General features: G+C 59.8%; 51 protein-coding genes and 1 pseudogene (2 of these 52 running past the window's edge). 23 read left to right on the top strand and 29 right to left on the bottom strand.

Annotation, left to right across the window (positions count from 1 at the left end; all coding sequences use genetic code 11):
* The 11 genes from C9422_RS14895 to yaaA form a co-directional block, all read right to left on the bottom strand.
* Positions 1–505, bottom strand: the beginning of a protein-coding gene (locus C9422_RS14895) for an alginate O-acetyltransferase (protein WP_116581170.1). Its footprint begins 671 nt before the window's first position; 505 of the gene's 1,176 nt are visible here — the first part of the coding sequence; its start codon is at positions 503–505; its stop codon lies off the left edge, out of view.
* 11 nt (positions 506–516) lie between these two features.
* A complete protein-coding gene (locus tag C9422_RS14890; RefSeq protein WP_116581169.1) occupies positions 517–2,082 on the bottom strand; it encodes an MBOAT family protein in 1,566 nt (521 codons plus the stop codon).
* A gap of 215 nt (positions 2,083–2,297) precedes the next feature.
* Complete coding sequence (locus tag C9422_RS14885; RefSeq protein ID WP_116581168.1) at positions 2,298–3,419, bottom strand: mannuronate-specific alginate lyase; 1,122 nt, start codon at positions 3,417–3,419, stop codon at positions 2,298–2,300.
* A gap of 8 nt (positions 3,420–3,427) precedes the next feature.
* The gene (locus C9422_RS14880) at positions 3,428–4,876 is read right to left on the bottom strand and encodes an alginate O-acetyltransferase (protein ID WP_116581167.1); all 1,449 of its coding nucleotides are present in this window, start codon (positions 4,874–4,876) and stop codon (positions 3,428–3,430) included.
* Between the two features lie 10 nt (positions 4,877–4,886).
* A complete protein-coding gene (gene algG / locus C9422_RS14875) occupies positions 4,887–6,464 on the bottom strand; it encodes a mannuronan 5-epimerase AlgG (RefSeq protein WP_116581166.1) in 1,578 nt (525 codons plus the stop codon).
* Between the two features lie 26 nt (positions 6,465–6,490).
* A complete protein-coding gene (locus C9422_RS14870; RefSeq protein WP_116581165.1) occupies positions 6,491–7,975 on the bottom strand; it encodes an alginate export family protein in 1,485 nt (494 codons plus the stop codon).
* Positions 7,972–9,483 carry an alginate biosynthesis TPR repeat lipoprotein AlgK gene (gene algK / locus C9422_RS14865; RefSeq protein ID WP_116581164.1) on the bottom strand — a complete coding sequence of 504 codons (1,512 nt, stop codon included), beginning with the start codon at positions 9,481–9,483 and terminating at the stop codon, positions 7,972–7,974. The genes C9422_RS14870 and algK overlap by 4 nt, the downstream gene beginning before the upstream one ends.
* A gap of 9 nt (positions 9,484–9,492) precedes the next feature.
* Positions 9,493–10,662 carry an alginate biosynthesis protein Alg44 gene (locus tag C9422_RS14860; protein ID WP_007972650.1) on the bottom strand — a complete coding sequence of 390 codons (1,170 nt, stop codon included), beginning with the start codon at positions 10,660–10,662 and terminating at the stop codon, positions 9,493–9,495.
* A 36-nt stretch (positions 10,663–10,698) separates the two neighbouring features.
* Positions 10,699–12,180, bottom strand: a complete 1,482-nt coding sequence (gene alg8 / locus C9422_RS14850) for a mannuronan synthase (RefSeq protein ID WP_371924760.1) — start codon at positions 12,178–12,180, stop codon at positions 10,699–10,701.
* A 263-nt stretch (positions 12,181–12,443) separates the two neighbouring features.
* Entirely contained in the window at positions 12,444–13,760 is a 1,317-nt protein-coding gene (locus tag C9422_RS14845; RefSeq protein WP_007972653.1) for a nucleotide sugar dehydrogenase, read from the bottom strand.
* Between the two features lie 810 nt (positions 13,761–14,570).
* Positions 14,571–15,350, bottom strand: coding sequence for a peroxide stress protein YaaA (yaaA, locus tag C9422_RS14840; RefSeq protein WP_116581162.1), 780 nt, complete (start codon positions 15,348–15,350; stop codon positions 14,571–14,573).
* A 269-nt stretch (positions 15,351–15,619) separates the two neighbouring features.
* Between yaaA and C9422_RS14830 the strand changes: the two genes are divergently transcribed.
* The 6 genes from C9422_RS14830 to C9422_RS14805 all read left to right on the top strand — a co-directional run bounded on the left by C9422_RS14830 (position 15,620) and on the right by C9422_RS14805 (position 20,952).
* Positions 15,620–16,744, top strand: coding sequence for a polysaccharide deacetylase family protein (locus C9422_RS14830; RefSeq protein ID WP_116581160.1), 1,125 nt, complete (start codon positions 15,620–15,622; stop codon positions 16,742–16,744).
* A gap of 335 nt (positions 16,745–17,079) precedes the next feature.
* Positions 17,080–18,474, top strand: a complete 1,395-nt coding sequence (locus tag C9422_RS14825) for a PhoH family protein (RefSeq protein ID WP_007972659.1) — start codon at positions 17,080–17,082, stop codon at positions 18,472–18,474.
* A 226-nt stretch (positions 18,475–18,700) separates the two neighbouring features.
* Positions 18,701–19,174, top strand: a complete 474-nt coding sequence (gene moaC, locus C9422_RS14820; RefSeq protein WP_007972660.1) for a cyclic pyranopterin monophosphate synthase MoaC — start codon at positions 18,701–18,703, stop codon at positions 19,172–19,174.
* On the top strand, positions 19,171–19,413 hold the full coding sequence (gene moaD / locus C9422_RS14815; protein ID WP_075945584.1) for a molybdopterin converting factor subunit 1: 243 nt from the start codon (positions 19,171–19,173) through the stop codon (positions 19,411–19,413). Before moaC ends, moaD begins: the two co-directional genes overlap by 4 nt.
* 3 nt (positions 19,414–19,416) lie before the next feature.
* The gene (moaE, locus tag C9422_RS14810) at positions 19,417–19,869 is read left to right on the top strand and encodes a molybdopterin synthase catalytic subunit MoaE (RefSeq protein ID WP_007972664.1); all 453 of its coding nucleotides are present in this window, start codon (positions 19,417–19,419) and stop codon (positions 19,867–19,869) included.
* 306 nt (positions 19,870–20,175) lie between these two features.
* A complete protein-coding gene (locus C9422_RS14805) occupies positions 20,176–20,952 on the top strand; it encodes an ABC transporter substrate-binding protein (RefSeq protein ID WP_116581159.1) in 777 nt (258 codons plus the stop codon).
* A gap of 82 nt (positions 20,953–21,034) precedes the next feature.
* On the opposite strand, the gene C9422_RS14800 is transcribed toward C9422_RS14805, so the two are convergent.
* The 5 genes from C9422_RS14800 to C9422_RS14780 form a co-directional block, all read right to left on the bottom strand.
* Positions 21,035–21,676, bottom strand: a complete 642-nt coding sequence (locus C9422_RS14800; protein WP_116581158.1) for a transcriptional regulator — start codon at positions 21,674–21,676, stop codon at positions 21,035–21,037.
* 90 nt (positions 21,677–21,766) lie between these two features.
* Entirely contained in the window at positions 21,767–22,894 is a 1,128-nt protein-coding gene (locus tag C9422_RS14795; RefSeq protein ID WP_116581157.1) for an FAD-binding oxidoreductase, read from the bottom strand.
* A gap of 152 nt (positions 22,895–23,046) precedes the next feature.
* Positions 23,047–23,991, bottom strand: a complete 945-nt coding sequence (locus C9422_RS14790) for an ornithine cyclodeaminase family protein (RefSeq protein WP_116581156.1) — start codon at positions 23,989–23,991, stop codon at positions 23,047–23,049.
* 123 nt (positions 23,992–24,114) lie between these two features.
* Positions 24,115–25,605 carry an ATP-dependent RNA helicase RhlB gene (rhlB, locus tag C9422_RS14785; RefSeq protein ID WP_116581155.1) on the bottom strand — a complete coding sequence of 497 codons (1,491 nt, stop codon included), beginning with the start codon at positions 25,603–25,605 and terminating at the stop codon, positions 24,115–24,117.
* A gap of 110 nt (positions 25,606–25,715) precedes the next feature.
* Complete coding sequence (locus tag C9422_RS14780; RefSeq protein WP_116581154.1) at positions 25,716–26,372, bottom strand: alpha/beta hydrolase; 657 nt, start codon at positions 26,370–26,372, stop codon at positions 25,716–25,718.
* 468 nt (positions 26,373–26,840) lie between these two features.
* On the opposite strand from C9422_RS14780, the gene C9422_RS14775 reads away from it, so the two are divergent.
* The 6 genes from C9422_RS14775 to C9422_RS14750 all read left to right on the top strand — a co-directional run bounded on the left by C9422_RS14775 (position 26,841) and on the right by C9422_RS14750 (position 33,209).
* Positions 26,841–27,872 (top strand): amino acid ABC transporter substrate-binding protein, encoded by a 1,032-nt coding sequence (locus C9422_RS14775; protein ID WP_007972676.1) that lies wholly within the window; start codon positions 26,841–26,843, stop codon positions 27,870–27,872.
* Positions 27,873–27,937: 65 nt separating this feature from the next.
* Complete coding sequence (locus tag C9422_RS14770) at positions 27,938–29,119, top strand: amino acid ABC transporter permease (RefSeq protein ID WP_116581153.1); 1,182 nt, start codon at positions 27,938–27,940, stop codon at positions 29,117–29,119.
* Positions 29,120–29,129: 10 nt separating this feature from the next.
* On the top strand, positions 29,130–30,227 hold the full coding sequence (locus C9422_RS14765) for an amino acid ABC transporter permease (protein ID WP_007972684.1): 1,098 nt from the start codon (positions 29,130–29,132) through the stop codon (positions 30,225–30,227).
* A 10-nt stretch (positions 30,228–30,237) separates the two neighbouring features.
* A complete protein-coding gene (locus C9422_RS14760; RefSeq protein WP_007972685.1) occupies positions 30,238–31,002 on the top strand; it encodes an amino acid ABC transporter ATP-binding protein in 765 nt (254 codons plus the stop codon).
* Positions 31,003–31,249: 247 nt separating this feature from the next.
* The gene (locus tag C9422_RS14755) at positions 31,250–31,909 is read left to right on the top strand and encodes a FadR/GntR family transcriptional regulator (protein ID WP_116581152.1); all 660 of its coding nucleotides are present in this window, start codon (positions 31,250–31,252) and stop codon (positions 31,907–31,909) included.
* Entirely contained in the window at positions 31,899–33,209 is a 1,311-nt protein-coding gene (locus C9422_RS14750; RefSeq protein WP_116581151.1) for a CynX/NimT family MFS transporter, read from the top strand. Before C9422_RS14755 ends, C9422_RS14750 begins: the two co-directional genes overlap by 11 nt.
* A 7-nt stretch (positions 33,210–33,216) precedes the next feature.
* On the opposite strand, the gene C9422_RS14745 is transcribed toward C9422_RS14750, so the two are convergent.
* From C9422_RS14745 to C9422_RS14725, 5 genes and pseudogenes are all read right to left on the bottom strand, one after another.
* Complete coding sequence (locus C9422_RS14745) at positions 33,217–33,867, bottom strand: DUF1120 domain-containing protein (protein ID WP_116581150.1); 651 nt, start codon at positions 33,865–33,867, stop codon at positions 33,217–33,219.
* Positions 33,868–33,943: 76 nt separating this feature from the next.
* Positions 33,944–34,558, bottom strand: coding sequence for a DUF1120 domain-containing protein (locus C9422_RS14740; protein WP_116581149.1), 615 nt, complete (start codon positions 34,556–34,558; stop codon positions 33,944–33,946).
* A gap of 86 nt (positions 34,559–34,644) precedes the next feature.
* A pseudogene (locus C9422_RS14735) lies at positions 34,645–35,787 on the bottom strand (DUF1120 domain-containing protein).
* 10 nt (positions 35,788–35,797) lie between these two features.
* Complete coding sequence (locus C9422_RS14730) at positions 35,798–38,281, bottom strand: fimbria/pilus outer membrane usher protein (protein WP_116581148.1); 2,484 nt, start codon at positions 38,279–38,281, stop codon at positions 35,798–35,800.
* Between the two features lie 111 nt (positions 38,282–38,392).
* Positions 38,393–39,121, bottom strand: coding sequence for a fimbria/pilus chaperone family protein (locus C9422_RS14725; RefSeq protein WP_116581147.1), 729 nt, complete (start codon positions 39,119–39,121; stop codon positions 38,393–38,395).
* 472 nt (positions 39,122–39,593) lie between these two features.
* Here C9422_RS14725 and C9422_RS14720 point away from each other — a divergent pair, with 472 nt between their 5' ends.
* From C9422_RS14720 to C9422_RS14705, 4 genes are all read left to right on the top strand, one after another.
* Entirely contained in the window at positions 39,594–40,217 is a 624-nt protein-coding gene (locus C9422_RS14720; protein WP_116581146.1) for a response regulator, read from the top strand.
* 110 nt (positions 40,218–40,327) lie between these two features.
* The gene (locus C9422_RS14715) at positions 40,328–40,798 is read left to right on the top strand and encodes a nuclear transport factor 2 family protein (RefSeq protein ID WP_116581145.1); all 471 of its coding nucleotides are present in this window, start codon (positions 40,328–40,330) and stop codon (positions 40,796–40,798) included.
* Positions 40,799–40,838: 40 nt separating this feature from the next.
* A complete protein-coding gene (locus tag C9422_RS14710; protein ID WP_116581144.1) occupies positions 40,839–41,123 on the top strand; it encodes a GIY-YIG nuclease family protein in 285 nt (94 codons plus the stop codon).
* A gap of 84 nt (positions 41,124–41,207) precedes the next feature.
* Positions 41,208–42,143, top strand: coding sequence for a glutathione S-transferase family protein (locus C9422_RS14705; protein WP_116581143.1), 936 nt, complete (start codon positions 41,208–41,210; stop codon positions 42,141–42,143).
* Between the two features lie 102 nt (positions 42,144–42,245).
* Here the strand turns inward: C9422_RS14705 and C9422_RS14700 are convergent, their stop codons facing one another.
* Together C9422_RS14700 and yejK are read right to left on the bottom strand one after the other, a co-directional pair.
* Positions 42,246–42,596 carry a glutaredoxin family protein gene (locus C9422_RS14700; RefSeq protein ID WP_116581142.1) on the bottom strand — a complete coding sequence of 117 codons (351 nt, stop codon included), beginning with the start codon at positions 42,594–42,596 and terminating at the stop codon, positions 42,246–42,248.
* Positions 42,596–43,600: a nucleoid-associated protein YejK gene (yejK, locus tag C9422_RS14695; protein WP_007972706.1), complete on the bottom strand. Its 1,005-nt coding sequence runs from the start codon at positions 43,598–43,600 to the stop codon at positions 42,596–42,598. The genes C9422_RS14700 and yejK overlap by 1 nt, the downstream gene beginning before the upstream one ends.
* Before the next feature lie 474 nt (positions 43,601–44,074).
* Here yejK and C9422_RS14690 point away from each other — a divergent pair, with 474 nt between their 5' ends.
* Positions 44,075–44,356, top strand: a complete 282-nt coding sequence (locus C9422_RS14690) for an HU family DNA-binding protein (RefSeq protein WP_007905514.1) — start codon at positions 44,075–44,077, stop codon at positions 44,354–44,356.
* A gap of 304 nt (positions 44,357–44,660) precedes the next feature.
* Positions 44,661–45,098, top strand: a complete 438-nt coding sequence (locus C9422_RS14685; protein ID WP_116581141.1) for a DUF3757 domain-containing protein — start codon at positions 44,661–44,663, stop codon at positions 45,096–45,098.
* A 124-nt stretch (positions 45,099–45,222) separates the two neighbouring features.
* Here C9422_RS14685 and rlmF read toward each other — a convergent pair whose 3' ends face one another.
* The 5 genes from rlmF to C9422_RS14660 all read right to left on the bottom strand — a co-directional run bounded on the left by rlmF (position 45,223) and on the right by C9422_RS14660 (position 53,167).
* A complete protein-coding gene (gene rlmF / locus C9422_RS14680; protein WP_116581140.1) occupies positions 45,223–46,254 on the bottom strand; it encodes a 23S rRNA (adenine(1618)-N(6))-methyltransferase RlmF in 1,032 nt (343 codons plus the stop codon).
* A 211-nt stretch (positions 46,255–46,465) separates the two neighbouring features.
* A complete protein-coding gene (locus C9422_RS14675) occupies positions 46,466–49,312 on the bottom strand; it encodes a valine--tRNA ligase (RefSeq protein WP_007972710.1) in 2,847 nt (948 codons plus the stop codon).
* 230 nt (positions 49,313–49,542) lie between these two features.
* Positions 49,543–50,859: an MFS transporter gene (locus tag C9422_RS14670; protein ID WP_116581139.1), complete on the bottom strand. Its 1,317-nt coding sequence runs from the start codon at positions 50,857–50,859 to the stop codon at positions 49,543–49,545.
* Between the two features lie 241 nt (positions 50,860–51,100).
* Entirely contained in the window at positions 51,101–52,342 is a 1,242-nt protein-coding gene (locus tag C9422_RS14665; RefSeq protein ID WP_116581138.1) for a transporter associated domain-containing protein, read from the bottom strand.
* A gap of 12 nt (positions 52,343–52,354) precedes the next feature.
* Complete coding sequence (locus C9422_RS14660; RefSeq protein ID WP_007972717.1) at positions 52,355–53,167, bottom strand: inner membrane protein YpjD; 813 nt, start codon at positions 53,165–53,167, stop codon at positions 52,355–52,357.
* 210 nt (positions 53,168–53,377) lie between these two features.
* Here C9422_RS14660 and ffh point away from each other — a divergent pair, with 210 nt between their 5' ends.
* From ffh to rplS, 5 genes are all read left to right on the top strand, one after another.
* The gene (ffh, locus tag C9422_RS14655; RefSeq protein WP_007972719.1) at positions 53,378–54,754 is read left to right on the top strand and encodes a signal recognition particle protein; all 1,377 of its coding nucleotides are present in this window, start codon (positions 53,378–53,380) and stop codon (positions 54,752–54,754) included.
* Between the two features lie 250 nt (positions 54,755–55,004).
* The gene (gene rpsP / locus C9422_RS14650; RefSeq protein ID WP_007972721.1) at positions 55,005–55,256 is read left to right on the top strand and encodes a 30S ribosomal protein S16; all 252 of its coding nucleotides are present in this window, start codon (positions 55,005–55,007) and stop codon (positions 55,254–55,256) included.
* Between the two features lie 5 nt (positions 55,257–55,261).
* On the top strand, positions 55,262–55,798 hold the full coding sequence (gene rimM, locus C9422_RS14645) for a ribosome maturation factor RimM (protein ID WP_007972729.1): 537 nt from the start codon (positions 55,262–55,264) through the stop codon (positions 55,796–55,798).
* 2 nt (positions 55,799–55,800) lie between these two features.
* Complete coding sequence (trmD, locus tag C9422_RS14640) at positions 55,801–56,553, top strand: tRNA (guanosine(37)-N1)-methyltransferase TrmD (protein ID WP_007897583.1); 753 nt, start codon at positions 55,801–55,803, stop codon at positions 56,551–56,553.
* Between the two features lie 45 nt (positions 56,554–56,598).
* Positions 56,599–56,949 (top strand): 50S ribosomal protein L19, encoded by a 351-nt coding sequence (rplS, locus tag C9422_RS14635; protein ID WP_003175895.1) that lies wholly within the window; start codon positions 56,599–56,601, stop codon positions 56,947–56,949.
* 203 nt (positions 56,950–57,152) lie between these two features.
* On the opposite strand, the gene C9422_RS14630 is transcribed toward rplS, so the two are convergent.
* Positions 57,153–57,671, bottom strand: partial view of a sodium:proton antiporter gene (locus tag C9422_RS14630; RefSeq protein ID WP_116581137.1) — the 3' end only. The gene runs 1,293 nt beyond the window's last position; the window shows 519 of its 1,812 coding nt (coding positions 1,294–1,812); its start codon lies beyond the right edge, outside the window — the gene reads right to left on this strand; it ends in the stop codon at positions 57,153–57,155.

Raw genomic sequence — 57,671 nt, 5'->3', positions numbered from 1 at the left:
CCGGAATCCGGTCGGCGGCCAGGCGCTGGTGGAAGTCCTTGTAGAGGTTGGCGTGGATGCTCGCCGGTTTCACCTCACCCAGGTGTTCCGGGTACAGGCGCACCTTGGCCGGCACCACCGCCATCACCAGTTGCACGCCTTTCTCTTTCAAGGTCTGGCGCACGCCTTCGACCAGCGCGTAGTTGCCTTGCAGGTTCAGCTCTTCGTTGACCACCGGGTGGAATTCTTCATCGCTGTACAACCACTGGTCGCGACCGAGCACCACGCCCGGACGACCTTCGTTGAACAGTTTGAAATCCAGCGCGGCCCATAGATTGGTGCCCAGGCGCTTGATCGGGAACTCGTCGTCGTAGTGGGTTTCCACGGCCTTGGTCCAGCGACCGTTGAGCACCGTCGCATCGGCGTTGGTGCTGAAGCCGAAGAAACTGCGCACCGACCACAGACCGAGCACCAGCAGGGTCACCAGGAACAGCGCGATGTAGAAGATGCGTAATGAGCGGGTCATGGTCAGATCCCTCAGAACTGGAAGTAAAGGAACGGCGAGAAGCTTTGCGCCGAGAGTTTGAGAATCGAGGCGATGAACAGCAGCAGCACCAGCGCACGCATCACGTAGCGCGACCAGTCAGCGGTCCAGTAGGCCGGTTGCACCTGGGCTTCGACGCCGACGGTGTAGCCAGGCTGGTGGATGCTCGCCGGGTTATCCCCAGGCACGGCCTTGATGGTTCCCGGTGTCGCAGCGGCCGGGCCGTCGGTGTCGACGTTCACAGCTGGCTTGGTCTTCACCGGAGGCTGATTGGTGTAGAAGTCGCGCAGGCCGAAAAACGCCAGGGTCACGTAGGCCACGATCAGCGTCGCCACTTGCAGGCCGGTGAGGCTGGCCTGGTTGAGTTCCGACAGCGACCAGTCGCTGAAGCTGAACATCGCGCCGTACATGCGCCCGGCGACATGCAGGTTTTCCGCACGGAAGATCACCCAGCCCATCACCACCAGCAGGAAGGTCAGCACCCAGCGGATCGGGTTGAAGCTGCGTGGCGAAGTATTCAGGCCGATGGCTTTTTCAATCGCCAGCCACATGCCGTGCCATGCACCCCAGACGATGTAGGTGATGTTCGCGCCGTGCCACAGACCACCGAGCAGCATGGTCAGAAACAGGTTGCGATAGGTCATCAGCGTGCCTTTGCGGTTGCCGCCCAGGGTGATGTACAGATAGTCACGCAGCCAGGTCGACAGGCTGATGTGCCAGCGCCGCCAGAACTCGGTGATCGACTGGCTGACATACGGCTGCTTGAAGTTTTCCATGAAGCGGAAACCCATCATCAAGCCCAGGCCGATGGCCATGTCGCTGTAGCCGGAGAAGTCGAAATACAGCTGTGCGGTGTACGCCAGGGCGCCGAGCCAGGCATCGCCCGTGGTCGGGTTTTGCAGGGCGAAGCAATGGTCGGCCACCACCGCGAGGGTGTCGGCGATGAAGACTTTCTTGATGAAACCCTGCATGAACCGCGTGCAGCCCTCGGAGAACTTGTCGAGGGTGTGGGTGCGGTTGTTGAACTGGTCGGCCAGGTCGCGAAAACGCAACACGGGACCGGCGATCAAGTGCGGGAAGATCGCCACGAACGCCGCGAAGTCGATCAGGTTGCGGGTCGCCGGAGTGTCGCCACGGTAGACGTCGATGATGTAGCTGATGGACTCGAAGACGTAGAACGAGATCCCGATCGGCAGCAGCACGTGGGTCAGGATGAAAGGCTCCAGGCCCACCGACGTCATCATCGCGTTGATGCTGTCGACGCCGAAGTTGGCGTACTTGAAGTAGCCGAGGATACACAGGTCGACAGCCACGCCGAGCAGCAGCCAGCGCTGCGCCGGTTTGGTCTTGACCCCGGCGGCACCGACTTTCAGGCCGATCCAGTAGTTCCACAGCGTGACGCCGGCGAACAGTGCGAGGAAGTCCACACGCCACCAGGCGTAGAACACGTAACTGGCAATCAGCAGCAGCAGATTGCGATAGCGTTGCCCGCTCAGGTAGTACAAGCCGAGGAAGATCGGCAAGAACAAAAACAGGAACACGGTGGACGAAAAAACCATCCCGATCTCTCCTTGTTTGAACCAACAGTCAAGGGCCAACGGCCCCCCCAAACCCCCCAAGAAAACCTGGAGGGCAACACACAAAAAACTCACACCTGACGCTGACTCTGTAGGAGCTGCCGCAGGCTGCGATCTTTTGATCTTGCTTTTAAAGATCAAGATCAAGATCAAAAGATCGCAGCCTTCGGCAGCTCCTACAGGGGGTTGTGTCTGGTCTAGGAACCCTTGCCCTTTTCATTGGCCGGGTCGTAGACCTTGGTCAGGTCACCGCCGAGGCGGAAGGTCTTGAACGGTTGCATCTTGTGTTTCTTCGCCAGCACCTCGGGCGAGCAGGTGTAGAGCGAGCAATACGGTTCGAGCCAGGCGAATTTCATGTCCTCTTTGAGGTCGGTCATGTCCTGTTCCTTGCCGTTCTTTTTCTCGAACTCATCCGGGTCTTTCACCCCGGACAGCACCCGGTCACCCAGGCGTTTGAGTGCGCCATTGTTTTCCTGACGCAAGTCCACCCCGTTGACCTGGGCGAAACTGGCGATCATCGCCAGCGGCGGCAGGGCGTAGTTGTGGTAGGCCAGGGCTCGTTGCTGACGCTTGAGTTCGTTGGGCAGGTAGCCGTCGGCGTCGACCTGATTGGCGCCGACCTTGTATTCCTTCACCGCCCAGTCGAACAGGTCGCGGCGGTTGGTGGCGACGGAAGTGGCCATCACCGACCAGGCGGCCCAGTACGAGTGGTTGTTGGTCTGCTCGAGCGGCAGGTTGTCCCAGTCGCTGACCACCTGGTCGGCCATCTTGCTGAACCAGGCTTCGATCAACTGCGCTTGCTGTTGATGGGTGGCCAGCGGGTGGGAGTCGGAAAACTTCAGGCGGATATACGCCGAAGCCATGCTGCCCAGGGCCCATTTGCGCATCGACTTGCCGGTGTGGTTGAAGTCCTTGGACATCAGCGCGTCGGCCTGGGCCCAGGCTGTCAGCCAGCTCAGCGTGCATTCCAGTTGTTCCGGGCGACCGTCACGCATGAACTGCATCACGCGCTTGCTGGTGCCGCGCTCGATCTTGGTGATGTCGGCGGTGCTGTCGCGGAAGGCTTTTTCCGACTGCACGTTGAGGGTCGCGCGGGCCTTGTCCGAACCTTCGTACTTGCTGCGAAATTGCAACGAGCCGGTGTAAGGCGTCGGCATTGCATCGCAGCCTTCGCTCTTGTCGCCCGTCTTGAATTTATCCACAGGCGCAAAGTAGCCCTGGGGTGGACGCAGTGGCGCCGCCGCTTGCGTGGCCCCGGCGAACATCGCCACGCTCAGGAGCGTCGGTGCCAACAGTGTTGATAATTTCGGATTGCGCATGGCAGACCTCATTGCCCGACCGAAGCAGTACGCTGCTCGGCGCCCGGGAATACGTTGCGTTTGCAAATTTTCGCTTCGACTTTCTGAGGCGCGGCACCGGCTTCGGGGCCCTGGACTTCAACGGCCAGCAGGTTCTGCGAGGCCCAGTCTTCGTCCGTGCGCAACTCGAAAGCGAAACGCCCGTCAGTCTCGGAGGTTTCCGGTTTGTCGATCTTGATGTCCTCGTGGCGACCGTTCATGTACCAGAGGGTGGCTTGCAGGGTTTTCACCGACGTATCGGCGAAGCGGATGTCGACCTGGTGGCTGCTGTTGCGCAGGTCCATGTTCTTGCTGTTGACCATCAACTCGTTTTTGCCCGGCTTGAGCGTGGCGCTGCCGGACATCTGTGCATCCTTGCCTTCGCAACCGTTGTCCAGCAGCGCCATCATCTGGCGGTAGATGGTTTCCTGGTCGAGGCGGTACAGCGGCGAGAATTCCCAGATGAGAATCTTCGGCGGGTTCTTCTGGAACTCGTCGCTGCCCAGGTACTGCAACATCGAACCTTCCAGGCCGCCGCCGGGGAACGCCACGTTGAGGATGTCGGCGCCGATGGCCTCTTCGAGGAAACCGGCGAAGTTGTAGTTCTTGCCACTGTGGGAGGTACCCACGAGGGTGATTTGCGGGTTGCCGGAATCACCGAACAGATCGCCATCGCCCGCTTCGCCCTTCGGCTCGGTGGTGAACTGATCCATGTACTGGATCGCGTAGCTGGTGCCACAGAGTTGACCGGCCATGTTGTGCAACGTTCCGGTCTTGCCCATGCGCCCCGACTTTTTGGTCTCGAATTCGCGCTTGGGAATGTCGGCGAATTCAGGCAATTGCTTGACCTTCTCGGCGACGATTTTCGCCGTGCGCTGGGCACCGTACGGCGTCCAGTGCTGGTCGCCACGGAAGTAGAAATCGTGGGCGGGCAGGGTGTCCGGCAACGACTCGTTGGTCAGCGGCGACAGGTCCGGAACGACGTAGCCCATCTGCGCGAAACGGCCGAGCATGGACTTGTAGTTCCGCAGCGCCTTGTCGAAGTCGAAGCTGGCCTTCTCCGCCGGGTTGAGCTTGTTGCGGTTCACCAGGCCACGGGTCGGCTGGTACACGACAACCAGTTCCACGCCTTTGCTCTTGAACGCATCGTGCAGTTGCTTCATGCGTTTGTAGCCGGCGGGCGTGGTGTCGAATTCGGTGCGCAAGTCTTCCTGCGTACGGAACAGCCAGTCGCCCTGGGCCTGCACCAGCGTGGTGAAGTTCTGCTGATAACGGGTGGTGTAGTTCTTCGCGTCATGGGCGGCCGGGCACAGGCTGCAGCACGGTTCAGCGCTGAACTTGGGCGCTTGAACTTCATCGGCACGCGCGCCAGTGCTGGCCGCGAGAATGCCGGCGGTCAGGGCCGACAGGCTGAGTAATTTGATCAAGTGTGGGTGCATAAGATTATCCTCAGTCCCGCATTTCGGTCTGGCGTTCGACGGGGTCGATCAGCACGGCTTTCTGCTGGCGCACCAGCAGGTCGAGAATTTCATCCTGGCGCTCGCCAAGGATGCCGGTGAAGCTGATGCCGCTGGACTTGGTCGGTGCGAGCATGGACACGCGATACAACTCGACACTCAGCGGCGAGTCGATGGACAGTGGGCCGCTGCCGTTGGCCGCCAGCTCACCGCCGACCACGATCAGCGACACCTGGGCGTCGAACGGGTCGAGCTTGATGTCACGGTCGGTGTTGCTCAGGTCCTTGATGTGGCCGTAGACGCCGGTGAGGCCGTTGGCCATGGCGACGTTTTCGTACAGGCGAATGTTCACGCTGTTACGAATGCGGATGCCGTGGCGCCGGTTGCTCAACACACGATTGCCCCACAGCAGGTTGTCGGCACTCTCGTAGAGGGTGATGCCGTCGGTGTGGTTCTGGTAGATCTCGTTGTGGGCAATCAGGTTGTTCACGCTGTTACGGTCGATCACCAGGCCCGACAACTTGTTGTCGTAGCTGCGGTTGTTGAAGATGAAGCTGTCGTTGACCTCACGGGAAATAATGATCCCGTGCTTCTTCTTGGTCCCGTACACCGTGTTGTCGGCAATGATCAGACCGTGGGAACGGTCGTGCGGGTCGATGCCGTAGACGATGTTGTCTTTGTAGGTGTTGCCCTTGACCACGAAGTCGCGGGTCTCATAGCAGTAGAAGCCGTACCACATGTCCGAGAACTCGGAACCGACGATCCAGCCGGTCGGCTCAGGACGCTTGAGCACCTTGGCCATGTTCGGCGTGTACTGGGAAATACTCACGCCGTAGGACTTACTGTTGGCGTAGCCGAAGCTGGCAATCTTGCTGTTGGCGATGTAGGTCTCGGTACCACCCCAGGCCAGCAGGAACGGACGGAATTCCTTCGGCGAATTGAACGTCGCCGGACCGTTGTCCTTCTCCCGCCAGCCAGTGATTTTGGTGTCACGCACGAACAACTGGCCGTCGTTGACCAGGAACGCACCAGCCTCCTGGGACAAGCGCAGTTCCTGGGTCTGCTTGTCGATTTCGAGGATGCCGTGACGACCGACCACGATCGGCAGCCTGGCGAGGTACACGCCCGGTGACGTTTCGATGACGTACTTCGGCAGTTTCTTCGCCACGTCCTTGAGGTTCATGTAGCCGTCGTCGACGAAGATCGCCTGCGGGATGCCGTGCTGACGCACCACCCATTCGGCCATCTTGTTGTCCCCGCCGATGAAGTCCTTCAGTGCGTCTTCCTGCATCATCCGGCGCACGCTGACTTTGCCGACCTTGCTGCGCACGATTTTTGCCGCGATGGCTTCGGCTGTGTAGCCGGAAACGTCCGGCAGTTTCGGCTTGGCCAGTTCCAGCGGCGCGGTCGGTGCGCTGCTGACGGTGTAGGTCTTGGCTTGTTGCAGTTCCTTGGCAACAGTGGCCGGCTTGGCGGGCGCAGCGGGCTCCACAGTCGCGAAGGCAGCCGCACTTGCCAGTAGCATCGCGCCGGCCAGCAAGGTCAAGGAACCTTTCTTGGCACTGTTCATGTCGGGGACTCCCTTCGCGCTCTGCATCAGAATTTCCAGACCACGTCGATGAACGCGCGATGCATGTACGAATCGACTTCCTTGCCGTACGCATCGCCTGGCTTGAACACACCGCCACGGAACCGCACCAGGGCCGAAGGTTCATCGATTTTCTGGCTCAGCGCCGCCGGCAACAGGCCTTGCTTGAAGTACTTGGTGACCACCAGGTCCATTTCCTGACCGAGGTCTTTTTCGCCATCGTTCAGCGGCAGGGAGGTGCTGGACAACACGGCGCCGGTCACGTCGTCGGTGTTGTTCTGCACAGCGTCGATGCCGTCGCTGGTGATCGGCTTGTTGCCGTCGACGCGCCAGAATTTGTGGTAGATCAGGCTGGCGTCGTATTCGTCGTTGAGCATCCACGAACCGAACAGCGTGGCCGATTGCATGTTGTTCATTTCGCCACGGAAGGCTTCGCCGAAACGGTGCACGCGTGAACGTGTACCGGTGTAGTTCGAGCGGTTGCTTTCCAGGCCGTTCTGTTCGTAATCGGCGCTGGCCCGGGCGTAGGCCGCACCGACTTGCCAATGCGGATCGAGGCGCAGGCGCACGCCCAGGTCGGTGGCCCAGCCATCGACATCGCCGCTGCTCTTGGGTTGTGCGGGAGCGGTGCCATCAGCGTTCAGCGGGTTGACTGTGTCGCGGTCGCCACTCATGCCGGTGATGCTGCCCCAGTAGTTGAAGGTATTGGTGTTGCGCCAGTTGTAGGCATCGCTGTTGGCCTGCAAGCCCAGCCAGCTGATGTCGCCATTCTGTTTTTTGTCCAGCGAATCGGAAGGTACGCCCGGTTCCGGATAGTCGAGCTTGCCGTCATCGTGAGTGTGGTGACCGCGAATGCCGGCCCAGTGACCCGGTGTCCATTGGTATTCGGCATCGGCGTAGGCGTGCAGGCGATCCTTGTCCTTGGGGGACAGTTCTTTCAGGTCAGTGCGGTACTCGCTGAAGCGCTCGGCGACACCCGCGTTGGCGCGCAACAAGGTGGTGTCGAAGGTCCAGTTCAGGGCTTCGATGTTGGTATCGCGCCATTGACCGTCGTCGTTGTGCAGACGCTGACGACCGAGTTTCAGGATCTCGCCGGGGTAGGGCGTGAAACCGCTGTAGCCGACCCAGAATTCGCGCATCGCCAGGTAGTTCTTCTTGGTCTGGCGGTCATTGTTGCTGGTGTTCTCGGTGCCTTCGGACTCTTGCAGTGTGTCGGTCTCGATGATGTCGGTGGACGTCACCGCCTGACCCATGGCGTAAGCGCTCCACGCGCCGCTTTCGCCATACACCCACGGGCGCAGGTCGAGGCCGACGCCGTTGACGTCGCCGCCGCGCTGGGTGCCGAGGTCTCGGTCGTCTTCGGACTGGCCGGTGATCTTCATGTCCAGGCCGAAGTTCTTGGTTTCTTCAGTCATCGCAGCAAGCGTCGGGCAAGACCAGATCAGCGCGAATGTCAGGCCGATGCCGGCCTTCATGAATGGATTCAACTTCATTGGGTTTCCTCGCTGACTTCTTCTTGCAGGGTATGCAGTTCCGGCGTGTTCGGGCTCAGGGCACCGCGCACGGCCTGTTCTTGTTTCAACAGGCGTTGGGCTTCGGCCAGCCGGTCGGGCGGCAATTGCGTTTGGATTGTTTGCGCAAGCTCGGTGGCCTGCGGCGTGTTCTGGGCCAGGGCCAGTTGGCTGAAGACGTAGGCGTTCAGCGGATCTGGCTTGGTGCCCTTGCCTTGGGAAAACAGTTGGGCGATGGCGAAGTCGGCGCTGTTCTGGCCGTTGCGCGCAGCGGTCAACAGATGGTCGAGGGCCTTCTGCGGATAGACCTTGCCCAGGTAGCCACGGCGGTAGATCTGGCCGAGGTAGTAATCGGCGGCGACTTCGCGGCCGACGGCTTTCTGGAAGTGTTCTTCGGCAACCTTGGCGTCGGCCGGGACCATCTTGCCTTCGTAGTAGAGCTTGCCCAGCAACAGCTCGGCGCGGGGCTGGTCGGCGGCGCGGCCGTTGTCCAGGTACTTCATCATCTGGTCGACGTCGCCGAGTTCCGGGAAGTCGTAGATCAACTGCGCGAGGGTGACCCACGACGCAGGGTAGCCCGGGGCGATCGGTTCGAGCAGCGATTGCGCGGTCTTCTCGTCGGTCTTGCCCAGGGTCGCATCGGCGAGCACACGGGCGACGCTGTCGACGCGCTGCGCCGAAACGCTGCCGTGAGCGTGAGCCGCTTGCATCTGCTTGATCAGCTCGGCCTGTTGCTCTGGCTTGGCCTGTTTCTGGTAGACCGTGGCCAGTTCGACGTAGCAGATGTCACTGGTGTTGAGCGCGGCCTTGCAGATCTTCTCCACGTCATCCAGATGCTGGTCGTAGGTGCCCTGGGTGCGATAGAGCAGCACTTGCGCCAAGCCGGCTTCCGGCTTGTTCTCGGCACGCCATTGGCTGATCTGCTGCTGGGCATTCACGTTGGGAAAGCTGTGCGGGTATTGCAGGTACAGCATCGCCAGCGGAATCAGCGTGTTGCCTTCGCCTGCGGCGGCGGCTTTTTTCAGCAGGGTTTCGGCTTCGTGCTGCTCGGCTTCGGTGGAACCGGGCTTGGCCACCAGCAGGCGACCGAGGCGTGCCTGGGCGCGCGGCGAAACGCTGGCCGCGGCGCGGTAAGTCGCCTCGGCCTGTTTCATCTGCGCCGGGTCACGGCTGTCGACCTGGATATCGGCCAGGCCGACTTGTGCTTCGCTGTAGCCCAGGTCTGCCAGTTGCCGGTAGTTCGCCGCAGCGGTGGCGGTATCGCCGCGCTTGAGCGCTTCGTTGGCCAGGCGCTGGTCGGGGAGGCCGGCGCAACCGGCCAGGCTCACCGCCAATGCCACTGCACACAGCGAGCCCATGTGGGAGCGGGCTTGCTCGCGAAAGCGGTGTGTCATCCCGCATTGATGTTGAATGTTAAACCGCATTCGCGAGCAAGCCCGCTCCCACAGGGGCTGCGGCGTGTTTTGAGTTTTTGTGATGGTCACAGGCATGTCCTCGACTTAAAGACCGACAGCCATGGCTTTGTCGATCAGCCAGTTCAGGTTCGGGCCACGGTCGCTGTTCACTTCCACCGGGCGGCCGGCGAGGGAGCTGTCCAGGGTTTCGTCCGGCTGGATCAGCACGCGGATGTCCGACGACAGGTCGGCGCTTTTCAGGCTGGTGCTGCTGACGATCTTGCCGGTGCGGCTCTTGTCCTCGCCGGCGATCTGGAAGCGCACCGAAGTACCCGGGCGTACGTCGCCGAACTGGCGATAGGAGAAGCGGGCTTCAACATTGGCTTCGCTGTTGCGCGGGACCAGTTGGAAGATCACGTCGCCCTTGCTGGCGTACTGACCGTTGGCGACCATTTGCTGGGCCACGGTGCAATCGCAAGGCGAGGTCAGGGTGCCGGTCATCTGCTTGCCGAACAGTTCTTCAACCTTGGCCGGCTGCAGTTGGTCTTCGTCCAGATGGCCCTTGAGCACGTCGAGCATGCTGGTGCTGAAGGTCGCCAGCGGTGCGCCCTTGGCGGCCACACCGTCGGCTTTCACCAGGCTCTGTACGGTACCGTCGCGGGGCATGGTGATGTTCACGCCCGGCACGCTGACCAGACCGGCCTGGGCGTGGCTGACGAAGTACATGCCATACACCGATTTGAAAACGAAGCCGAAGGCGGCAACACCCACCACAAAGACCCCCAGGCTGAAGGTCACGGCTTTCAGGCGTCCGAACGCGGTCATGCCGTGGCCGCCGTCCTTCATCTTGCGTGCCTTGGTGAAGTTGTCGCGCTGCAGGGTCGCCAGCATTTCACCCACGCTGACGATGTCGCCAGCCAGGTGCGAAGTGATCAGGTGGCGCAGGGTCGAGATGTCCCGTGGTTCCAGGTTCTGGAACTGGCAGCCGGCGCGTCCCGTCTCGCGGTCGAAGGAGCGGACCTGCAACTCGACGTCCATGGCCAGGCCGAGGTTGTCGATGACGAACTGCAGGCGGGCCTTGTACACATCGCCAGTTTTCAGCGGCAACTGACCGGCGTTGAACGCCAGGCCACCGGCGGACAGGTCGATCACCCGGGCTTCGACCGGCGTCCGGTCAGGGCCGAAGAAACGCAACTTGGCCGGGATTTTCACGCGGGCGTGTTGGCGCTGGGCTTCGGATTCGTGCACTACGTTGGCGTTGACGGCGGTATTCATAAGGGCGATTTCCTGGTTAATTCAATAAGGGGGCGGTCAGACCATCAACAGCAGCACGGCGACAAAAATGCTGCCGGCAGAGAAGGTCATGGTCCGAGACGACCAGGTGTTGAACCAACGTTGAAAGCTGGCGAGATCACGGGTCAGAGAAGTGGGTTGGCGAGTCCAGGACTGTTGGTCGAGGCGGAAGAACACGTAGATCTTCACCAGCGCGCCGACGATCTGGTTGTAATAGAGAATCGCCGGGTAGGCCGGGCCGATCCGGTGTCCGGAGCACGACAGCAACAAGGTCAGGATGAACCGGGTGATGCCGATCCAAAGCAGGTACACCAGGATGAACGCGGTGCCGTACTTGAAGCTGGCGATCAGCGCCACGGTCAGTCCCAGCAGCGAGGTCCACATCGACACGCGCTGGTCGAACAGCACTACTGAGGTGAACATGCCGAGGCGTTTGATCCCCAGGCCCAGGGCACGGGAGTTCTGCCGAAGGTTGTTGCCGTACCAGCGGAACATCAGTTTGCGGCTGGCCTTGATGAAGCTCTTTTCCGGCGGGTGTTCAACGGTGTTGATCGCCGCGTCGGGCACGTAGAAGGTGTCGTAGCCCAGGCGCATCAGGCTGAACCAGCTCGACTTGTCGTCGCCGGTAAGGAACTTGAAGCGACCCAGGCGCCAGTGTTGCAGCGAGTCGCTTTCCACATCGGCGATGAATTCCGGGTTGGTGACCACGGTGGCACGGAACACCGACATGCGCCCGGTCATGGTCAGCACGCGCTTGGACAGAGCCATCGAGCACATGTTGATGTGGCGCTGGGCGAAACGCAGCTTGTGCCATTCGCTCATGATGTAGCCGCCGCGCACTTCGCAGAATTCGTTGGTGGTCAGGCCGCCGACGTTGCCGAACAACTGGAACCACGGCACGGTCTTTCGCACCACGCCTTCGCCGAGCACGGTGTCGCCATCGATCACCGCGACCACGGCGCGATCGTCCGGCAGGTGTCGGGAGATGGCGCGGAAGCCGTAGGCCAGGCCATCGCGCTTGCCGGTGCCGGGAATGCGCACGAAGTCGAGTTTGACCCGGGCCGGTGGGTTCATCCGGTTCCACAGGCTTTTGACCAGCAGCTCATCGGACATTTCCACGATGGAGCAGACCACGGTGGTCGGCAGGTCGCAGTCGATGGCTTCGCGGATCACCGAGCTGTAGACCTGCGCAGTGGTCAGCGCGTCGATACGAAAACTGGTGACCATCAGGAATACGTGGGACGGGTCAGCCGCTTTGCCCAGCTTGCGCACTTTGCGCCGCAGGTACGGGTAGACGACGTACAGAAAAATCATGCCGCGCACAAAATGCGTGGCACCCATCGAGTAGCGCCAGATACCCACGGCGCCAATCAGGAAAATGAAGTCCTTCGACTCGGAGTCGAACGTGGACACGGGCAACGCCATGGCGAGGCCCATCAGTAAACTCAGGTAGAACAGCCAACCGGCGGCCTGGAGTAGGCCGTGCTTTAGCCTGTGCATAATCTGCATCCGTCTCGATCTCGGGCTAGGCCCGATTGGGTTAAGGCAGGCTTACAAAAACTTGCAAGGTCACTGGTGACACCGATTTTCGAAACTCGGGTGAGCCGGTGTAGGAGCTGCCGAAGGCTGCGATCTTTTGATCTTGATCTTTCAGGGTTCGCTCGGGACTCAAGTGGCCCTGGAAAGATCGCAGCCTCGTTTCACTCGTCAGCTCCTACATCGGGTTTACACAGTTGCCGCGCGTCGCCGCGTGGTGTCTGTGTTTACCAGCAGATGCCTTCGGTGCGACCTTTGACGCTGGTGGCCTTGGACATGAAGCCCACCAGGTCGATCACCTGCTTGCCGTGTGGAACGTCCTGCACCAGGGCACGGAATTTCTCGTCACGGTTGCCGAGGATGATCACGTCGGAGTTGTTGATCACCGCGTCGAAGTCGGCGTTGAGCAAGGACGAGACGTGCGGGATCTTCGACTCGATGTAGTCCTTGTTCGCGCCGTGAACACGGGCGTACTCGACGTTGCTGTCGTAGATGCTCAGGTCGTAGCCCTTGCCGATCAGCATTTCCGCCAGGTCAACCAGCGGGCTTTCGCGCAGGTCGTCGGTACCGGCCTTGAAGCTCAGGCCCAGCAGGGCGACTTTGCGTTTGTCGTGGCTGGAAACGATGTCGAAAGCGTTCTGCACCTGGGATTCGTTGCTGCGCATCAGCGAGTTGAGCAATGGCGCTTCCACGTCCAGGGAGCCGGCGCGGTAGGTCAGTGCACGCACGTCCTTTGGCAGGCACGAGCCGCCGAAGGCGAAGCCCGGGCGCATGTAGTACTGGGACAGGTTGAGGGTCTTGTCCTGGCAGACCACGTCCATCACTTCGCGACCGTCGACGCCGACCGCCTTGGCGATGTTGCCGATTTCGTTGGCGAAGGTGACCTTGGTGGCGTGCCACACGTTGCAGGTGTACTTGATCATCTCGGCGACCGCGATGTCCTTGCGGATGATCGGCGCGTCGAGCTCTTCGTACAGCGATTGCAGAACGTCACCGGACGCTTTGTCGAACTCGCCGATGACGGTCATTGGCGGCTGGTCGTAGTCGGCGATGGCGGTGCTTTCGCGCAGGAACTCAGGGTTCACGGCCACGCCGAAATCGACACCGGCCTTCTTGCCGGAGCAGTCTTCGAGAATCGGGATGACCACGTTGGCCACGGTGCCCGGCAACACGGTGCTGCGCACGACGATGGTGTGGCGGGTGGTCTTGTCACGCAGGACAAAACCGATTTCGCGGCACACTGCCTCGATGTAGTTCAGTTCCAGGTCGCCGTTTTTCTTGCTCGGCGTACCCACGCAAATCATCGACAGGTCGGTGTCGCGAATCGCCTCGGCGAAGTTTGTGGTGCCACGCAGGCGACCGGTCTGGATGCCCTGGGCCAGAAGTTCGCCCAGGCCTGGTTCAACAATCGGCGATTTGCCGGCATTGATCATATCGATCTTGTCTTTGGCCACATCGACGCCAACGACGTCATGACCCCGTGCAGACAGGCAACCGGCACATACTGCGCCAACGTAACCCAAACCAAATATGCTGATGCGCATCGCAATTACCTCTGTATTGATCAAGCCATTAGAAGGCCGGAGTTAATGGTGTTCAGCGTGTTTTAGTGCACTCGCAAGTGCGCCTTACAGGCGCGGCAATGCCCTGTGCTGGCATATAAGTTACGAGTGTCTAAATAAATGCACTCAAGGGGTGCGCAACTAGGCCTTGTTGTTATGATTTGCCCTGTTATGCAGCCGATCCTCCTTCCGAAGGATGCAGGTGCAACGGCCTTGCACGCTTGATGTCAGGCCGAAAGCCCGTAGATCAAGCGGTTGGGTGCTCGGGGGAGCACGTTTATAGGGGCGCTGCCGTGGCCTTGTAGGGGATAGTCATACCGCGTTATCTCCTGTCCGCTCGCTGTTGTTCAAATCAGTGATTAGTCAGCGCAAGTTAGTATTGCAACTTCGCTACAAGAATCGCTTATCTGCGTAAGTTATCTCGTACAGGTTCGGCGAGAATCGTTACCGGTGGTATGAGCGGCGCGTTTGGACATAGTTCCAGTCCGCTCATCGTGAAATCTGAAATTTCTTGAAATATTGAGAAAGATGGCACTGCTCTCAAATTGATAGCACTTGCCGTTTGGCCCTTTATATATAGGCGGATAATTGGGGCGGATAGTTTTTTGCCACTACTGTTAAAAAAAGTCAGTGCCACTACGCAAAAAAATGATTGAAGTCGAGTGAAACTAAAGTTAGGAAAATGATCGATGGTTTTTTGACGCCAATAGACTGGCGATCAGGAGGGGGAATTGTCGGACGATCAATGGGCAGCGCATGAGGGGTTTTTCACTCATGCGCCGACCGGCTGCATCACTCTGGTGCGTGATCGCGCAGAAACACCAGGTTGTCCGGTTTGGACTGTTCAGCGCTGTAGCGATAGCCTTGAACGTCGAATTGCTTGAGGGTGGCCGGATCGTTGATGCGTTCTTCGATGACGAAGCGGCTCATCAAGCCGCGGGCCTTTTTCGCGTAGAAGCTGATGATCTTGTACTGGCCGTTCTTCAGGTCCTTGAATTCGGTATTGATGATGCGTGCGTTCAAGGCATTGCGCTTGACTGCCGAGAAGTACTCGTTGGACGCCAGGTTGAGCAGCACGTCATCGCCTTGATCGACCAGGGCTTCGTTCAGCCATTCGCTGATGCGTGTACCCCAGAAGGCATACAGGTCCTTGCCCCGGGCGTTGGCCAGCCGGGTGCCCATTTCCAGGCGATAGGGTTGCATCAGGTCCAGTGGCCGCAGCAGGCCGTACAGACCGGACAACATGCGCAGATGCTGCTGGGCATAGTCGAAATCGGCTTCGCTGAAGGTTTGTGCATTCAGGCCGGTGTACACATCGCCCTTGAAGGCCAGCAGCGCCTGCTTGGCGTTTTCCGGGGTGAACGCGGGCGTCCAGCTGCCGAAACGCGCGGCGTTGAGCCCGCCGATCTTGTCGGAAACGTGCATCAATTCGCTGATCTGTGCCGGGGACAACTCGCGCAACTGCAGGATCAGCTCCTGGGAGTGGTCGAGGTACTGCGGCTGAGTGAAACGCTGGGTCGCCGGCGGTGTTTCATAGTCGAGGGTCTTGGCGGGTGAAATCACCATCAGCATGAAGTCGTCTCCTTTAATCGTGGCCGCGATTCTAGGGGGTTGTCGGCGTTGACTCCAGCTATCGGGGCAATAGGTGATGGCCGGTGGCCTTGCACCAAACCCTGTGGGAGCGAGCTTGCTCGCGATAGCGGTCTGACATTCGGAAAAGATGTTGGCTGATGCACCGTCATCGCGAGCAAGCTCGCTCCCACAGGAGATTGGGGTTGCTGCGGGAATGAGGGCCGCGATCAGCTATAGTGCCGCGCGGGTTTTGTTATGGAGACATCCCATTGCGTATCGCTTTTCTCATCTCGATCTGGCTACTGAGCGTCGCTGCCCTCGCGGCACCGGGTGATGTGGCGACGCTTGATCGCAGCACCTGGCCAGAAAAACTCGTCAGTCCAACGCTGTTCGACGTGGCGTCGAGGGCCGAGATCCTGATGTTTTCCAGTGTCCTGCTGGCCAGCGAATCGCTGGACGAACCCGCCCTGGCCAAGCGCCTGGGCTTGCGCACCATCAACCTGGAGTCGGTCAACCGGGTTCGCCAGCATCTGTGGCAACGGCTGCTGGCCAACTACGACTACGCCCAACAGAGTTGCGACCAGGATGCCTCCTTCTGTTTTCTGGTCGAAGACATGCCCACCCTGCGCGAACAAGCTGCCAAGTTCCAGGTCAGCACAGACAGCTACTACATCAAGTGGGCCGAGCCGAGTCGTGTGTTCCACACCCAGTACCTGGACGAACAGCTGCGCAAGGCCGCGCTGTTCCCGCAAACCAGCAGTGAAGTCGATCATTTTGGCGACTATGAGCGCTCCGGCGACGGGATGCACGACCGGCTGTTTCTGCTGACCTTCGACAGTGCTGCCAACGCCGCGCCGGACAACACCGCCTGGGTCGCCGAGTACCTGCGCAAGTCGAACATGAGCGGGACGTTCTTCGTCCTCGGCAAGGACATCCAGGCCCGTTTGGCCGAGCAATCGGTGAGTCACCTGCAAGGCACCTACTCGACCCAGTGCATCGGCGTGCAAGGCTGGGAGTTTCGCTCCCACAGTCACTGGCAGGACTGGCAGGACTCGGTGCGCCGCAGCGCCGAACTGGTCAAAAGCAAGCTGCCGGAGAACTTCGTGCCTCTGTTCCGTCCGCCCGATGGCCAGCGCCGTTCCGATGCCGAAGGTTTCTTCAAGGCTCAGGGTTTGCAGGTAGCGCTGTGGGACATCGACGCCCAGGACGGCGCCGGCAAACTCAAGGGCGACCCGAGTGCGCAACGGGTGCTGACCCTGATGCTGCTGTGGCGACACGGGGTCATCAATTTCAATGTGAAACAGGATGCAGTGAAAACGGCGTTGCCGTGGCTGGTCACGCAAACGGCGCCGGTCGGGATTGGTTGGGAGGATTGCCAGGACGCGTTTCGCTGAAACGGCCAGACCCAGTAAACATTGGGTTTTTGCCGATTTTGGAAGGGGATTCGTTGCAGGTGGACTTCCGACTTTAAACGGGTGATGGCAGTCCGCCAAGTGCTATTGGTCAATCTGCAAAATAAACTTCAAAAAAGCGTCAAAGTACTTTTTTCTGTCACACGTTTTGGAGTATTACGAAGACAGACCGCCGAAACCTGCAACACAGGTGGCGTCTTCCAAGACCCCGCATGTATGCAGAACACTTGAGTCCCCGCAGGTGTATTCGGCAGTCACTTCGAGGCGCAGCACCGTCAAGGTATTGCGTCGAATGGCTCCCACAAAGGTGACCGAGTATGGATGATCACGGACGTAGCTCTTCTTCCAACCAGCCAATCCTTTATGTACTCGATACCAACGTATTGATTCACGATCCAAACGCGCTGCTCAACTTCGAAGAACACCACGTCGCGATCCCGATGACCGTGCTTGAAGAGCTCGACAAGCTCAAGAGCGGGCATCACAGCGTAGCCGCCGAATGCCGCCAGGCCATCCGCCTGATCGACAAGACTCTGGGCGATGCCTCACCCGAGGATGTCGAGCAGGGTGTGCCGATCCAGCGTGGCAAAAGCGGACCCAAGGGTTTGCTGTCAATTCTGATGAGCAAGCATGCCGAGCCGAACCTGATTCTGCCCGAGCACCTGAATGACAACAAAATCATCAATCAACTGATCGATCTGCACACACGCGACCCGAAAAAGCCCGTGGTGCTGGTCACCAAAGACATCAACATGCGCCTCAAGGCGCGCGCCTGCGGGATCGCGGCCGAGGATTACAGCACCGACCAACTGGTCGATGACGTGTCCTTGCTGCCCAATGGCTACCACAATATGACCGGCTCTTTCTGGGACCGTGTGAGCAAGGTCGAAACCCGTCAGGACCACGGCCGCACCTGGCATCAGGTGCAGTTGATCGACAACCTGCCAGCGGTGCATATCAATGAGTTCATCATTGATGAACAGGGCTTTGTCGGCTGGATCAAGGAGATCGAAGAGGACCGCTTGCTGATCCTCGACCTGCACCAGGAACCGCTGCTGCACCAGGAGGCCTGGGGCCTGAAGCCGCGTGATATCTATCAGAGCCTGGCGTTGTACGCCTTGCTCGATCCGGACATCCACCTGGTCAACCTGTCGGGTGCCGCGGGCTCGGGTAAAACCATCCTGGCGCTGGCTGCTGCGATCGAGCAGACCATGGTCAGCAAACGTTATCGCCGCATCATCGCCACCCGCAGCGTGCAGGGCCTGGACCAGGAAATCGGCTTCCTGCCCGGCACCGAGGCGGAAAAAATGGAGCCATGGCTGGGCGCCATCACCGACAACCTCGAAGCCTTGCACATGGATGACGAAAGCACCCATGGCAGCGTCGACTACATCCTCAGCAAAGTGCCGTTGCAGTTCAAATCCCTCAACTACATCCGGGGCCGCAGCTTCCAGCAGAGCCTGATTTTGATCGACGAATGCCAGAACCTCACGCCGCACCAGATGAAAACCATCATCACCCGTGCCGGCGCCGGTTCCAAAGTGGTGTGCCTGGGCAACCTGGCACAGATCGACACCCCTTACCTGTCCGCGACCAGCTCCGGGCTGACCTACCTCACTGAACGTTTCAAGGACTTCCCGAACGGGGTGCACATCACCCTGCAAGGGGTGCCACGTTCGATCCTGGCCGAATACGCCGAATCGCACTTGTAATCGCTTCATCGAAACCGGGCGGCCTCAAAAGCCGCCCGGTTTTTTATGGCGAACAACAATCCCTGTAGGAGCTGCCGAAGGCTGCGATCTTTTGATTTTGCTTTCAAGGGCAAGATCAAAAGATCGCAGCCTTCGGCAGCTCCTACAGGGGGCACATCCGATAATCGTGCGTGCGAAAAATTGACCCACAGGTTTACAATCGACGCTCCTGATCAGGAGTAATCCCGTGCTGACTCATCTCGATTCCCAAGGTCGCGCCAACATGGTCGACGTCACTGAAAAAGCCGTGACGTTCCGTGAGGCGACGGCCCAAGCGCTGGTGCGCATGCTGCCCGAGACCCTGCAGATGATCGTCAGCGGCGGCCACCCCAAGGGGGATGTGTTTGCCGTGGCGCGCATTGCCGGCATCCAGGCGGCGAAGAAAACCAGCGATCTGATTCCCTTGTGCCATCCGCTGATGCTGACCGGCGTCAAGGTCGAGCTCAGTGCCGAAGGCGACGATTCGGTACGCATCGTGGCGCGCTGCAAGCTGTCCGGGCAGACCGGCGTCGAGATGGAGGCCCTGACCGCCGCCAGTGTCGCCGCGCTGACCATCTACGACATGTGCAAGGCCGTGGACCGTGGCATGACCATCGAAAGTGTGCGTCTGCTGGAGAAGGTCGGCGGCAAGAGCGGACATTTCCAGGCGGAGCAGCCATGAACGTGACCGTGAAGTTTTTCGCCCGTTATCGTGAAGCGCTGGGGCTGGACTCGGTGAAGGTTGAAGGCAACTTCGCCACCGTCGACGATGTCCGCGCGCTGCTGGCCCAGCGTGACGGTGCCGAGGTATTGAGCGAGCAGAACCTGATGTGCGCCCGCAACGAAGACCTCTGCCAGCTCGACGAGCCGGTCAGCGAGGGTGATGAAGTGGCGTTCTTTCCGACTGTGACCGGAGGCTGAACCATGGCCATTCGCGTGCAGTCCACGCCGTTCGATCCGGGCGCCGAGGTCAACGCCATGCACGACGCCAATGTCGGTGTGGGTGCGGTGGTGAGCTTTGTCGGCTATGTGCGCGACTTCAATGACGGCCTGGACGTCGCCGGGATGTTCCTCGAACACTATCCCGGTATGACTGAAAAGGCCCTGGGCAAGATCGCCGTCGAGGCCGAGCAGCGCTGGCCGTTGCTCAAGCTGGAAGTGCTGCACCGCATCGGCGCCCTGGAGCCGGGCGAGCCGATTGTCTTCGTCGGCGCGGCCAGCGCTCATCGCCAGGCGGCATTCGACGCCTGCGCCTTTGTCATGGATTACCTGAAAACCCGCGCGCCCTTCTGGAAGAAAGAAAACACCAGCGACGGGCCGCGTTGGGTGGAAGGGCGTGACAGTGATCATGCGGCGGCGGATCGCTGGAAGCAGTAGTTCCTTCTGCGTTCTTTAGTCAGTCATCGCGAGCAAGCTCGCTCCCACAGTGGATCTGGTCGAACATGAATTTTGTGTACGACGAAGATCCTGTGGGAGCGAGCTTGCTCGCGATGAGGCCTTTCGATTCAACCAATCACTCCTGGATTCACCACCCGACCATCGGCCGGCACGGTCTGCATTTGCCCGATTGACGGACAATACATAAAAGTCCAAGATGGAATTATAAGTACAAAAAAGGTTTCCATCCCGTTTCAGCTTTTTCTTCTGTCTTGCCAAACCAACAACAACCGCGAGAAAACGAACATGAAGAAGTTCCCCCTCATCACCGGTCTGGCCCTGAGCCTGTTGGCGTGCAGTTCTGTGTTCGCCGCCGAGAAAACCCTGCGCATCGGCATCGAAGCCGCGTATCCACCGTTCGCTTCGAAAACCGACAAAGGCGAGATCGTCGGTTTCGACTATGACATCGGCAATGCCCTGTGCGCCCAGATGAAGGTCAAGTGTGTGTGGGTCGAAGGCGAGTTCGACGGTCTGATTCCTTCCCTGAAGGTGAAGAAAATCGACATGGCGCTGTCGTCCATGACCATCAACGAAGACCGCAAGAAGTCGGTGGACTTCACCCACAAGTACTATTTCACTTCGTCGCGCCTGGTGATGAAGGACGGCGCGGTGGTGGATGACCAGTACGCCAGCCTCAAGGGCAAGACCATCGGCGTGCAGCGCGCCACCACCACCGACCGTTACGCCACCGAGGTGTTCGAGCCCAAGGGCATCAACGTCAAGCGCTACAGCAATAACGAAGAAATCTACATGGACCTGGCAGCCGGTCGCCTCGACGCGATTTTTGCCGACACCATTCCATTGAATGACTTCCTGTCGATGCCGCGTGGCAAGGGTTACGCCTTTGTCGGGCCTGAGCTGAAAGATCCGAAGTATGTGGGCGAGGGGGCGGGGATTGCCGTGCGCAAGGGCAACACCGAGTTGGTCAGCGAGCTGAACACGGCCATTGATGGCATTCGTGCCAGTGGTGAGTACCAGAAGATTTCGGACAAGTACTTCAAGTCGGACATCTACGGCGACTGATTAAAAAGATCGCAGGCTTCGCCAGCTCCTACAGGGGAATGCGTTCCTGTAGGAGCTGGCGAAGCCTGCGATCCTTTGATTTTCAGCCCTTCATTTCCTTCAAATGCTTGTACACCGTCGCCCGCCCCATGTTCAGCACATTCGCCACATAGTTCGATGCGCTTTTGCCCTTGAACGCGCCTTCGGCGTGCAACGCCAGCACCAGCTCGCGCTTGTGGTCGCGGGTCAGCAGGTTCAGGCTCAACTGACGTTCGCGCAGCCAGGCGTGGAGGAAGGTGTTGATCCGTTCCTGCCAGTCATCGCGGAACAGTGCATCCGGTTGCGGGATCAGTTTGGTCGGCGACAGGAACAGGTCCAAAGCGGCCTTGGCATTCTCGAACAGCGAAATATTCAGGTTGATGCACAGCACCGCCAGCGGATGACCTTCGCTGTCGCGCAGTACCGTGCTGAGGCTGCGAATCTTCTGGCCATCCCAATTGAGCTTTTCGTACGGCCCGATGTTTCGTTCGCTGGCATCGTCGCTGAGCATGTCTTCCAGCGCCGAGTCGTCGCCGATTTCCCGCTTGGACAGGTTGTTGGCGATGTAGTCGACCTTTTGCGTGCGCAGGTCATGCAGCACCACTTCGGCGTGGGGGAAAAACAACGTGGCGATGGCGTCGGCGATCGCGTGGAAGTTATCCAGGGACGTGTCGTCCAGGGCCGAGTCTTTTTCGGGGGCGTTCATACAGTGGAACTCCAGGCAGCGTCAGCGCCCCATCAAAGGGGCGCTGAAAGTGTGCCGTAATCGTGGGGGCACGTCACCTGAGGATCAGGCTCAGCCGAGGCGGGCAGGGGAGAGCATGTCGGCATTCAGGCCGAAACGGCCGAGCGACTCGGGCAGTGCGGCGCCGCGCACCAGTGCCGCGCTGGCCTGGCCCATGGCCGGCGAAGTCTGGATGCCATACCCGCCTTGCGCCGCGACCCAGAACAGCCCAGGCACCTGTGGATCGAAACCGGACAGCAAATCGCCGTCGCTGACGAAGCTGCGCAGGCCGGCCCAGGTGCGGGTCGGGCGGCGAATGGTCAGGGTCGTGGCTTCTTCGATCTGGTAGATGCCCATGGCGATGTCCAGCTCTTCAGGCTGTACGTCATGGGGTTCCACCGGGTCGGCGTTGGCCGGCGAACCGAGGAACATCCCGGCGTCGGGTTTCATGTAGAAGGATTCGTCGAGGCTGACCAGCATTGGCCAATGATGGATGTCCACGCCCTCCGGGCCGGCGAAGATGAACGCGGCACGGCGTTTCGGTTGCAGGCCCAGGGGGCTGGCGCCGGCCAGTTCGCCGATCTTGTCGGCCCAGGCGCCGGCGGCGTTGATGATGACCGGAGCGCTGAACGTCTGAGTTCCGGTCTGGACGTGCCATGTGCCCTGGTCATCGCGGCTCAGGCTGACGACTTCGCTGTCGGTGTGGACTTCGCCCTGATTGCGGCGGATGCCGCGCAGGTATCCCTGATGCAGGGCATCGGTGTCGATGTCGGTGGCGGTCGGGTCGTAGATCGCGCCGTGGACTTTTTCCCGGCGCAGGATCGGTACCAGCGCGCAGGCCTCGTCGGTACTGAGCAATTGCATCTCCGGCACCGTGGCTTTCGCGCTCAGGTATTGCCTGTTCAGTTCGTCCGGGTCGCCGGTGAAGTCCACGGTCATTTCGCCGCGTGGCGTCAGCAGCGGGTGTTCGCAGAAGCCGCTGGGCGGATTGTCGAAAAAGTCCCGGCTGGCCAGGGTCAATGCGCGAACCTGCGGGGTGCCGTAGGCGGCGGTGTAGAGCGCCGCCGAACGTCCGGTGGAATGGTAGGCCGGATGGGATTCGCGTTCGAGTACGATCACACGGCCATGCTGCGACAGCCAGAAACCGGTGGAAGCGCCGGCGATACCGCCGCCGATGATGATGAAATCTGCCTGGCTCATGAACGTCTCCCGAGAGCACAAATATTGTCGAATCCCCCTGTAGGAGCTGACGAGTGAAACGAGGCTGCGATCTTTTGATTTTGCCTTTTCAAAGATCGCAGCCTCGTTTCACTCGTCAGCTCCTACAGGTTGGGGCGTGGGTTGGGTGTGGGTCAGGGCTGAAGGCGGTAGATGGCGTTGGCCAGCGCAATGTCTTCCAGGCCCAGGCCGATGGAGCGGAAAAACACATGTCGATCGTAACCGGGGCGCTGGACTTTTTCGCTGAGCAGGTCCGGCAGGTCGCCGACGATCGCGCCCTTGTCCCAGCCGTGTTGTTCGCCGGCGATCAGCATTTCACCGGCCGCGCCCGGAGTGGTCAGGCGATAGTCGCAGAACACCTGCATGGCATTGAGGCTTTGCGGCGGCACTTCGTGGGCACGCGGGGCGTTGGTGCTGATGGAGGTGATCAGCGCCGGTTTGCGCAAGCTCGACGGATCGATCACCGGACCTGCGGATGAGGTGCAGAGCATGATCACGTCGGCGTCCTGCACGGCAGCTTCGCGACTCTCGACGATGTTCAGGCGTGGCTCGATGTTTTTCAGCAGGCTCACGGTTTGAGCGTCATCGTTCAGGTTCGGCGCGTACAGGCTGATGCTCTGCCAGTCGCGCAGGTCTTTGACGTAATGCAGGTGCGCCTGGGCCACTTTGCCGCTGCCGATGATGGCCAGGCGATTGGCAGTCAGCGGCGCGAGGGCATCGACCGCCACGGCGGTGGTCGCGGCGGTGCGTGCGGTGGTCAGTTCGCCCGCGTCGCACAGCAACAGCGGCTGGCCGGTCTGCATCGACATCAGCACAGTCCACGCGGTCACCAAGGGGCCCTGCTCACGGACGATGTACGGCGAAGTCTTGATGCCGTACACGCCGTCTTCGGCCAACACCCCCAGGTAGTTGATGAAGTCGCCGGCGCCCTGGGGAAATTCCACCAGTTGCTGTGCCGGTTGCACGGCTTGCCCGGCCGCCAGGTCACGGAACATTTTGCGCAGGATCTGCGGCACGTCGACCTGTGCCAGCAACTCGCGAGCCTGGTTCTGGTTGATCACTTGGGGCGTATTGGACATGGTCGGCTCCGGGGCTGGAAGTAAACTAATTTGTCTATTATGGACTTTTAGTTGTATCTCACAATATCCGGGCGAAAAAAAAGCGCAGTCCGTTTCCGGCTGCGCTTGTCTTTTCAGCGTCGTTTAGTGCGGACGCTTGCGCTCAACCGCCCGCAACAGATGCGTCGGTGGTGTTTCACAGCTGATCTTGCGCCCCAGTTTTTCCTCGATGGACGGTAACTGGTAGGAGTCGTCTTCACCGGCAAAGCTGATGGACACACCGTCGGCGCCAGCACGACCAGTCCGTCCGATGCGGTGCACGTAGTCGTCCGGTACTTCCGGCAGGGTAAAGTTGATCACGTGGCTGATGCCGTCGATGTGGATACCGCGACCGGCCACGTCGGTGGCGACCAGGACGCGGATCTTGCCTTCGCGGAAGCCTTCGAGGGTCTTGATGCGCTTGTGCTGCGGCACGTCACCGGACAGTTGCGCGGCGTTGATGCCGTCGCGCACCAGGCGTTCTTCGATGCGCCGCACTTCATCCTTGCGGTTGGCGAACACGATCACCCGTTCCCAGCCATTGTCGTTGACCAGGTTGTAGAGCAGTTTGTATTTGTCGGCAGCGGCCACGGCGTAGATGTGCTGCTCGACGTTTTCGTTGGCCACGTTGGTGACTTCGATTTCGACGATGGCAGGGTCGGTGGTCCATTGCTTGGCCAGGTTCATCACGTCTTCGGTGAAGGTCGCGGAGAACAGCAGCGTCTGGCGCTCGGCCTTGGGCGGCGTCTGGCGAATGATCTGGCGCACTTGCGGGATGAAGCCCATGTCGAGCATGCGGTCGGCTTCGTCCAGCACCATCACTTCGACCATGTCCAGGTGCACGTCGCCGCGCTGGTTGAAGTCCAGCAGGCGGCCCGGCGTGGCCACCAGGATGTCGCAGTGGCGGGCTTCGAGGTGCTTGAGCTGCTTGTCGAAGTCCATGCCGCCGACGAAGGTCATGACGTTGAGGCCGGTGTACTTGGTCAGGTCGGCGGCGTCCTTGGCGATCTGCACCACCAGTTCGCGGGTCGGCGCGATGATCAGCGCCCGTGGCTCACCCATGTAGCGCTCTTTCGGCGGCGGGGTTTGCAGCAACTGGGTGATGATCGAGATCAGGAACGCAGCGGTTTTGCCGGTACCGGTCTGGGCGCGGCCGATGGCGTCTTTGCCGGCGAGGGTGAAACCCAGCACCTGTGCCTGGATCGGCGTGCAATACGGGAAGCCCAGGTCCTGGATGGCGTGCATCAGTTCAGGGGCCAGCTTGAAATCGTGGAAGCGGGTTTTGCCTTCCTGGGGCTCGACAACGAAGTCTTCGAGTTTCCATGGGATGACCGGCGCCTTGGGCTTGGGTTCGCGGCGCGGTTTGGCGGGTTTCGGCGTTTCGCTGAGCGGCTGTTCCGGGGCTGCTACCGCCACAGGCTGGGCAGCGGGTGCGGGCTTCGGCTCATGCTTGGGTGCCGCGGTGGTGGCGGCCCGTTCAGGCTGATTACCGTCGGTGCGGTGGCTGGGAGCGTGAGACGGAGCGCTGGGGACTGGCGCGAGTTGCTCAGTCTCGCTTTTACCGAACATTTTCTTGAGTGCTTTGAGCACGGTCATCTCATCAATTGGTTAAGGAATGTACGCCGGCCAGTGTAATGCAAGAATCGGGCGCGGCGTAGTGGGATGGATCAAAGGGGCCTTTTAAACAAAGAAAGGAACCTGAAGGGTTAACGCAAGCGCTCGGTGAGCCAGGTGCCGATGTCGCGAATTTCCTCGGGTAACACTTCGTGGCCCATTGGGTATTCCTGCCATGTCACGGTGACACCACGATGCTTCAAGTGCTCGTAGGCGCTGCGTCCCATCGAGTTCTGCACCACATCGTCGTATTGGCCGTGCATCGACAGTACCGGAATGCGCTGCTGGCTGGCGGACAGTTCCAGATCGTCACTGAAGGTCGGTGCATAAGTAGAAAGGGCAACGACGCCTCCCAGCGGTCCCTGCCACTTCAGAAACGCGGTGTGGAACACCACGGCACCGCCCTGGGAAAAACCGGCCAGAAAAATCCGCGAGGCGTCTATTCCGCTGGCCTTCTGCAATTCGATCAGTTCGATGATCCAGTTGGCAGACTCCTCCAGTTGCTCGCGGTTGATCGCGCGCGCGGGGCTCATGGCCAATATGTCGTACCAGCTCGGCATCTCGTATCCGCCGTTGATGGTGACGGCACGGCTCGGCGCCTGGGGCAAAACAAAGCGAGTGCTCAACAGGGATTCCTGCAGGGCTTCGGCCACTGGCAGGAAGTCGTAGCGATCGGCACCCAGGCCGTGCAGCCAGATAACGCAGGCGTCTGCGGTCTTGACGGGTTCAAGAATCAAGGGGGTGGTCATGGCTGCTCCAAAAGTGTGCGTGCGCTCTCATTGAGTGCGAGGGCTGAGTGCGTGTCTGGTTGATCAGTTACGAAGATGTCGCAAGGTTACAAGTTTTGCTATTGACCTGCAGCTGAACCGCTTCGGCGAGCGGTCTGGTACGGGCTTTGCTATGGCGAACTCTGTATGAAAAATCCTACGCCTGTCGGTAACACTATCAGGCCAAGGTTGTTAGTGGGATTGAAAAGAATCCGGTGATGGATGTTCGCCACAGGCCGATACGGGGCTTCGCGAACGTGAAAGGGCTACAGCCCGTTCGGCCGACTGGTGAGAGTGAGTTTTCCATGACGTGGATTTTCTCCTACTAGACTCATAGCTAACGTCTTACGTCGGTTGACCCCAAAACAAGCCAACACGGGTCGACTACGCCTCAAAAGGGTGCGACAGGACTCACGCTCCGACACAACAAGAGCAAAACTGGAGGTTTGAATGAAGATGTTGAAATCCACCCTGGCTATCGTGACTGCAGCCGCGGTACTCGGTGTCAGCGGGTTTGCCCAGGCGGGTGCAACCCTGGATGCAGTGATGAAGAAAGGTTTCGTGCAGTGTGGCGTCAGCGATGGCCTGCCAGGCTTCTCGGTTCCGGATTCCACCGGCAAGATCGTCGGTATCGATGCTGACTACTGCCGTGCAGTGGCGGCGGCTGTCTTCGGCGACGCGACCAAGGTCAAGTTCAGCCAGTTGAACGCCAAGGAGCGCTTCACCGCGCTGCAGTCCGGCGAAATCGACATTCTGTCGCGCAACACCACCATGACCAGCTCCCGTGACGCGGGCATGGGCCTGAAATTCCCAGGCTTCATCACCTACTACGACGGCATCGGCTTTCTGGTAAACAACAAGCTGGGCGTGAAAAGCGCTAAAGAGCTGGACGGCGCAACCATCTGCATCCAGGCCGGTACTACCACCGAACTGAACGTTTCCGACTACTTCCGCGGCAACGGCCTGAAATACACCCCGATCACCTTCGACACCTCCGACGAAAGCGCCAAGTCGCTGGAATCCGGTCGTTGCGACGTACTGACCTCCGACAAATCCCAGCTGTTCGCCCAGCGCAGCAAGCTGGCTTCGCCGAAGGACTACGTGGTTCTGCCGGAAACCATTTCCAAGGAACCTCTGGGCCCGGTCGTGCGTAATGGCGACGACGAGTGGCTGGCCATCGTGCGCTGGACTGGCTACGCCATGCTCAACGCTGAAGAAGCCGGCATCACTTCGAAGAACGTCGAAGCCGAAGCCAAGGGCACCAAGAACCCTGATGTTGCCCGTCTGCTGGGTACCGACGGTGAATACGGCAAAGACCTGAAAGTGAAGAAAGACTGGGTCGTGCAGATCGTCAAGCAAGTGGGTAACTACGGCGAAGTGTTCGAGAAAAACCTCGGCAAGAGCACTCCGCTGGAAATCGACCGCGGACTGAACGCTCTGTGGAACGCTGGCGGCATTCAATACGCACCACCAGTGCGCTGATGGTTCTATCACCCGGTGGGCCAACCACCGGGTGATGTTCTGTTCCATTATTTCCGGGGCACTTCATGCAAAATTCAATCGGCGCACCAAAGCAGAGGCTCAGCCTCAGCGATCCACGAGTGCGCGCGTGGGTATTCCAGATCATCACGATTATCGGGGTGGTCTCGCTGGGCTGGTATCTGTTCGATAACACCCAGACCAACCTGCAGCACCGGGGCATTACCTCCGGTTTCGACTTTCTGGAGCGCAGTGCCGGTTTCGGCATCGCTCAACACCTGATTGACTACACCGAAGCGGACACATACGCCCGGGTGTTTGTCATCGGCCTGCTCAACACCCTGCTGGTGACCTTCATCGGCGTGATCCTGGCGACGATCCTGGGTTTCATCGTGGGTGTGGCGCGGCTGTCGAAGAACTGGATCATCGCCAAGCTGGCGACGGTGTATGTGGAAGTCTTCCGCAACATTCCGCCGCTGCTGCAGATCCTGTTCTGGTACTTCGCGGTGTTCTTGACCATGCCGGGGCCGCGCAACAGTCACAATTTCGGCGACACCTTCTTTGTCAGCAGCCGTGGCCTGAACATGCCGGCGGCGTTGATGGCGGACGGTTTCTGGCCGTTTGTGGCCAGCGTCGTGGTGGCTATTGTCGCCATCGTGCTGATGAGTCGCTGGGCCACCAAGCGTTTCGAAGAAACCGGCGTGCCGTTCCACAAGTTCTGGACCGGCCTGGCGCTGTTCCTGGTGATCCCGGCCTTGTGCGCACTGATCTTCGGTGCGCCGCTGCACTGGGAAATGCCGAAGCTGCAAGGCTTCAACTTCGTCGGTGGCTGGGTGCTGATCCCGGAACTGCTGGCGCTGACACTGGCCCTGACTGTGTACACCGCGGCGTTCATCGCCGAGATCGTGCGCTCGGGCATCAAGTCGGTCAGCCACGGCCAGACCGAAGCGGCGCATTCCCTCGGCCTGCGCAACGGCCCGACCTTGCGCAAGGTGATCATCCCGCAAGCCCTGCGCGTGATCATTCCACCGCTGACCAGCCAATACCTGAACCTGGCGAAGAACTCCTCGCTGGCGGCCGGTATCGGTTATCCGGAAATGGTCTCGCTGTTCGCCGGAACCGTGCTCAACCAGACCGGCCAGGCGATCGAGGTGATTGCTATCACCATGAGCGTGTACCTGGCGATCAGTATCAGCATTTCCCTGCTGATGAACTGGTACAACAAGCGCATTGCGCTGATCGAGCGGTAAGGAAAAGCGCATGAGCACTCATACTTTCAAACCCGACATGCCCCCACCGAGCAGCAGCATCGGTGTGGTGGCGTGGATGCGCGCGAACATGTTCTCCAGCTGGCTCAATACCCTGCTGACCCTGTTTGCGTTCTACCTCATCTACCTGGTGGTGCCGCCGATCCTGCAGTGGGCCATCCTCGACGCCAACTGGGTGGGCACGACCCGCGCCGACTGCACCAAGGAGGGCGCCTGCTGGGTGTTCATCCAGCAGCGCTTCGGCCAATTCATGTACGGCTACTACCCGCCGGAACTGCGCTGGCGCGTGGATCTGACCGTGTGGCTGGCGGTCATCGGCGTGGCACCGTTGTTCATCTCGCGCTTTCATCGTAAAGCGGTGTATGGCCTGAGCTTCCTGGTGTTGTACCCGATCATTGCCTACTTCCTGTTGCACGGCGGCATCTTCGGCCTGACCCAGGTAGCGACCAGCCAGTGGGGCGGCCTGATGCTGACCCTGGTGATCGCCACCGTCGGCATCGCCGGTGCGCTGCCGCTGGGGATTGTCCTGGCGCTGGGGCGTCGTTCCAACATGCCGGCGATTCGGGTGGTCTGCGTGACCTTCATCGAGTTCTGGCGCGGCGTGCCATTGATCACGGTGCTGTTCATGTCCTCGGTGATGTTGCCGCTGTTCCTGCCTGAAGGCATGAACTTCGACAAGCTGCTGCGGGCCCTGATCGGCGTGATCCTGTTCCAGTCGGCCTATGTGGCCGAAGTGGTGCGCGGTGGCCTGCAAGCGATTCCCAAGGGGCAGTACGAAGCGGCTGCAGCGATGGGGCTGGGCTACTGGCGCAGCATGGGCCTGGTGATTCTGCCGCAAGCCCTGAAGCTGGTGATCCCCGGCATCGTCAACACCTTCATCGCGCTGTTCAAGGACACCAGCCTTGTGATCATCATCGGCCTGTTCGACCTGCTCAACAGCGTCAAGCAAGCCGCCGCCGATCCGAAGTGGCTGGGCATGGCCACCGAAGGCTATGTGTTCGCTGCCCTGGTGTTCTGGATTTTCTGTTTTGGTATGTCGCGCTATTCCATGCATCTGGAACGCAAGCTCGACACAGGCCACAAGCGTTAGGAGTTCTTTTATGAGCGAAGCAAATAAAAAGCCTGTGAGCCCTGAAGGCATTATTCAGATGCAGGGCGTGAACAAGTGGTACGGCCAGTTCCACGTGCTGAAAGACATCAACCTCAACGTCAAGCAGGGCGAGCGTATCGTGTTGTGCGGCCCGTCGGGTTCCGGCAAGTCCACCACTATCCGCTGCCTCAACCGTCTGGAAGAACACCAGCAGGGCCGCATCGTGGTCGATGGCGTGGAACTGACCAACGACCTCAAGCAGATCGAAGCGATCCGCCGCGAAGTCGGCATGGTGTTCCAGCATTTCAACCTGTTCCCGCACCTGACCATCCTGCAGAACTGCACGTTGGCGCCGATGTGGGTGCGCAAGATGCCCAAGCGCAAGGCCGAGGAAATCGCCATGCACTACCTGGAACGCGTACGCATTCCGGAGCAGGCGCATAAATACCCGGGGCAGTTGTCCGGCGGTCAGCAACAGCGTGTGGCGATCGCCCGCGCGCTGTGCATGAAACCGAAAATCATGCTGTTCGACGAGCCGACGTCGGCCCTCGACCCGGAGATGGTGAAAGAGGTACTGGACACCATGATCGGCCTGGCCGAAGACGGCATGACCATGCTCTGCGTGACCCACGAAATGGGCTTCGCCCGCACCGTGGCCAACCGCGTGATCTTCATGGACAAGGGTGAAATCGTCGAACAGGCCGCGCCGAACGACTTCTTCGATCACCCACAGAATGATCGCACCAAGCTGTTCCTGAGCCAGATCCTGCATTGATCGAACCCAGGCACTGAAATAAACCCGGACTGAGTTCCGGGTTTATTTTTGCCCGCGATTTTGTGCACATCCCTGTAGGAGCTGCCGAAGGCTGCGATCTTTTGATTTGTTTTTTAAAGACAAGATCAAAAGATCGTCCGAACGCGGCCCGAGCCTTCGGCAGCTCCTACAGGGGGTTGTGTGGGTTGTTGAAGCTGACTAACATGTCAGAAAATTCATCCTATGATTGGATGAGAGGGTGAATTCCATGTCAGAAATAGCTCCCCTGGTAAAACGATCCCTGGTCGATCAGGCCCTGGACCAACTGCGCCAGCGTATCAACCAGGGCATCTGGGTCGTTGGCCAACGTTTGCCCACCGAGCCCGAGTTGTCGGCGGAACTGGGCATCAGCCGCAACACCGTGCGTGAAGCCATGCGCGTGTTGGCGTTTTCCGGGTTGATCGAAATCCGCCAGGGCGACGGCAGTTATGTGCGGGCGGTGGTCGATCCGCTCGATACCCTGAAGGCGCTGTCCCGTTGCTCCCTTGAGCAGGCCCGGGAAACCCGACACATCCTTGAAGTCGAGGCCATCGGCCTGGCAGCCATGCGCCGCACCGATGAAGACCTGGTGGCATTGCGCGAGGCGCTGGGTGTCAGCGGCAGTCACTACCATGGCGATCTCGACACCTACATCGCCTGCGATCTGGTGTTCCACCGCCGTCTGGTGGACGCCGCGCACAACCCGACACTCAGCGAGTTGTACCGCTACTTCTCCAGCATCGTCGGCGCGCAGTTGCGCCAGACCCTGAGCATCGTCCCGCGCCGCCAGGAAGTGTTCGACCTGCATATCGAATTGCTCGATGCCGTCGAACAGCGCGACCCGGAGCGGGCCAAATCCCTGTCGAGGCAATTGATCAATGAACCTTGAAACCGAGAAGTCGATACCGCGCGGTGATTTATCCACAGGCGCAAAACGTTCGGCAGAGCTGGAAGAGCTGCTGATCGACGCCGAGGCCGATGACGAACAAGTCCAGCAAACCCACCCGGTTCTGCGCCGGCCGTGGCTGTTGCTGCTGGGCCTGATTCTGGTGGCGCTGAACCTGCGCCCGGCGCTGTCGAGCATGGCACCGATGCTCAGCGAGGTCTCGAAGTCCCTCGGCTTGTCGGCGTCTGCGGCAGGATTGCTGACCACGTTGCCGGTGCTTTGCCTTGGCCTGTTTGCGCCCTTGGCACCGCTGCTGGCCAGACGCTTTGGGGCTGAACGGGTGGTGCTGGGCATTCTTCTGACCCTGGCTGGCGGGATCATCCTGCGCAGTTCATTCGGTGGGATCGGCCTGTTTGCCGGCAGTGTGCTGGCCGGTGCCAGCATCGGCGTGATCGGTGTGTTGCTGCCAGGCATCGTCAAGCGCGATTTCCCGAAACAGGCCGGGACCATGACCGGCGTCTACACCATGGCCCTGTGCCTGGGCGCGGCGATGGCGGCGGGCGCGACCGTGCCCCTGAGCGAGCACTTCGACAACAGCTGGGCGTTGGGCCTCGGCTTCTGGGTTATTCCGGCATTGGCGGCGGCGCTGTTCTGGCTGCCGCAAGTCGGCCAGAAACACGGCGCGCACAACGTTGCCTATCGCGTTCGAGGCTTGCTGCGCGATCCGCTGGCCTGGCAGGTGACCTTGTACATGGGGTTGCAATCTTCCCTGGCCTACATCGTGTTCGGCTGGTTGCCGTCGATCCTGATCGGTCGCGGCCTGACTCCGACCCAGGCCGGGCTGGTGCTGTCGGGTTCGGTGATCGTGCAACTGGTCAGCTCACTCGCCGCGCCATGGCTGGCTACACGTGGCAAGGACCAGCGCCTGGCGATCGTGATCGTGATGGTCCTGACCCTCGGTGGTCTGTTCGGTTGCCTGTATGCGCCGATCGAAGGCTTGTGGGGCTGGGCAATCGTGCTGGGGCTGGGGCAGGGTGCCACGTTCAGCCTGGCATTGACCCTGATCGTGCTGCGCTCGCGGGATTCCCACGTGGCGGCGAACCTGTCGAGCATGGCCCAGGGTTTTGGTTACACCCTGGCGTCCATGGGGCCGTTCGCGGTCGGTCTCGTGCATGACTGGACCGGTGGCTGGACGGCGGTGGGCTGGATCTTCGGCGTCATCGGCCTGGGTGCGATACTCGCCGGTCTTGGTGCCGGGAGGGCGCTGTATGTGCACGTCAGCAGCGAGAGAATTCAACCGTGACGGGTGCCTATAAATAGACAACCTCCAGGGTCGCGGAACCATCGAGTATTGCATCTTCACTCAGGTCCAGCGTTGAGGTGGGGGCAATGACGGCGACGAGAGTGACCCGGCTGCTCAGGTTCTTGATCTTGACAGGGCCCGCAGTGCTGCCCGCTACATCAGTGAAGCCAAGCCAGCTGTTGGCGGCAATCTCTATGGAACTGGAGCTGGATGTACTCCACCCCCGCCCGCCAGTGGAGGAGTCGGTTCGATACACTTGCGGCAGAGCGTCCGCTACGGTGCGGGCAGGATCGAAGTGCAGTGAGTACAGGCCGATCCTGTTGCCGCTGCGGTCGAGGTTCAGGCCGTAATAGATCTGACTGTTGACGATGGCCGAGCCTTCGCGGTTGTCGCGCATGATCAATGCGAAATGCGCCGCTGTGTTGCAGTTGATGTCGAGGTCGAGGAATTCGTCACGCAGTCGCGTCCTTGTGTCGACGTTCAGGTCCTGTCGGGAGATTTTTCCGTAGTCGACAAGACCGTTGTTGGAGAAAGTCGGGGTGCAGGCGACCGGGGTGATGGTGCCTTTGACCAAGAGTGCATTGGGGGGCACCGCAAGGGCAGCAGTCGCCATGCCCATCAGCAGTCCGGTGGTCAGAGCCATGGGAATACGCTTCATTGATAAATTCCTTTTTTCGTAGAGGTATAGGCGCTGAACCGTTCATTCAGACACGAACGGTTCAGCGCCTTGACGCTTAGTAGTAATGCACTTCGAACGTCGCGGAGCCGTCAAAGGTGATTTCGTCAGTCAGGTCCAGCGAGTCGGCGCGAGCGATATAGGTGTCGACCAAAAAATCATAGGTGACGTCTTTAGCCTCAATCGGCAGGGAGCCACCAGTTGTGGTAAAGGACAAGAAATGTCCCGGTTTGGCCGCGGTGGCTTTCGCCCAGGTTATATGGTCGGTTGATTCGATTGCGTCCACTGAAGCTGCCTCCGCTGTGACTCCAGTGACTTTGGGGGTAAAGAAACCCAACTTATCGTCCTTAGGGGTCAAACCAAGGCCAAACACAACCGGACCAACCGGTGATGTGTCGCCTGTATTATCAATTGGATTCAGTGCGAACTTGATTGCAGCATCACAGGCTATGACCAATTTCATCGGATGTTCCCCAACCAGTGTATTGCTGGTTTGGCTAAGCTTTGATGACGAGATCTTGCCAATATCAATGAGACCGCCATTGGAGAATGTCGGTGTGCAAGCTACTGGTGTGATAATGCCTTTGACCTCCAGGGTATCGCCCACGGCGAAGGCCTGAGGGGTGGTGCTGATCGCGGCTGTTGTAGCAAGTGCAGCGAGGTACTTTTTCATGGATAAAACTTCCTTTCTTTCGTTGTTGGCCTTGAATGTTCCGAGGGGCGTAAGTGCTCCGCGGCTTCAACGAGGCAGGGTGGGTGTTACTTGTAAAGAATTTCGATCGTCCCCGAGCCGTCGAGGTGAACGGCGGTGCTCAGGTCCAGGCTATTGGTGGGGGCAATGAGGGCCTCGACCGTCACCGTGGTTGTGAGGTTCTGGATAGAGGCCGGGCCTGCGGTGCTACCGGCGCTGTCGGTAAAGCCCAGATAGCTTCTCTGGGCGAACGGAATCGGGTTCGGACTGGAGGTGCTCCAGGCCGCGCCCTGGGTGGTGGAGTCGGTTCGATACACGCGGGCGAAGCTGTCGGCGCTGGCGTTAGCGGGATCGACATTCAGTGAGTACAGGCCGATCTTGTTGTTGCTGTGATCCAGACCCAGCCCGTAGTAAATCTCGCTGTTGATCGTTGCCGAGCCCGGGCGGTTGTCATGCATGACCAGGGCAAATTCCATCGGGGCGTCGCAGTCAACTCGCACGGTCAAATCCTTGAGTGGCAGTCGGGTGCTTTTGTCAGCGTTCAGGTCGTTTTTCGATAGCCGACCGAAATCCACCAGGCCGCCATTGGACAGCTCCACTTTGCACGCGGTGGGCGCGAAACTGGCGCGCAGGGTTATCTCCCGTGAAAGACCCGTCGCGACCGCGTCGAACAGGCCGGTGGTTTCCCAGACTACGGCGTCACGTACCTGCAAGGCTTTTTCCGACGCCCAGGCTGTCAGCTCCAGTTGCGCCGAAAGACTTTGCCCTTGCGCCGCCACACCGCCCCGAACCGGAACGATGGCCTGCTGCGGTTGTCAAAGCAGACTCGAAGCGGATGCTTCAGGTACTTGGCCGACGGCAGAAATCAAGCCCAGGTCCACCGGTTGCCCATCGAGCACGGCGTCACTCATGCGCACGGCATAGCTGCCGTGTTCGGCAAAGCGAAAGCGCTCGGCGGTCGCGGCCATGGCACGGTAGAGCAGGGTCATGTCAGTGGGTTGGGGACAGCTCAGGTTCAGGCTCAGGCGGCGCTCGCCCAGGGTTTGCTCTGCAGAGCCATTGGCGCGTATAGCCCGATTCGTCAAACCGTAATCGACTACCGGCTGACTCAGGGTGAGCTTGCATTCATCGGCGAGGGCCCAGGCGTGCGGCGCAAGTCCGCTCAACATCAACGTGCCGAGTGTCAGCAACAAAGGGTGGGGCAGCTTCATGGGGATATCCTCAAAGTGTGCGGCACCGGGCGGCAGCGGTCTCGTAATACACCTGGGTATTGGCCTTGGCCGGCAGTTCGAAACGCAGTTCGCAGCGCTCCAGCCCTGGTGCGGTTATCCACAGGTCGCGGGTGTTCAGAACGTTGGGCAGAAACACCAATCCACCTTCTTGAGCGAGCGTGATGAACTCACCGTCTGCGCTGCTTACCGTCGCGCCACGGGGCAGGGGGAGACCGTCGTCCGTAGTGACTTTGAGCAGGGCACGACGGGTCAAGGTGACACCGAACTCGACCTTGTCGACGGCCCCGCGTCCGGCGGAAACCACGGCCAGTCCGTTGTTGATATCGAGGTTGCGTGGCAGCGAGCGGGTGTCGACTTCTACTGGGCTGCGCCCATAGGCGCTCACTTGAGGCACCACGGCCTGACCTTTCCAGTCGGTCCAGACCGGACCGCTTGGGGTCGAGACTTTGATGGCGCTTTCATCGCCAACCGAAAGCAACGCGAAGGTGTCCCTTACGGCGTATGGCGATAACGTCAGGCCGTCGCCGTGCAGAACGACCCCGCCACGCGCGCCAACCTGGTAGCTGGAGCGTTCGGCATCGGAGCGGGTGTAGTTCAAGTCCAGTTGGCTGTAGCGCGGCAGCAGGGAAACCCCCGCCGAGGACTGCACTTGTTTGTCTCGTGTGTCGTGCTCGACACCGACCCGGTAGCTCAACTGGTCGTTGATCTGCTCGTTCAAGCCGATACCACTGCGATATTCGCCAGCGGAACTGCGTACCCAGGTGCGCGCCCGGCGACGTTCACCCAGTGGAATGCTGAGGCTCAGGTAGACACTGTCGTCGCTACGTTGGGTGCCGCTGACTTGCCATTGCGCGGTGGCCGACACCGACACGTCGCCAATCCGGGTGCCCCAGGACGCCAGGGCGCGGCTGCTGTTTTGCCCGTCGAATGTCGTTGAACGATTGAAGCCGCTGCTGAACGCGCCAAGCCCAGGGTGTGACCAGGCCAGCGAAAGGCTCTGCTGATCGCGGTAGCGCGACTGGCTACGCTCGGACTGAGTATCGAACACCGCTTCGGACAAGTCGCGATAGCCGAAGGTCCGGTACGAAGTTCCAGCATTGATCGACCACTGTTCACCCAAGCGTTGCGAAACATTCAGGTCGGCCTGAAGCCCCCTGTCGGCCTGGCGGGTGCTGGTGTCGGCTGCTTGCAGGGTGGTCTGGATCTGTGTAGCGGGCCCTGGCAGCAGGCTCAGGCCAGCGCCCGCAGCACGGTAATCGGCGGTACCGGTGGCACCGGTGCTGAGCAAGACATTCGGGTTGAGTGCTCCACTCCAGCCGCCGCTGATCACCCAGGGTTCGCCGCTCCGGGCGTCGCCGAGACTGCGTACCTGGCCGGCGGCCAACGAAAAGCCGGGAGCCGGCAGGCCAACGCCGAGCATGGCGACGGGGACGGTGAAGCGTTGCTCGCTGCCATCCGCTTCCTTGACGGTGACTTCAACATCGGAGCGACTGTCGAGCCGACGTACGTTACTCAGGGAAAACGGTCCGGCCGGTACTACTGTCGAGTGGATCAGCGAACCGTTCTGGCGTATTTCGACCTGGGCCTGACTGCGGGCAATCCCTTCGATGGGATTGCCTTGGCCTTCGACCTGGAGCGCCTGCTCCGTCATGACCTGAACGCCGGTGATCTGCGCACCCGCCAGTACCGGGTTGTAGAGATTGACCTGACCCGCTTGAAGCACTGTTTCGTGGCGAGCAAAGGTGCGCAGGGCGTAAGCCGCCAGGTGAGTGGTGTGCGACACATCGTTCTGCCAGGTCTGCACCTGACGGCTGCGCACAATCCAGTCGCCGGCATTGAAACCGGCTTCGGTGTTGGCTGAGAGGTAGCGGCTCGATCGATTGCCGTACTGGCTGTGGAGGCTATTGATGTCGTAGTTGAGTAGCCCGGCGATACCGCCGGTTTGATAACCGGAGATATCCCGGACCACCGGACGTATCGCCTGGGTGGGCACTATCAAGGAAAGGCCGAGATTGGCTGGATCCTGTTCGATTCGGGCCTGCGGCCAGGTGGCGAGTACATCGAAACAGCCTTTGTCGTTGGCCGGAATCGATGGCTCGCTCAGGTTTGCCGCATCCAGCAGGGAACGGTCAAAGCACAAGTCGCCCTCCCGGTTGAACGTGACGTCGACCCGACCGCGACGCTGGCCATTGACCGTGAGGGTGATCGGATGTCGGCCGGCGGTGAAGTTTGGGGCGGCCAATAGTTGGGTTGCGAGACTGGGGTCGATACCCCGCTGAATCAGCGTTTTCCGGTCGAACGAAGTCAGCAACAGATCGGCATTGAGGTCATCGGCATTGGCTTCGAGTCCTGTCAGCACGTTGCCAAGCAGCAACACCATGCCGGTCCGGATTCGCGACAGATGAGGGGACGTGCTGGCCGGCCGAATCGCAGGCATGGCTTCGCCATCACGGTATTTCAATACGGTGTTCATGGGGTTCACTTGGGTTCTGCCAGGGTGCCGGATTGATCCGCTTCGGCTTCCGTCACGCTGAATTGTCGACGCCTGCTTTTCCCTGCATGGCGCTATCGATGATGTCTGCTCTTAGAGGGCGATCGGCGCGTCATAGGGAGGCACGGCAAAGCCATAGACGGTCGCTGGATTGATTCGAACCTGGGTGGCAGCCATTGCAGGGACCGTAATGCTGATCTGGTCACCGGGAAGTACGTAGGTTCGCGGTAGCGTCGCGGCGCTTCCGGAAGGCAGCAGTTGTATTTCCTGAGCCAGGCGTACGACATAAGGTGTTTCGTTGCGTACGGTCAGTTGACCGTCCTGCAGCGACCATTTCAAGTCGGTCCATGGCGTGCGGTTGGGCGCCAGGCCAGCGGGGTGAAGGATGATCGGCAGGTTCTGGCGTACTGTCACACCCACACGGGCATGCCCGGCTTCGGCAGCAGGTTTGCCTTGGGGGATGCCTTCAAAAATCGCCCGCTTCAAACGCTGGGTGAGCAGGGGCTTTTCCGATTGCAGGATGAAGCGCACCAACTGCGTCTTGGCGGCTTCAACGCGTGCCAAGGGTGGCGTCACGAATACCAATGGTTCGGTGTCTTCGGGAATGTCTTCTATGGTGACGTGTAGCAGTGCCAGGCTGGCGTCGGTATTGGTCACGGATACGGCAGTTTCCCCCTTGGCCTCATTGACGATGATCACGGAGGTATCGGGCACCATGCCGTCGGCGTGGGCCTGTACGGTCCAAATCAGAGCGCACGCGCCGATACCCGTGCGGGTCAGGCGGCGCAACTGCTTCAGAAATATTGTCTTGATGTCGCTCATTGGGTTTCCTGGATAAAAGACTGTTGGCATGGCTCGCAATACAGGTAGCGCAGGGAATCCGTGAGCAGGCAGGCAGTGCTCAGGGGCGTAGGCGTCTTCTTCATGTAATGGGTAGTCAGGCAAAGAGTGAACGCAGTTCTAGGCAGGGGTGGCCGGACTGCTTGGAAGGCGACAAGTTAGTGCGCAAGTGGCTCTGGAGAAATGCAACTAATACGAAAAGAGAGCGGGCGTGTATGAAAGAGTGTTACGGACTACGCAGCGGTTTCTAACGAGGGCTCTTTTAGTTGTAGTCCTCCTGCGTAGTCTTCAGCGCGCTGCAATGTAGGAACCATCTGTTTGTTGGATGGGCAAAGAGTTAGTCCATTGAATACATTGGGGATGCGACGTCAGAGGGGTTTTCGAGGCGTTGTGGAAGGGGCAGGAACGGCGCTACTTTCCGCGTTTTTGCGCCACCAGCAGGAGGTATCCCACAATGCGAGTCGTTATTGCTGACGACCATTCCGTCGTTCGTGTCGGGCTGCGCATACTCATCAACGCCAGTCGGCGATGCGTGATCGTCGGCGAGGCTGACAGTGTCGACAACTTGATGAATCTGCTTTCAAGTACGTCTTGCGAACTGCTGATCACCGACTTCTCCATGCCGGGAGGGCAGCAGGCCGATGGCTTGAAAATGTTGAGTACGATTCAGCGTCATTACCCGACCTTGCCGATCATTCTGGTGACCATGTTTACCAGTGTGGTGACGGCAAGGGCTGCACTGGCGCAAGGGGTGATGGCCATCGTCGCCAAAACCGCATCGGCGGCGGAGTTGCCCCTGGCAATCAATGCGGTGCAGGAAGGGCGCCATTACCTCAGCAAGTCCCTGCGCACGCTGTTGGCCAATACCCGCGATCAGTTTCACGAATCACCCTTGTCAGCCAAGGAGCACGAAGTGGTCCGAATGCTCGCCAGTGGCATGACCGTCAGCGAAATCGCCGTTCACTTCAATCGCAGCGTGTCGACCATCAGTAAACAAAAGAAAATGGCCATGCACCGGTTAGGCATTTCCACGGACGTTGATCTTTTTTCCTACGCCCGGGACTGCGGAATGACCTGAATAGTCATCGCGTTATTTTCGTCGTGAATGCCGATAGTGTTCGATGCATTTGCAGACTATCGTGCGGGCACTCTTTCGAAATCATTATGCAAACCCAGGGGAACCCGCAGATGAGTGAAGCCCATAGCGCTTTGATCACCCGTTTCTACCAGGCTTTCCAGCGCCTGGATGCCGAAGCCATGGCGGCTTGCTACACCGACGACGTGGTGTTCAGTGACCCGGCGTTCGGTGAGCTTCGCGGTCGCGATGCCGGTGACATGTGGCGCATGTTGACTATGCGGGCCAAGGATTTTTCCCTGACCTTCGATCATGTTCACGCCGACGGGCGCACCGGTGGTGCCCATTGGGTGGCAACCTACCTGTTCAGCCAGACCGGCAACACCGTGGTCAACGACATCCAGGCGCGTTTTGTCTTCCGTGACGGCAGGATCTGCGAACATCACGACAGCTTCGATCTCTGGACCTGGTCACGTCAGGCATTGGGTTTCAAAGGTCTGCTGCTCGGCTGGACGCCACTGGTGCGCAACGCCGTTCGCGCCCAGGCATTGAAGGGGCTGAAGGCATTTCAGGCCGGTCGCTGATAAGATCGCGGCTCGTTTCCTTTCAAGCCTTGATCGTGCCGTGACCACCCCAAGCGAGTCTCCCGTCAGCAAGCCCTGGTTCGTCTACCTCGTTCGCGCGGCCAATGGCTCGCTGTATTGCGGGGTCAGCGATGATCCCGTGCGCCGCTTCGCCAAGCATCAAAGTGGCAAGGGTGCACGGTTCTTTCTGTCCAGCCCGGCCATGGCGCTGGTCTACACCGAACGTTGTCGCGACAAAAGCGATGCGCTGCGCCAGGAACGGCTGATCAAGAAACTGCGCAAAAGCGCCAAGGAATGTCTGGTAGCGTCTTATCAATCTGGCTGATCGGCTCCCATCAGGCACATCTGTAGGCTGCCAACCGATTGCGCGCTAAGCTGCGAATTCCTAATTTGTGCGGCGGAGCCGAGCATGTCCGAGTTGATTCTGCATCATTACCCGACGTCCCTCTTTGCCGAGAAGGCCCGTCTGTTGCTGGGCTTCAAGGGCTTGTCATGGCGCTCGGTGAAGATCTCTCCGGTGATGCCAAAACCGGACCTTACGGCGTTGACCGGTGGCTACCGCAAGACACCTGTATTGCAGGTCGGTGCAGATATTTATTGCGATACGGCATTGATTGCCCGGCGACTGGAACAGGAAAAAGCCTTGCCGGCATTCTTTCCGGAAGGTCAGGAAATGATCACCGCGTCGTTTGCAGCCTGGGCCGACTCTGTTGTGTTCCAGCACGTGGTCAGCCTGGTGTTCCAGCCGGAATCGATAGCGGTGCGCTTTGGCAATTTATCGCCGGAGGCGATCAAGGCGTTCCTGGCCGACCGCGCCGGTTTGTTCAGTGGTGGTAGCGCGACAAAATTGTCGGCCGAGCAGGCCAAACATCAGTGGCCAACGATCATGTCGCGGCTGGAGCTGCAGTTGCAGCGTGAAGAGGGTGATTTCCTGTTCGGTGAACCGTCGATTGCCGACTTTGCCCTGGCCCATTGCCTCTGGTTCCTCAAGGCCACAGCGGTGACGGCTCCGCTGGTCGAAGCTTACCCGGCAGTCAATGCGTGGCACTCTCGGGTATTGGGCTTTGGTCATGGCGCCTCCAGCGAGATGACGTCCGAAGAGGCGCTGGAGGTGGCGCGCAGCTCCACGCCAGCGGCATTGCCGGATGAACAGTTCGTCGATCCCAACGGATTCACGGCGGGTCAGCAGGTGGTGATCGCCGCCACGGACTACGGCGTTGATCCGGTCGCGGGAGAGCTGCTGTTTGCCGGCAGCGAAGAATTGATCTTACGGCGCAAGGATGAGCGTGGCGGCGTGGTGCATGTGCACTTCCCGCGGTTTGGTTTCCGTATCGAAGCCTGCTGACATTTCTGTTGATAGCAAAAACGAAAAGATCGCAGCCTTCGGCAGCTCCTACACCCATCTCATGTAGGAGCTGCCGAAGGCTGCGATCTTTTGATCTTTGGGTTACTTCAGTGCAGCCAGAATCGCATCCGGGTCATACCCGCGAATCAGCGTCCCGTTCACATCGATGATCGGAATGCCGCCACCGCCCAGCGCCTGATAGTCCCCGCGCGCGACGGCATCTTTCTCGATATCGAATTCCTTGTACGGAATGCCTTTCTGATCGAGAAAGCGCCGGGTCAGCTTGCAGTAACCACACCATTCGGTGGCGTAGAGCACGACGTTGGCCCGGGCCTGCGTCTGTGCTGGCACCACTTGCGAAGGGTTGAACACCCGCTCGATCTTGCCCCAGTTCTGGTAAGCCACGACCACCAGCAGGATCAGCAGGAATTTTTTCAGTACCCCGCCGAACATCAGTTGCGACGCTTCAGTTGATCGGTGAGCGAAGTGGGCAGGCCCTTGATGATCAGGGTGCCGGCTTCTTCGTCGTACTCGATCTTCGAACCTAGCAGGTGCGCTTCGAAACTGATCGACAAGCCTTCGGCACGGCCAGTGAATCGGCGGAACTGGTTCAGGGTGCGTTTATCGGCCGGGATTTCCGGCGACAGGCCGTAGTCCTTGTTGCGAATGTGATCGTAGAAGGCCTTCGGGCGTTCTTCGTCGATCAGCCCCGACAATTCTTCCAGGCCCATCGGTTCACCGAGCTTGGCCTGGCTGCTGGCGTAATCCACCAGGGTCTTGGTCTTCTCGCGGGCGTCGTCTTCCGGCAGGTCTTCGCTTTCAACGAAATCACTGAAGGCCTTGAGCAGAGTGCGGGTTTCACCCGGACCGTCGACGCCTTCCTGGCAGCCGATGAAGTCGCGGAAATACTCCGAAACCTTTTTGCCGTTCTTGCCTTTGATGAACGAAATGTACTGCTTGGATTGTTTATTGTTCTGCCACTCGGAAACGTTGATCCGCGCCGCCAGGTGCAATTGGCCCAGGTCCAGATGACGGGATGGGGTCACGTCCAGCTCATCGGTCACGGCCACGCCTTCGCTGTGGTGCAGCAGGGCGATGGCCAGGTAGTCGGTCATGCCTTGCTGGTAGTGTGCGAACAACACATGGCCGCCGACGGACAGGTTCGATTCTTCCATCAGCTTTTGCAGGTGCTCGACCGCCACGCGGCTGAACGCCGTGAAATCCTGGCTGCCCTCGAGGTACTCCTTCAGCCAGCCGCTGAACGGAAATGCACCGGATTCCGGATGGAACAGGCCCCAGGCTTTACCCTGTTTGGCGTTATAGCTTTCGTTGAGGTCGGCGAGCATGTTCTCGATGGCCGCGGACTCTGCCAGTTCGGAGTCACGGGCGTGGAGAACTGCAGGTGTGCCGTCGGGTTTTTTGTCGATCAGGTGGACGATGCAATGACGGATCGGCATGGGCTTCTCGGCTGAATGAGGAGAGGAGGGCGTGCTCCCCGAAAAAGCGCTCAGTGTACCCGCATCCCTCTGTAGGAGCTGCCGAAGGCTGCGATCTTTTGATCTTGTTTTTTAAAATACAAAGGCAAAAGATCGCAGCCTTCGGCAGCTCCTACAGGAGGGATAGAGGGCAATTGGCAGGCGACCGACGGCGCTTATGCGTTTTTTTCCTGTTTTAGCGCAATAAAGCTGACCAAATGGGTAGCTAGAGGCGGATATTTCCACGTCTGTGTGCTAGCTTTGCCCGGTCTTGCGCGAAGTCACTGCGTTAAGCGTGCAGTCAGCATTTGTCAGGTCGAACCAAACCCTGATTTCGGTATCTATAACCCCGATCCCGAGGTTATTTGGCCGAGGGTGCCAGATCCAGAAGATCGGGCTCGATGGCTGACATTGCACTCTGCAATCCATATGAATTTGATAGGGAAGGAACACTAAATGGCTCTTACTAAAGACCAACTGATCGCCGACATCGCTGAAGCTATCGACGCGCCGAAAACCACCGCGCGTAACGCTCTGGACCAACTGGGCCAAATCGTTGCCGATCAGCTGGAAAACGGCGGCGAAATCACTCTGCCAGGTATCGGCAAGCTGAAAGTGACTGAGCGTCCTGCCCGCACTGGCCGTAACCCTTCGACTGGCGCTGCCATCGAAATCGCTGCCAAGAAAGTGATCAAGCTGGTTGTGGCCAAAGGCCTGACCGACGCTGTTAACAAGTAAGACTTGTTAAGAAAAAACCGTGCGCCGGAGCAATCCGGGCACGGTTTTTTTATGGGCGTTGAAAAAGTTTACGCAAGGTAAACTTTGGCAATGATTTTTTTGTGGAAGCGGTTGTTTCCGCGCGTTTCATCGCGATAGCTCGGTTGTTCTGAAATAACACTTTTCTCCCTGTATAAAACGAACGCTCCTACAGAACTGACAGTTGAGTGCGCGCCTTGGGTCGGTAGTATCGATAAGGCGTAGCGCACGGCTTTGCGTAAAAGCCAAAATCAAATTTCAGTTGTTCGTTACAGGGACGTTTTTTATGAAAGTTAAACAGTTGTTGATGTGCGTATCGTTTCTGGTGTCCGGTCAGGCGTTGGCCAATATGACCGAGTACTGCCCAAGCCCTGCTGACATCAAGGAGTTGGCAGCCGGTGCCTATAAAGCCCCGACAGCCAGTGGTGACGGGGAATGGTACGGCGTTTCGCAAACCGGGCGCGGGCCGGTAGGTGAGTTCGAACTGGCGATATTCGCTCCTCGCATAGCGGCCGAGATCAGCACTGTAGCCGGCGAAATTCTGCGTTGCGGTTACATGCTGAAAAATGGAGGCGAACTGGATATGAGATACAAGCGAGAGGGAACTGTCGTGAGCATTGATACTAATGGGCCATGGGAGGAATGGTTTGGTCAGTATTACTGCGATAGCAAGGAGGCGCGGGCCTGTGCGTTCAAAGAGAATGTTCGTGTAACAAAGCGCTGAGTTGCCAGGAAAGTTATCAGGTAGTTTAGGGTGTGGGACTAAGCTTCACCGTTAACCGCCAAGGCTCGTAAAAAAGCCGTGTACAGGAGCCATCCCGACACGGCTTTTTTGTGCGTCCGGTTTTTTACTCTGCAGTAGCTTTAGACCATCGCGTCTGACGCCAGGCCTGTTGCTGCGCCAGGGTCTGGAAGGTCCAGGCGACGAAGCGGCTCTGCTTCTGTCCCTGACCCATTTCCACCACCCGACTGTCCAGCGCGCCGGCCTTGCTCAGGGCCGTCTGGATCGCCGGCAGGTTCGATGCTTTCGATACCAGCGTGCTGAACCACAGCACTTGTTGCGCCACCTGCACGCTCTCGCTGACCAGTTGCGTGACGAAACGCACTTCCCCGCCCTCACACCACAGTTCCGCCGCCTGCCCGCCAAAGTTCAGCACCGGCAGCTTGCGTTTCGGATCGGCCTTGCCCAGGGCTCGCCATTTGCGCGTACTGCCCCGCGTGGCCTCGTCCAGCGAGGCGTGGAATGGCGGGTTGCACATGGTCAGGTCGAACCGCTCTGCGCTCTCCAGCAGGCCTGTGAGGATCTGCTTGGGATTGCTCTGCTGGCGTACCTGGATCGCCTTGTTCAGGCCATTGGATTGAATGATGGCCTTCGCCGCGGCGATGGCGGTCGCATCGATGTCGGAGCCAAGGAATTGCCAGCGATAATCGCTGTAACCAATCAGCGGATACACGCAGTTGGCGCCCATGCCGATGTCCAGCACCTTCACGGCAGCACCACGGGGGATCGCGCCGTCATTCCCGCTGGCCAGCAGGTCGGCGAGGAAGTGCACGTAATCGGCACGGCCTGGCACTGGCGGACACAGGTAGTCGGCCGGAATGTCCCAATGAGCGATGCCATAGAACGACTTGAGCAGCGCCCGGTTGAATACCCGCACGGCCTCCGGGCTGGCGAAGTCGATGCTTTCCTTGCCGTACGGATTGATGATCACGAATTTTTTCAGTTCCGGCGTGCTTTTGATCAGCGCCGGAAAGTCGTAGCGACCCTGATGGCGATTGCGCGGGTGCAGGCTGGCCTTCTCACGCGGCGCCGCGGCTTTGGCCGCTGGCGCGGATTCAGGCTTTTTGCGCGTAGGTTTTGGTGTGCGGGGGGCGGTCATGGCGGTGGTCGATTCGGGTATGGCTAAAAGTGGCGGGCATTGTCCCACATCCAGGTGTTCCCTGTAGGAGCTGCCGCAGGCTGCGATCTTTTGATCTTGCTTTTTAAAAAAACAAGATCAAAAGATCGCAGCCGGCGGCAGCGCCTACAGGGGGGATGCGGCATAAAAAAGGGAGGCCGCTTGGACCTCCCTTTCTCATTGCGACCTGCCGTTAAAGGCTGGCAATTCGCGCGTGCTGCTCGGCCAGCTTGCCCAGGGCCTGTTCGGCCTCAGCCAGTTTGGCGCGTTCTTTCTCGATGACTTCAGCTGGCGCCTTGTCAACGAAGCCGGCGTTGGACAGCTTGCCGCCGACACGTTGCACTTCACCCTGCAGACGCTGGATTTCCTTGTCCAGACGCGCCAGTTCCGCACCTTTGTCGATCAGACCGGCCATTGGCACCAGCACTTCCATCTCCCCGACCAGTGCGGTGGCGGACAGTGGTGCTTCTTCGCCGGCAGCCAGCACGGTGATCGATTCGAGGCGCGCCAGCTTCTTCAGCAGGGCTTCGTTTTCGGTCAGGCGGCGCTGATCCTCGGCGCTGACGTTCTTCAGGAACAGCGGCAGCGGTTTGCCCGGGCCGATGTTCATTTCGCCACGGATGTTACGGGTGCCGAGCATCAGGCCCTTGAGCCATTCGATGTCGTCTTCGGCCGCCTGATCGATGCGGGTTTCGTTGGCCACTGGCCAAGGTTGCAGCATGATCGTCTTGCCTTCGATACCTGCCAGCGGCGCGATGCGCTGCCAGATTTCTTCGGTGATGAACGGCATGAACGGATGCGCCAGGCGCAGGGCGACTTCCAGTACGCGCACCAGGGTGCGACGGGTGCCGCGCTGGCGTTCAACCGGAGCGTTTTCGTCCCACAGCACAGGCTTGGACAGTTCCAGGTACCAGTCGCAGTACTGGTTCCAGATGAACTCGTACAGCGCTTGTGCCGCCAGGTCGAAACGGAACTGGTCGAGTTGGCGGGTCACTTCGGCTTCGGTGCGTTGCAGCTGCGAAATGATCCAGCGATCCGCCAGCGACAGCTCATAGGCTTCGCCGTTCTGGCCGCAGTCTTCGCCCTTGTCCAGCACGTAGCGCGCCGCGTTCCAGATCTTGTTGCAGAAGTTGCGATAGCCCTCGACGCGGCCCATGTCGAACTTGATGTCGCGGCCGGTGGACGCCAGCGAGCAGAAGGTGAAGCGCAGGGCGTCGGTGCCGTAGCTGGCGATGCCTTCGGCGAACTCGTCGCGGGTCTGCTTCTCGATCTTCTTCGCCAGTTTCGGCTGCATCATGCCGGAGGTGCGCTTCTGCACCAGGGCTTCGAGCTCGATACCGTCGATGATGTCCAGCGGGTCCAGGACGTTGCCCTTGGACTTGGACATCTTCTGGCCCTGGCCATCACGCACCAGGCCGTGAACGTACACGGTCTTGAACGGAACCTGCGGCGTGCCGTCTTCGTTTTTCACCAGATGCATGGTGAGCATGATCATCCGGGCAACCCAGAAGAAAATGATGTCGAAGCCGGTTACCAGGACGTCGGTGGAGTGGAATTTTTTCAGGAATTCGGTTTTTTCCGGCCAGCCGAGGGTGGAGAAGGTCCACAGGCCCGAGCTGAACCAGGTGTCGAGAACGTCGTTGTCCTGTTGCAGGGCAACGTCCGGGCCGAGGTTGTGCTTGGCACGCACTTCGGCTTCGTCGCGACCGACGTAGACCTTGCCCGACTCGTCGTACCAGGCCGGAATGCGGTGGCCCCACCAGAGTTGACGGCTGATGCACCAGTCCTGGATGTCGCGCATCCACGAGAAATACATGTTTTCGTACTGTTTCGGTACGAACTGGATGCGGCCGTCTTCAACGGCGGCGATCGCAGGTTCGGCCAATGGCTTGGTGGACACGTACCACTGGTCGGTCAGCCATGGCTCGATGACGGTGCCGGAACGGTCGCCTTTCGGCACTTTCAGGGCGTGATCGTCAACGCTGACCAACAGGCCGGCAGCGTCGAACGCGGCCACGATCTGCTTGCGCGCTTCGAAGCGGTCGAGACCGGCGTATTCGGCCGGGATCTTGCCGTCGATGGTTTCATTCAGCGTGCCGTCGAGGTTGAACACCTGGCAAGCCGGCAGGACCGCTGCGTTCTTGTCGAAGATGTTCAGCAGCGGCAGGTTGTGACGCTTGCCGACTTCGTAGTCGTTGAAGTCGTGGGCCGGGGTGATTTTCACGCAGCCGGTGCCGAATTCAGGGTCGCAGTAATCGTCGGCGATGATCGGGATGCGGCGGCCAACCAGTGGCAGCTCGACAAATTTGCCGATCAGGGCTTTGTAGCGTTCATCGTTCGGGTTAACGGCCACGGCGGAGTCGCCGAGCATGGTTTCCGGGCGAGTGGTCGCGACGATCAGGAAATCGTTGCCTTCAGCCGTCTTGGCGCCGTCGGCCAGCGGGTATTTCAGGTTCCACAGGAAACCTTTCTCGTCGTGGTTTTCCACTTCGAGGTCGGAAATCGCCGTGTGCAGCTTGGTGTCCCAGTTGACCAGGCGCTTGCCGCGGTAGATCAGGCCGTCTTCGTGCAGGCGTACGAACGCTTCTTTAACGGCTTCCGAGAGGCCGTCATCCATGGTGAAGCGCTCGCGGCTCCAGTCGACGGACGAGCCGAGGCGACGGATCTGACGGCTGATGTTGCCACCGGACTCATCCTTCCATTCCCAGACTTTCTCGAGGAATTTTTCGCGGCCCAGGTCGTGGCGGCTCTGGCCCTTGGCTTCGAGTTGACGCTCGACCAGCATCTGCGTGGCGATACCGGCGTGGTCGGTGCCTGGCTGCCACAGGGTGTTGCGACCCTGCATGCGGCGGAAACGGATCAGGGCGTCCATGATCGCGTTGTTGAAGCCGTGACCCATGTGCAGGCTGCCGGTGACGTTCGGCGGCGGGATCATGATGGTGTAGGACTCGCCCGCGCCTTGCGGGGCGAAGTAATTCTCTGACTCCCAGGTGTTGTACCAGGAAGTTTCAATGGCGTGCGGCTGGTAGGTCTTATCCATGCGCGGCGGGACCCTATTGGCATTTATTCAGGAAAAGCCGGGAAGTATAGCGGGGATGAGCCGATGCGCGTAGAGCGAGGTGACAATGGGCGGGGGAAAAGTTGTGGTGGGTGTTTTGTCTGGGAGGGCCCCTTCGCGGGCAAGCCCGCTCCCACAGGTCTTATGTCGAACCACTATTTTGTGATCGACACCAACCCTGTGGGAGCGGGCTTGCCCGCGAAAGCGATCTGTCAGGCGACCTGATTCAAATCGTTATGGCGCGTTTCCTTCAGGCACAGCACCGCAATCAAACTCAGCACCGCCGCCCCGGACACATAGCCGCCGACGTAGCTCAGTCCGCCCATCGCCACCAGTTTCTGGGCGAAGAACGGCGCCGCGGAGGCGCCCACGATACCGCCCAGGTTGTAGGCCGCCGAGGCACCGGTGTAGCGCACGTGGGTGGGGAACAGTTCCGGCAGCAGCGCGCCCATGGGCGCAAATGTCACGCCCATCAGAAACAGTTCGATGCACAGGAACAGCGCCACACTCCAGGTGGAACCTTGGGTCAGCAGCGGTTCCATGAGGAAGCCGGACAGGATCGCCAGCACGCCACCGATGATCAGCACCGGCTTGCGCCCGTAACGGTCGCTGGCCCAGGCCGACAGCGGGGTGGCGGCCGCCATGAACAGTACTGCGAAGCACAACAGACCGAGAAAGGTTTCGCGGCTGTAGCCGAGCGTTGCAACGCCGTAACTCAGGGAAAACACCGTGGAGATGTAAAACAGCGCGTAGCACACCACCATCGCGCCGGCGCCCAGCAAGACGGGCGCCCAGTATTGGCCGAACAGTTCGAACAGCGGGATCTTCACCCGTTCCTGGCGCGCCATGGCGTTGGCGAATACCGGGGTCTCATGCAGCTTGAGGCGCACGTACAGGCCGACCATCACCAGCGCGGCGCTGAGCAGGAACGGAATACGCCAGCCCCATGAGCGGAACTGTTCATCGTCCAGCACCACGGCCAAAGTCAGGAACAGGCCGTTGGCCGCCAGGAAACCAATGGATGGGCCCAACTGCGGGAACATGCCGAACCACGCGCGTTTGCCTTTCGGCGCGTTCTCCGTGGCCAGCAATGCCGCGCCACCCCATTCGCCGCCCAGCCCCAGGCCCTGGCCGAAGCGCAGGACGCACAACAGGATCGGTGCCCAGGCGCCAATGCTGTCGTATCCCGGCAGCACGCCGATCAGCGTGGTGCACACACCCATCAGCAGCAACGAGGCGACCAGGGTCGACTTGCGGCCGATACGGTCGCCGAAGTGGCCGAAAAGGGCCGAACCCAAGGGGCGGGCGAGGAAGGCGATGCCGAACGTGAGAAACGCCGACAGCATCTGGGCGGTGCCGGATGTCTGTGGAAAGAACACCGGGCCAATCACCAGCGCTGCGGCGGTGGCATAGACATAGAAATCGTAGAACTCGATGGCGGTACCGATGAAGCTCGCAGTGGCCACGCGGGTAGCGGAGTTCGTCGGTTGTGCAGGAGTGGAGTCGCTGTAAGTCGTGCTGGTCGTCATGCGGTGATCCCTGACAGTCATGTGCCCCAGTGGAGCGAATTATTATGGTCGAGAACCCAGGGATGTGGGCTTAACGCAGAGTGCGGGTGGCACAGGGTGTGGCGGGGCTTGGGTAAGCGGTTCGATTATAGGAAGGTGGCTAACGATTCAACAAGCGCAAAAGATCGCAGCCTTCGGCAGCTCCTACAGGGGAAACGCGTTCCAATGTAGGAGCTGCCGCAGGCTGCGATCTTTGAACAATCTAACGGGCGGGTAAAGCAGCGAGAGCCGGGTTGGTCTGCCAAATCAACACCCGCGTGACACGGTTTTCCTCAGTCGCGAGAATTTCCAGGCGATAGCGGCCGATTTTCAGGCAGACAGGGCAGTCCGGGATGGTTTCCAGCGCTTCGGTGACCAAGCCGTTCAGGGTTTTCGGGCCATCGCTGGGCAGGTGCCAGCCGAGGCTCTTGTTCAGTTCGCGGATGGACGCGGCTCCGTCGATCACCAGGCGTCCGTCGGCTTGCGGATGAATGTGCGGGTTGTCCAGGCTGTGCTGGCTTTCGAACTCGCCGACGATTTCTTCGAGAATGTCTTCCAGGGTGACGATGCCCAGCACTTCGCCGTATTCATCGACCACCATGCCCAGGCGTCGCTGCTGTTTGTGGAAGTTGAGCAGTTGCAGCTGCAGTGGGGTGCTTTCCGGCACGAAGTACGGCTCGTGGCTGGCCGCCAGCAAGGCTTCCCTGGTCAGGCTCGCATCGGGCAGCAAGTGCAGGATGTGCCGGGTGTTGAGGACGGCTTCGACCTGGTTGATATCACTGTGGAACACCGGCAGGCGCGTGCGCTTGTTGTGGCGCAACTGTTCGATGATTTCTTCGATGGAGTCATCGAGATTGATGCCGTCCACGTCGCTGCGCGGTACCAGGATGTCATTGACGGTGATGTTGTCCAGCGCGTGGATGCCGGGCAGCGGGTGAGGGCGGCTTACGGTTTCGGAGGGCGTATGCCGCTCCGTCAGCGTTTCGTCCTCACTTTGTTGCACCACTTTGGCTTTACGGACAAATGGGCGCGTCAGCAAGCGGCTGATGCTGGTGAGCAGCCATGCCGCGGGATAGATGATTTTCAGCGGCAACCGCAGCAGGTTGTTGCCCTGGGCCAGGATCGCATCGGGATAACGAGCGGCGAGGGTGCGTGGCAAGTAGTCGGAAAACACCAGCAACATGGCGCCCGCCCCGAGGCAGGCGACCCACGGGCCGTTCTCGGCCCAGGTGAAAATGGCCAGCAAGGTGCTGATGACCACCACGAGTGCACGGCACAGTGTGTTGCAAAAAATCAGGCTGGCCAGGGGGAAGCTGAGTTTCGCCACCGGCTTGTCGCTGGAACGCGTTGCGGTGCGCTGGGCCAGCAAATGCTGGTGCGCCGCTTCGATGGCGGTAAACAGCCCCGACCATAAAACCAGCAGGGTCACTACCGCGAGCATCGGCCCTATGGGCAAGTCGTCCATTAATGCCGCCCGTCAGATATGCAGGATGTATTCACGAACCAGCTTGCTGCCGAAATACGCCAGCATCAGCAGGCAAAAGCCGGCCAGGGTCCAGCGAATGGCTTTGTGCCCGCGCCAGCCCAGGCGATTGCGTCCCCACAGCAGCACGCTGAAAACGACCCAGGCCAGGCAGGCCAGCAGGGTTTTGTGCACCAGATGCTGGGCGAACAGGTTCTCGACGAACAGCCAGCCGGAAATCAGCGACAGCGACAACAGCGTCCAGCCGGCCCAGAGAAAACCGAACAACAGGCTTTCCATGGTCTGCAGCGGCGGGAAGTTCTTGATCAGCCCGGAGGGGTGCTTGTGCTTGAGCTGGTGGTCCTGGACCAGCAGCAGCAAGGACTGGAACACCGCGATGGTGAACATGCCATAGGCCAGAATCGAAAGCAGGATGTGGGCGAGGATGCCCGGCTCCTCATCGATGACCTGTACCGTGCCGGCGGGGGCAAAATGCGCCAGCATCACGGTCAAGGCCCCAAGCGGAAACAGCAGGACCAGCAGGTTTTCCACCGGAATCCGCGAGCAGGCCAGCAGGGTCAATGCGATGACTGCCACGGCAATCAGGCTGGCGGCACTGAAGAAGTCCAGGGCCAGGCCGGTCGGGGTCAGCAGGTGGGTGAGCAGGCTGACGCTGTGGGCCAATACGGCGAGCACGCCGAGCATGACCAGCAGGCGTTTGTTGACCTTGGCGCCGGACGCCAGGCGAGTGCCCTGGTAAATGGTCGCAGCGGCATACAAGCAGGCGGCGGCGAGGGTAGTTAGCAAGCTGGGTGACAAGGGGAGCATAAATCCTGTTAGGCAAGCCCGAAAGTCGCTGAGTTTGGCATAGAACCCCTGCCACACGAAAGACCGCACAACCCGACGGCGAGGTGTCCGCCGGCCCCAGTCTTCGCTATAATCCGCGACCTGCCCACGCCGCAGGCTCGCCGAGCACACATTTAGTCCGGTCCGGGCCGCCATTATCCCGGTCTACACAGGGCCTGAAAGGATCGCGCAATGTTTGAAAACTTAACCGAACGTCTCTCGCAGACGCTGCGCCATGTCACCGGCAAGGCCAAGCTGACTGAAGACAACATCAAAGACACCCTGCGTGAAGTGCGCATGGCGTTGCTCGAAGCCGACGTCGCCCTGCCGGTGGTCAAGGATTTCGTCAATTCGGTCAAGGAGCGTGCCGTCGGTACCGAGGTGTCGCGCAGCCTGACGCCGGGCCAGGCCTTCGTGAAAATCGTCCAGGCCGAACTCGAAAGCCTGATGGGCGCGGCCAACGAAGACCTGAACCTGAGCGCAGTGCCGCCAGCGGTCATCCTCATGGCCGGTTTGCAGGGCGCTGGTAAAACCACCACCGCCGGCAAGCTTGCGCGCTTCCTTAAAGAGCGCAAGAAGAAGTCGGTCATGGTCGTGTCCGCCGACGTTTACCGTCCGGCGGCGATCAAGCAGCTGGAAACCCTGGCCAACGACATCGGCGTGACCTTCTTCCCGTCAGACCTGAGCCAGAAGCCGGTCGACATCGCCAATGCGGCTATTAAGGAAGCAAAACTCAAATTCATCGACGTGGTCATCGTCGATACCGCCGGTCGCCTGCACATCGATGAAGAGATGATGGGCGAGATCAAGGCCCTGCACGCCGCGATCAACCCGGTCGAAACCCTGTTCGTGGTCGACGCCATGACCGGCCAGGACGCCGCCAACACGGCCAAGGCCTTCGGCGATGCATTGCCGCTGACCGGTGTGATCCTGACCAAGGTCGACGGCGACGCCCGTGGCGGTGCCGCGCTGTCGGTGCGCGCCATCACCGGCAAGCCGATCAAGTTCATCGGTATGGGCGAGAAGAGCGAAGCGCTCGATCCGTTCCACCCTGAGCGTATCGCCTCGCGCATCCTCGGCATGGGCGACGTGCTCAGCCTGATCGAGCAGGCGGAAGCGACCCTCGACAAGGACAAGGCCGACAAGCTGGCCAAGAAGCTGAAGAAGGGCAAGGGCTTCGACCTCGAAGACTTCCGCGATCAGCTGCAACAGATGAAGAACATGGGCGGCCTCGGCGGGCTCATGGACAAGCTGCCGAACATGGGTGGCGTGAACCTGGCGCAAATGGGCAACGCCCAGGGTGCGGCAGAGAAGCAATTCAAGCAGATGGAAGCCATCATCAACTCGATGACCCCGGCCGAGCGCCGCGATCCCGAGATGATCAGCGGTTCGCGCAAGCGCCGGATCGCCATGGGTTCCGGCACCCAGGTGCAGGACATCGGCCGCTTGATCAAGCAGCACAAGCAGATGCAGAAGATGATGAAGAAATTCTCTGCAAAAGGCGGAATGGCCAAGATGATGCGCGGCATGGGTGGAATGCTACCCGGCGGCGGCATGCCCAAGATGTAAAGAATTCGCGCCGACCATCAGGTCGGCGCAGCCCCACACGGACGTGGGATACACAGCAAACCCGCACTTGGCGGGAGCTGACCGGCCGTTTTCAACGACGGCTCTATAGCAAATCTGCATGGCGGCCGATAGACCGCCGGAAAAAGTCATTTGCAAAAGTCCGGATATTCCTTAGAATATGCGGCCTTTCGGGCACCCATGCCCGCTGTGCCTTTAGATTTGCAGCACCGACTACAGGAACGATGTTCACATGCTAACAATCCGTCTTGCCCTTGGCGGCTCCAAAAAGCGCCCGTTTTACCACTTGACCGTAACCGACAGCCGCAACCCGCGCGACGGTTCGCACAAGGAACAGGTTGGCTACTTCAACCCTGTTGCCCGTGGTCAGGAAGTTCGTCTGTCCGTGAACCAAGAGCGCGTAGCCTACTGGCTGAGCGTTGGTGCACAACCTTCTGAGCGCGTTGCTCAGTTGTTGAAGGAATCTGCTAAGGCTGCGGCCTGAGCAATATGAACGCGACGCCAGCTGTTGCTGATGATTTGATCGTTATCGGCAAGATTTATTCTGTTCACGGCGTTCGCGGCGAAGTGAAGGTGTACTCCTTTACTGATCCGATTAAGAACCTGCTGGATTACAAAACCTGGACGCTCAAGCGTGACGGCAATGTAAAGCAGGTAGAGCTGGTCAGCGGACGCGGGAATGACAAGTTCCTGGTCGCAAAGCTCAAGGGTCTCGATGATCGTGAAGAAGCTCGTCTTCTGGCCGGTTATGAGATCTGCGTGCCGCGCAACCTGTTCCCTGAACTCACCGACGGCGAGTACTACTGGTACCAGCTGGAAGGTCTCAAGGTCATCGACACCCTCGGGCAACTGTTCGGGAAGATCGATCACCTGCTGGAGACCGGCTCGAACGATGTCATGGTGGTCAAGCCTTGCGCTGGCAGCCTGGATGATCGCGAACGCCTGTTGCCCTATACCGAGCAATGCGTGTTGGCTGTCGACCTGGCGGCAGGCGAGATGAAGGTGGATTGGGACGCGGATTTCTAAGCGTGGCTAACTTGCGCGTAGAAGTGATCAGTCTGTTTCCCGAGATGTTCTCTGCCATCAGCGAGTACGGCATCACCAGTCGTGCGGTGAAACAGGGGCTCTTGCAGCTCACCTGTTGGAATCCGCGAGACTACACGACGGATCGACATCACACTGTGGACGATCGCCCGTTTGGCGGTGGTCCGGGCATGGTGATGAAGATCAAGCCCCTGGAAGATGCTCTGGTTCAGGCCAAGGCAGCAGCCGGGGAGGCGGCGAAGGTAATTTACCTGTCGCCCCAAGGCCGCCAGCTGACTCAGTCGGCGGTACGCGAGTTGGCGAATCTGGATGCATTGATCCTGATTGCCGGCCGCTATGAAGGCATTGACGAGCGTTTTATTGATGCTCATGTCGATGAAGAGTGGTCGATTGGCGACTATGTTCTGTCTGGCGGCGAGCTGCCGGCGATGGTCCTGATCGATGCGGTTACACGACTGCTGCCTGGAGCTTTAGGGCATGCGGACTCCGCCGAGGAAGATTCCTTTACGGATGGTTTGCTGGATTGCCCGCACTACACCCGACCGGAGGTGTATGCGGATCAGCGTGTTCCCGACGTATTGCTAAGTGGCAATCACGCGCACATCCGGCGTTGGCGTTTACAGCAGTCCCTTGGTCGGACCTTTGAACGACGCGCCGATCTTCTGGAAAGCCGCTCGCTTTCTGGAGAAGAGAAGAAGCTGCTCGAGGAATACATCCGCGAGCGGGACGATAGTTAACAACGTATCGATGGTAGATCCGACGATTTACCTTAGGAGCACAGCATGACTAACAAAATCATCCTTGCACTCGAAGCAGAGCAGATGACCAAAGAGATCCCTACCTTTGCCCCGGGCGACACCATTGTCGTTCAGGTGAAAGTGAAGGAAGGCGACCGTTCGCGTCTGCAAGCGTTCGAAGGTGTTGTTATCGCCAAGCGTAACCGCGGCGTAAACAGTGCATTCACCGTTCGTAAAATCTCCAACGGTGTTGGCGTAGAGCGTACTTTCCAGACCTACTCCCCGCAAATCGACAGCATGGCTGTCAAGCGTCGCGGTGACGTACGTAAAGCCAAGCTGTACTACCTGCGCGACCTGTCGGGTAAAGCAGCTCGCATCAAGGAAAAACTGGCTTAAGTCCAGCTTCCGATGCAAAAAAAAGCAGCCTGCGGGCTGCTTTTTTGTTGTCTGCGATTTAATGAGTTCTCCGGTTCATGACCTGGCGCAAGACCGAGTCGCGGCCATCGCGAGCAAGCTCGCTCCCACAGTGGATCTTCAGTGAGCGCAATATCTGTGAGCACTAAAGATCATTGTGGGAGCGAGCTTGCTCGCGATGGGATTTAGCCGGCGCCAACAGTCTCCGGCTGAATCAATGCCAACAACGTCCAGCCCGCCGCGGGCTTGATCGTGCTCTCCGGCGTCACCACATGCACCCAACCGCTGTCATCGCGCACGAACAGCAACGTCGCTCGCTCACCATGCAGTGCCTGGTAATCATTCCAGCCGAAGCCATCCGTCAATGTTGTGCTGTACAGCTCGGCTCCCTGGCTTAACTGGCTGGCGAGTTTGGCGTAGGTCAGCGCTTCGCTGCCCAGTTGATTGCCGCGATGTTCCAGGCTGGTGCGATGCTTGTCGGTGCGACGGCTTTCCTGGCCGCTGCCCAGGCCGAACATGCGCTGATGGCCCAGTTCATGACGGAAGCGCATCAGCGCCAGGGTGTTCATTTCACCGGAGGGGGACAGCGCCAGCAAGTGCCCGAGGCCGACCAGGTCCAGGTGCGCATCGGCATGTTGCGACGCCGGATTGCCAAAATAGGTCGGCAAGCCTTCCATCCGGGCTGCGCGAATGTTTTCCCAGCT

The sequence above is a fragment of the Pseudomonas sp. B1(2018) genome, from assembly GCF_003097365.1.
Taxonomy (GTDB): Bacteria; Pseudomonadota; Gammaproteobacteria; order Pseudomonadales; family Pseudomonadaceae; genus Aquipseudomonas; species Aquipseudomonas laurylsulfatiphila.
Note: the sequence above shows the minus strand (reverse complement) of the source record. Positions and strands in the feature narration are given on the sequence as shown.

Bases quoted from the DNA above. Each gene is read 5' to 3' on its own strand.
- C9422_RS14740 (WP_116581149.1), bottom strand. From the start codon at position 34,558: ATGAAAAAGTACCTCGCTGCACTTGCTACAACAGCCGCGATCAGCACC.
- C9422_RS14800 (WP_116581158.1), bottom strand. From the start codon at position 21,676: ATGAACGCCCCCGAAAAAGACTCGGCCCTGGACGACACGTCCCTGGAT.
- C9422_RS14725 (WP_116581147.1), bottom strand. From the start codon at position 39,121: ATGAGCGACATCAAGACAATATTTCTGAAGCAGTTGCGCCGCCTGACC.
- C9422_RS14665 (WP_116581138.1), bottom strand. From the start codon at position 52,342: ATGGACGACTTGCCCATAGGGCCGATGCTCGCGGTAGTGACCCTGCTG.
- rhlB (WP_116581155.1), bottom strand. From the start codon at position 25,605: ATGACCGTGCTCAAAGCACTCAAGAAAATGTTCGGTAAAAGCGAGACT.
- C9422_RS14760 (WP_007972685.1), top strand. From the start codon at position 30,238: ATGAGCGAAGCAAATAAAAAGCCTGTGAGCCCTGAAGGCATTATTCAG.
- C9422_RS14690 (WP_007905514.1), top strand. From the start codon at position 44,075: ATGGCTCTTACTAAAGACCAACTGATCGCCGACATCGCTGAAGCTATC.
- C9422_RS14750 (WP_116581151.1), top strand. From the start codon at position 31,899: ATGAACCTTGAAACCGAGAAGTCGATACCGCGCGGTGATTTATCCACA.
- C9422_RS14730 (WP_116581148.1), bottom strand. From the start codon at position 38,281: ATGAACACCGTATTGAAATACCGTGATGGCGAAGCCATGCCTGCGATT.
- C9422_RS14825 (WP_007972659.1), top strand. From the start codon at position 17,080: ATGGATGATCACGGACGTAGCTCTTCTTCCAACCAGCCAATCCTTTAT.
- C9422_RS14775 (WP_007972676.1), top strand. From the start codon at position 26,841: ATGAAGATGTTGAAATCCACCCTGGCTATCGTGACTGCAGCCGCGGTA.
- C9422_RS14720 (WP_116581146.1), top strand. From the start codon at position 39,594: ATGCGAGTCGTTATTGCTGACGACCATTCCGTCGTTCGTGTCGGGCTG.
- C9422_RS14885 (WP_116581168.1), bottom strand. From the start codon at position 3,419: ATGCGCAATCCGAAATTATCAACACTGTTGGCACCGACGCTCCTGAGC.
- C9422_RS14685 (WP_116581141.1), top strand. From the start codon at position 44,661: ATGAAAGTTAAACAGTTGTTGATGTGCGTATCGTTTCTGGTGTCCGGT.
- C9422_RS14700 (WP_116581142.1), bottom strand. From the start codon at position 42,596: ATGTTCGGCGGGGTACTGAAAAAATTCCTGCTGATCCTGCTGGTGGTC.
- C9422_RS14670 (WP_116581139.1), bottom strand. From the start codon at position 50,859: ATGACGACCAGCACGACTTACAGCGACTCCACTCCTGCACAACCGACG.
- C9422_RS14660 (WP_007972717.1), bottom strand. From the start codon at position 53,167: ATGCTCCCCTTGTCACCCAGCTTGCTAACTACCCTCGCCGCCGCCTGC.
- algK (WP_116581164.1), bottom strand. From the start codon at position 9,483: ATGCCTGTGACCATCACAAAAACTCAAAACACGCCGCAGCCCCTGTGG.
- moaE (WP_007972664.1), top strand. From the start codon at position 19,417: ATGGCCATTCGCGTGCAGTCCACGCCGTTCGATCCGGGCGCCGAGGTC.
- algG (WP_116581166.1), bottom strand. From the start codon at position 6,464: ATGAACAGTGCCAAGAAAGGTTCCTTGACCTTGCTGGCCGGCGCGATG.
- C9422_RS14765 (WP_007972684.1), top strand. From the start codon at position 29,130: ATGAGCACTCATACTTTCAAACCCGACATGCCCCCACCGAGCAGCAGC.
- C9422_RS14755 (WP_116581152.1), top strand. From the start codon at position 31,250: ATGTCAGAAATAGCTCCCCTGGTAAAACGATCCCTGGTCGATCAGGCC.
- C9422_RS14770 (WP_116581153.1), top strand. From the start codon at position 27,938: ATGCAAAATTCAATCGGCGCACCAAAGCAGAGGCTCAGCCTCAGCGAT.
- C9422_RS14890 (WP_116581169.1), bottom strand. From the start codon at position 2,082: ATGGTTTTTTCGTCCACCGTGTTCCTGTTTTTGTTCTTGCCGATCTTC.
- rlmF (WP_116581140.1), bottom strand. From the start codon at position 46,254: ATGACCGCCCCCCGCACACCAAAACCTACGCGCAAAAAGCCTGAATCC.
- moaD (WP_075945584.1), top strand. From the start codon at position 19,171: ATGAACGTGACCGTGAAGTTTTTCGCCCGTTATCGTGAAGCGCTGGGG.
- C9422_RS14705 (WP_116581143.1), top strand. From the start codon at position 41,208: ATGTCCGAGTTGATTCTGCATCATTACCCGACGTCCCTCTTTGCCGAG.
- C9422_RS14870 (WP_116581165.1), bottom strand. From the start codon at position 7,975: ATGAAGTTGAATCCATTCATGAAGGCCGGCATCGGCCTGACATTCGCG.
- rimM (WP_007972729.1), top strand. From the start codon at position 55,262: ATGAACGCGACGCCAGCTGTTGCTGATGATTTGATCGTTATCGGCAAG.
- ffh (WP_007972719.1), top strand. From the start codon at position 53,378: ATGTTTGAAAACTTAACCGAACGTCTCTCGCAGACGCTGCGCCATGTC.
- C9422_RS14675 (WP_007972710.1), bottom strand. From the start codon at position 49,312: ATGGATAAGACCTACCAGCCGCACGCCATTGAAACTTCCTGGTACAAC.
- C9422_RS14745 (WP_116581150.1), bottom strand. From the start codon at position 33,867: ATGAAGCGTATTCCCATGGCTCTGACCACCGGACTGCTGATGGGCATG.
- alg8 (WP_371924760.1), bottom strand. From the start codon at position 12,180: ATGCACAGGCTAAAGCACGGCCTACTCCAGGCCGCCGGTTGGCTGTTC.
- C9422_RS14780 (WP_116581154.1), bottom strand. From the start codon at position 26,372: ATGACCACCCCCTTGATTCTTGAACCCGTCAAGACCGCAGACGCCTGC.
- rpsP (WP_007972721.1), top strand. From the start codon at position 55,005: ATGCTAACAATCCGTCTTGCCCTTGGCGGCTCCAAAAAGCGCCCGTTT.
- rplS (WP_003175895.1), top strand. From the start codon at position 56,599: ATGACTAACAAAATCATCCTTGCACTCGAAGCAGAGCAGATGACCAAA.
- yaaA (WP_116581162.1), bottom strand. From the start codon at position 15,350: ATGCTGATGGTGATTTCACCCGCCAAGACCCTCGACTATGAAACACCG.
- C9422_RS14795 (WP_116581157.1), bottom strand. From the start codon at position 22,894: ATGAGCCAGGCAGATTTCATCATCATCGGCGGCGGTATCGCCGGCGCT.
- yejK (WP_007972706.1), bottom strand. From the start codon at position 43,600: ATGCCGATCCGTCATTGCATCGTCCACCTGATCGACAAAAAACCCGAC.
- C9422_RS14790 (WP_116581156.1), bottom strand. From the start codon at position 23,991: ATGTCCAATACGCCCCAAGTGATCAACCAGAACCAGGCTCGCGAGTTG.
- C9422_RS14715 (WP_116581145.1), top strand. From the start codon at position 40,328: ATGAGTGAAGCCCATAGCGCTTTGATCACCCGTTTCTACCAGGCTTTC.
- C9422_RS14880 (WP_116581167.1), bottom strand. From the start codon at position 4,876: ATGCACCCACACTTGATCAAATTACTCAGCCTGTCGGCCCTGACCGCC.
- C9422_RS14860 (WP_007972650.1), bottom strand. From the start codon at position 10,662: ATGAATACCGCCGTCAACGCCAACGTAGTGCACGAATCCGAAGCCCAG.
- C9422_RS14805 (WP_116581159.1), top strand. From the start codon at position 20,176: ATGAAGAAGTTCCCCCTCATCACCGGTCTGGCCCTGAGCCTGTTGGCG.
- C9422_RS14845 (WP_007972653.1), bottom strand. From the start codon at position 13,760: ATGCGCATCAGCATATTTGGTTTGGGTTACGTTGGCGCAGTATGTGCC.